58 protein-coding genes and 1 pseudogene are annotated in these 56,780 nt (G+C 42.5%); 51 read left to right on the top strand and 8 right to left on the bottom strand.

Translation table 11 applies throughout. From position 1 onward, the window contains the following. The 3 genes from ABE021_RS14295 to ABE021_RS14285 form a co-directional block, all read right to left on the bottom strand. The coding region (locus ABE021_RS14295) for a hypothetical protein (RefSeq protein WP_430289572.1) at window positions 1-199 on the bottom strand (199 nt) is incomplete at its 3' end. Between the two features lie 73 nt (window positions 200-272). Then, complete coding sequence (locus tag ABE021_RS14290; RefSeq protein WP_430289570.1) at window positions 273-881, bottom strand: PspA/IM30 family protein; 609 nt, start codon at window positions 879-881, stop codon at window positions 273-275. Between the two features lie 12 nt (window positions 882-893). Next, the gene (locus ABE021_RS14285; RefSeq protein WP_430289567.1) at window positions 894-1,241 is read right to left on the bottom strand and encodes an ABC transporter permease; all 348 of its coding nucleotides are present in this window, start codon (window positions 1,239-1,241) and stop codon (window positions 894-896) included. 198 nt (window positions 1,242-1,439) lie between these two features. Between ABE021_RS14285 and ABE021_RS14280 the strand changes: the two genes are divergently transcribed. The 17 genes from ABE021_RS14280 (at window position 1,440) to ABE021_RS14200 (ending at window position 20,547) form a co-directional block, all read left to right on the top strand. Further along, window positions 1,440-2,588 carry a thiolase family protein gene (locus tag ABE021_RS14280; protein WP_430289566.1) on the top strand — a complete coding sequence of 383 codons (1,149 nt, stop codon included), beginning with the start codon at window positions 1,440-1,442 and terminating at the stop codon, window positions 2,586-2,588. Between the two features lie 25 nt (window positions 2,589-2,613). Further along, window positions 2,614-3,762 carry an acyl-CoA dehydrogenase family protein gene (locus ABE021_RS14275; RefSeq protein ID WP_430289565.1) on the top strand — a complete coding sequence of 383 codons (1,149 nt, stop codon included), beginning with the start codon at window positions 2,614-2,616 and terminating at the stop codon, window positions 3,760-3,762. 55 nt (window positions 3,763-3,817) lie between these two features. Continuing rightward, window positions 3,818-5,431 carry a long-chain fatty acid--CoA ligase gene (locus ABE021_RS14270; protein WP_430289564.1) on the top strand — a complete coding sequence of 538 codons (1,614 nt, stop codon included), beginning with the start codon at window positions 3,818-3,820 and terminating at the stop codon, window positions 5,429-5,431. A gap of 250 nt (window positions 5,432-5,681) precedes the next feature. Beyond that, window positions 5,682-6,296, top strand: coding sequence for a DedA family protein (locus ABE021_RS14265; RefSeq protein ID WP_430289563.1), 615 nt, complete (start codon window positions 5,682-5,684; stop codon window positions 6,294-6,296). 3 nt (window positions 6,297-6,299) lie between these two features. Next, window positions 6,300-7,127, top strand: a complete 828-nt coding sequence (locus ABE021_RS14260; RefSeq protein WP_430289561.1) for an undecaprenyl-diphosphate phosphatase — start codon at window positions 6,300-6,302, stop codon at window positions 7,125-7,127. 166 nt (window positions 7,128-7,293) lie between these two features. Then, the gene (locus ABE021_RS14255; RefSeq protein ID WP_430289560.1) at window positions 7,294-7,470 is read left to right on the top strand and encodes a hypothetical protein; all 177 of its coding nucleotides are present in this window, start codon (window positions 7,294-7,296) and stop codon (window positions 7,468-7,470) included. Between the two features lie 744 nt (window positions 7,471-8,214). Beyond that, entirely contained in the window at window positions 8,215-9,117 is a 903-nt protein-coding gene (locus tag ABE021_RS14250) for a chemotaxis protein (protein WP_430289559.1), read from the top strand. Window positions 9,118-9,275: 158 nt separating this feature from the next. Further along, window positions 9,276-10,682 (top strand): alanine/glycine:cation symporter family protein, encoded by a 1,407-nt coding sequence (locus ABE021_RS14245; protein WP_430289558.1) that lies wholly within the window; start codon window positions 9,276-9,278, stop codon window positions 10,680-10,682. Window positions 10,683-10,830: 148 nt separating this feature from the next. Next, a complete protein-coding gene (locus tag ABE021_RS14240; RefSeq protein ID WP_430289557.1) occupies window positions 10,831-12,951 on the top strand; it encodes a methyl-accepting chemotaxis protein in 2,121 nt (706 codons plus the stop codon). Between the two features lie 425 nt (window positions 12,952-13,376). Continuing rightward, window positions 13,377-15,599 (top strand): ribonucleoside-diphosphate reductase subunit alpha, encoded by a 2,223-nt coding sequence (locus ABE021_RS14235; protein WP_430289556.1) that lies wholly within the window; start codon window positions 13,377-13,379, stop codon window positions 15,597-15,599. Next, complete coding sequence (locus ABE021_RS14230) at window positions 15,584-16,033, top strand: flavodoxin (RefSeq protein ID WP_430289554.1); 450 nt, start codon at window positions 15,584-15,586, stop codon at window positions 16,031-16,033. Before ABE021_RS14235 ends, ABE021_RS14230 begins: the two co-directional genes overlap by 16 nt. Beyond that, on the top strand, window positions 16,003-17,040 hold the full coding sequence (locus tag ABE021_RS14225) for a ribonucleotide-diphosphate reductase subunit beta (protein ID WP_430289552.1): 1,038 nt from the start codon (window positions 16,003-16,005) through the stop codon (window positions 17,038-17,040). The genes ABE021_RS14230 and ABE021_RS14225 overlap by 31 nt, the downstream gene beginning before the upstream one ends. A 425-nt stretch (window positions 17,041-17,465) precedes the next feature. Then, window positions 17,466-17,930 carry a GAF domain-containing protein gene (locus ABE021_RS14220; RefSeq protein WP_430289551.1) on the top strand — a complete coding sequence of 155 codons (465 nt, stop codon included), beginning with the start codon at window positions 17,466-17,468 and terminating at the stop codon, window positions 17,928-17,930. After that, complete coding sequence (locus tag ABE021_RS14215; protein WP_430289550.1) at window positions 17,927-19,012, top strand: PAS domain-containing sensor histidine kinase; 1,086 nt, start codon at window positions 17,927-17,929, stop codon at window positions 19,010-19,012. Before ABE021_RS14220 ends, ABE021_RS14215 begins: the two co-directional genes overlap by 4 nt. Beyond that, window positions 18,990-19,637 (top strand): response regulator, encoded by a 648-nt coding sequence (locus ABE021_RS14210; protein ID WP_430289549.1) that lies wholly within the window; start codon window positions 18,990-18,992, stop codon window positions 19,635-19,637. The genes ABE021_RS14215 and ABE021_RS14210 overlap by 23 nt, the downstream gene beginning before the upstream one ends. A gap of 48 nt (window positions 19,638-19,685) precedes the next feature. Further along, the gene (locus ABE021_RS14205) at window positions 19,686-20,027 is read left to right on the top strand and encodes a hypothetical protein (RefSeq protein ID WP_430289548.1); all 342 of its coding nucleotides are present in this window, start codon (window positions 19,686-19,688) and stop codon (window positions 20,025-20,027) included. A gap of 13 nt (window positions 20,028-20,040) precedes the next feature. Then, a complete protein-coding gene (locus ABE021_RS14200) occupies window positions 20,041-20,547 on the top strand; it encodes a MogA/MoaB family molybdenum cofactor biosynthesis protein (RefSeq protein ID WP_430289547.1) in 507 nt (168 codons plus the stop codon). A 24-nt stretch (window positions 20,548-20,571) separates the two neighbouring features. On the opposite strand, the pseudogene ABE021_RS14195 reads toward ABE021_RS14200, so the two are convergent. From ABE021_RS14195 to ABE021_RS14185, 3 genes and pseudogenes are all read right to left on the bottom strand, one after another. Beyond that, window positions 20,572-20,694: pseudogene (locus tag ABE021_RS14195) on the bottom strand (cyclic pyranopterin monophosphate synthase MoaC); the annotation flags it as partial. A 26-nt stretch (window positions 20,695-20,720) separates the two neighbouring features. After that, window positions 20,721-21,515, bottom strand: a complete 795-nt coding sequence (locus ABE021_RS14190; RefSeq protein ID WP_430289546.1) for a TIGR00266 family protein — start codon at window positions 21,513-21,515, stop codon at window positions 20,721-20,723. A 62-nt stretch (window positions 21,516-21,577) separates the two neighbouring features. Next, on the bottom strand, window positions 21,578-22,486 hold the full coding sequence (locus ABE021_RS14185; protein WP_430289545.1) for a TetR/AcrR family transcriptional regulator: 909 nt from the start codon (window positions 22,484-22,486) through the stop codon (window positions 21,578-21,580). A gap of 173 nt (window positions 22,487-22,659) precedes the next feature. Here ABE021_RS14185 and ABE021_RS14180 point away from each other — a divergent pair, with 173 nt between their 5' ends. The 9 genes from ABE021_RS14180 to ABE021_RS14140 all read left to right on the top strand — a co-directional run bounded on the left by ABE021_RS14180 (window position 22,660) and on the right by ABE021_RS14140 (window position 34,667). Beyond that, window positions 22,660-24,201 (top strand): DHA2 family efflux MFS transporter permease subunit, encoded by a 1,542-nt coding sequence (locus ABE021_RS14180; protein ID WP_430289544.1) that lies wholly within the window; start codon window positions 22,660-22,662, stop codon window positions 24,199-24,201. A 724-nt stretch (window positions 24,202-24,925) separates the two neighbouring features. Beyond that, the gene (locus tag ABE021_RS14175) at window positions 24,926-26,404 is read left to right on the top strand and encodes an aldehyde dehydrogenase family protein (RefSeq protein ID WP_430289543.1); all 1,479 of its coding nucleotides are present in this window, start codon (window positions 24,926-24,928) and stop codon (window positions 26,402-26,404) included. 15 nt (window positions 26,405-26,419) lie between these two features. After that, a complete protein-coding gene (locus ABE021_RS14170; RefSeq protein ID WP_430289542.1) occupies window positions 26,420-27,586 on the top strand; it encodes a saccharopine dehydrogenase family protein in 1,167 nt (388 codons plus the stop codon). Between the two features lie 26 nt (window positions 27,587-27,612). Next, window positions 27,613-28,803, top strand: coding sequence for an acyl-CoA dehydrogenase family protein (locus tag ABE021_RS14165; protein WP_430289540.1), 1,191 nt, complete (start codon window positions 27,613-27,615; stop codon window positions 28,801-28,803). 56 nt (window positions 28,804-28,859) lie between these two features. Next, complete coding sequence (locus ABE021_RS14160; RefSeq protein WP_430289538.1) at window positions 28,860-30,134, top strand: serpin family protein; 1,275 nt, start codon at window positions 28,860-28,862, stop codon at window positions 30,132-30,134. Window positions 30,135-30,320: 186 nt separating this feature from the next. Continuing rightward, on the top strand, window positions 30,321-31,427 hold the full coding sequence (locus ABE021_RS14155; RefSeq protein ID WP_430289536.1) for an NAD/NADP octopine/nopaline dehydrogenase family protein: 1,107 nt from the start codon (window positions 30,321-30,323) through the stop codon (window positions 31,425-31,427). Window positions 31,428-31,582: 155 nt separating this feature from the next. Beyond that, window positions 31,583-32,152, top strand: coding sequence for a TetR/AcrR family transcriptional regulator (locus ABE021_RS14150; protein ID WP_430289534.1), 570 nt, complete (start codon window positions 31,583-31,585; stop codon window positions 32,150-32,152). A 66-nt stretch (window positions 32,153-32,218) separates the two neighbouring features. After that, window positions 32,219-34,423 carry a YhgE/Pip family protein gene (locus tag ABE021_RS14145; protein ID WP_430289532.1) on the top strand — a complete coding sequence of 735 codons (2,205 nt, stop codon included), beginning with the start codon at window positions 32,219-32,221 and terminating at the stop codon, window positions 34,421-34,423. 91 nt (window positions 34,424-34,514) lie between these two features. Continuing rightward, window positions 34,515-34,667: a hypothetical protein gene (locus ABE021_RS14140; protein WP_430289531.1), complete on the top strand. Its 153-nt coding sequence runs from the start codon at window positions 34,515-34,517 to the stop codon at window positions 34,665-34,667. Window positions 34,668-34,753: 86 nt separating this feature from the next. Here the strand turns inward: ABE021_RS14140 and ABE021_RS14135 are convergent, their stop codons facing one another. After that, entirely contained in the window at window positions 34,754-35,635 is an 882-nt protein-coding gene (locus ABE021_RS14135; RefSeq protein ID WP_430289530.1) for an SDR family oxidoreductase, read from the bottom strand. 130 nt (window positions 35,636-35,765) lie between these two features. Between ABE021_RS14135 and ABE021_RS14130 the strand changes: the two genes are divergently transcribed. From ABE021_RS14130 to ABE021_RS14035, 20 genes are all read left to right on the top strand, one after another. Further along, a complete protein-coding gene (locus ABE021_RS14130) occupies window positions 35,766-36,548 on the top strand; it encodes a hypothetical protein (protein WP_430289529.1) in 783 nt (260 codons plus the stop codon). Further along, window positions 36,545-37,846, top strand: coding sequence for a glycosyltransferase family 2 protein (locus ABE021_RS14125; RefSeq protein WP_430289526.1), 1,302 nt, complete (start codon window positions 36,545-36,547; stop codon window positions 37,844-37,846). Before ABE021_RS14130 ends, ABE021_RS14125 begins: the two co-directional genes overlap by 4 nt. Window positions 37,847-38,274: 428 nt before the next feature. Next, window positions 38,275-38,436, top strand: coding sequence for a hypothetical protein (locus ABE021_RS14120; protein WP_430289525.1), 162 nt, complete (start codon window positions 38,275-38,277; stop codon window positions 38,434-38,436). Between the two features lie 115 nt (window positions 38,437-38,551). Beyond that, on the top strand, window positions 38,552-38,911 hold the full coding sequence (locus ABE021_RS14115; RefSeq protein ID WP_430289523.1) for an inner-membrane translocator: 360 nt from the start codon (window positions 38,552-38,554) through the stop codon (window positions 38,909-38,911). Window positions 38,912-39,234: 323 nt separating this feature from the next. Continuing rightward, complete coding sequence (locus ABE021_RS14110; RefSeq protein WP_430289521.1) at window positions 39,235-39,933, top strand: DUF7003 family protein; 699 nt, start codon at window positions 39,235-39,237, stop codon at window positions 39,931-39,933. Window positions 39,934-40,024: 91 nt separating this feature from the next. Continuing rightward, a complete protein-coding gene (locus ABE021_RS14105; RefSeq protein WP_430289520.1) occupies window positions 40,025-40,867 on the top strand; it encodes a hypothetical protein in 843 nt (280 codons plus the stop codon). 73 nt (window positions 40,868-40,940) lie between these two features. After that, complete coding sequence (locus ABE021_RS14100; RefSeq protein ID WP_430289519.1) at window positions 40,941-41,345, top strand: hypothetical protein; 405 nt, start codon at window positions 40,941-40,943, stop codon at window positions 41,343-41,345. A 141-nt stretch (window positions 41,346-41,486) separates the two neighbouring features. After that, complete coding sequence (locus tag ABE021_RS14095; protein WP_430289518.1) at window positions 41,487-42,368, top strand: hypothetical protein; 882 nt, start codon at window positions 41,487-41,489, stop codon at window positions 42,366-42,368. 527 nt (window positions 42,369-42,895) lie between these two features. Beyond that, window positions 42,896-43,270 (top strand): hypothetical protein, encoded by a 375-nt coding sequence (locus ABE021_RS14090; RefSeq protein ID WP_430289516.1) that lies wholly within the window; start codon window positions 42,896-42,898, stop codon window positions 43,268-43,270. A 90-nt stretch (window positions 43,271-43,360) separates the two neighbouring features. Beyond that, a complete protein-coding gene (locus ABE021_RS14085; protein WP_430289514.1) occupies window positions 43,361-43,894 on the top strand; it encodes an amino acid oxidase in 534 nt (177 codons plus the stop codon). A 98-nt stretch (window positions 43,895-43,992) separates the two neighbouring features. After that, window positions 43,993-44,283: a DUF2785 domain-containing protein gene (locus tag ABE021_RS14080; RefSeq protein ID WP_430289512.1), complete on the top strand. Its 291-nt coding sequence runs from the start codon at window positions 43,993-43,995 to the stop codon at window positions 44,281-44,283. A gap of 260 nt (window positions 44,284-44,543) precedes the next feature. Next, complete coding sequence (locus tag ABE021_RS14075; RefSeq protein WP_430289510.1) at window positions 44,544-45,359, top strand: alpha/beta fold hydrolase; 816 nt, start codon at window positions 44,544-44,546, stop codon at window positions 45,357-45,359. Window positions 45,360-45,501: 142 nt separating this feature from the next. Then, window positions 45,502-45,807, top strand: coding sequence for a hypothetical protein (locus ABE021_RS14070; RefSeq protein WP_430289509.1), 306 nt, complete (start codon window positions 45,502-45,504; stop codon window positions 45,805-45,807). A 280-nt stretch (window positions 45,808-46,087) separates the two neighbouring features. Further along, the gene (locus ABE021_RS14065; protein WP_430289508.1) at window positions 46,088-46,642 is read left to right on the top strand and encodes a DUF4240 domain-containing protein; all 555 of its coding nucleotides are present in this window, start codon (window positions 46,088-46,090) and stop codon (window positions 46,640-46,642) included. Between the two features lie 113 nt (window positions 46,643-46,755). Beyond that, window positions 46,756-47,124, top strand: a complete 369-nt coding sequence (locus ABE021_RS14060) for a DUF2750 domain-containing protein (RefSeq protein ID WP_430289507.1) — start codon at window positions 46,756-46,758, stop codon at window positions 47,122-47,124. Window positions 47,125-47,239: 115 nt separating this feature from the next. After that, on the top strand, window positions 47,240-47,629 hold the full coding sequence (locus ABE021_RS14055) for a hypothetical protein (RefSeq protein ID WP_430289506.1): 390 nt from the start codon (window positions 47,240-47,242) through the stop codon (window positions 47,627-47,629). 127 nt (window positions 47,630-47,756) lie between these two features. Then, entirely contained in the window at window positions 47,757-48,332 is a 576-nt protein-coding gene (locus ABE021_RS14050; RefSeq protein ID WP_430289505.1) for a phosphoglycerate mutase family protein, read from the top strand. Between the two features lie 157 nt (window positions 48,333-48,489). Beyond that, entirely contained in the window at window positions 48,490-48,969 is a 480-nt protein-coding gene (locus ABE021_RS14045) for a hypothetical protein (protein ID WP_430289503.1), read from the top strand. 79 nt (window positions 48,970-49,048) lie between these two features. Beyond that, the gene (locus ABE021_RS14040; protein ID WP_430289501.1) at window positions 49,049-49,453 is read left to right on the top strand and encodes a hypothetical protein; all 405 of its coding nucleotides are present in this window, start codon (window positions 49,049-49,051) and stop codon (window positions 49,451-49,453) included. Between the two features lie 431 nt (window positions 49,454-49,884). Beyond that, window positions 49,885-50,262: an LptM family lipoprotein gene (locus tag ABE021_RS14035; RefSeq protein WP_430289499.1), complete on the top strand. Its 378-nt coding sequence runs from the start codon at window positions 49,885-49,887 to the stop codon at window positions 50,260-50,262. Window positions 50,263-50,327: 65 nt separating this feature from the next. On the opposite strand, the gene ABE021_RS14030 is transcribed toward ABE021_RS14035, so the two are convergent. After that, window positions 50,328-50,765, bottom strand: a complete 438-nt coding sequence (locus tag ABE021_RS14030) for a DUF3888 domain-containing protein (RefSeq protein ID WP_430289498.1) — start codon at window positions 50,763-50,765, stop codon at window positions 50,328-50,330. A gap of 462 nt (window positions 50,766-51,227) precedes the next feature. Here ABE021_RS14030 and ABE021_RS14025 point away from each other — a divergent pair, with 462 nt between their 5' ends. The 5 genes from ABE021_RS14025 (at window position 51,228) to ABE021_RS14005 (ending at window position 56,325) form a co-directional block, all read left to right on the top strand. After that, window positions 51,228-51,659 carry a hypothetical protein gene (locus ABE021_RS14025; RefSeq protein ID WP_430289496.1) on the top strand — a complete coding sequence of 144 codons (432 nt, stop codon included), beginning with the start codon at window positions 51,228-51,230 and terminating at the stop codon, window positions 51,657-51,659. Window positions 51,660-51,796: 137 nt separating this feature from the next. Continuing rightward, the gene (locus tag ABE021_RS14020) at window positions 51,797-52,135 is read left to right on the top strand and encodes a hypothetical protein (RefSeq protein ID WP_430289495.1); all 339 of its coding nucleotides are present in this window, start codon (window positions 51,797-51,799) and stop codon (window positions 52,133-52,135) included. 671 nt (window positions 52,136-52,806) lie between these two features. Continuing rightward, complete coding sequence (locus ABE021_RS14015; protein ID WP_430289493.1) at window positions 52,807-54,240, top strand: M1 family metallopeptidase; 1,434 nt, start codon at window positions 52,807-52,809, stop codon at window positions 54,238-54,240. Window positions 54,241-54,385: 145 nt separating this feature from the next. Next, window positions 54,386-55,222: a DUF3888 domain-containing protein gene (locus tag ABE021_RS14010; protein WP_430289491.1), complete on the top strand. Its 837-nt coding sequence runs from the start codon at window positions 54,386-54,388 to the stop codon at window positions 55,220-55,222. A gap of 614 nt (window positions 55,223-55,836) precedes the next feature. Next, on the top strand, window positions 55,837-56,325 hold the full coding sequence (locus ABE021_RS14005) for a hypothetical protein (protein ID WP_430289489.1): 489 nt from the start codon (window positions 55,837-55,839) through the stop codon (window positions 56,323-56,325). Window positions 56,326-56,780 lie beyond the last annotated feature (455 nt).

Genomic DNA, 56,780 nt, shown 5'->3' with positions numbered 1-56,780 from the left:
CGGGGAGAAACCCGCTCGTTTCCGCGCTGAACCCGCTCATTCCGGGGAGAAACCCGCTCGTTTCCGCGCTGAACCCGCTCATTCCGGGGAGGAACCCGCTCGTTTCCACGCGGAACCCGACCGTTCCAAGGACGAACCCGCCCGTTTCCACACGGAACCCGCTCATTCCGAGTAGAACCCCGCCCCCCAACAATTCCATTTCAGAAAAAAGAACTGCCGGGATGTCAAGGATGTCCTTGATGACCCGGACAGCTCGTCGCTGTCTTTCCAGTTTACACGATTTTCTCGACAGTTGCTTCTTCTGCTGTCAACTCTTCTAGACGGCGACGCATGGACGCGATGTCGTCATCCTTGGCCGTGGCACGATTCTCGGGCTCATTGGAAGAAGGCTCCAGATTCGCAGAGAAGATGCGATCCATCCGGCTGTTGGCGCGTTTTGCGTTTTCCTCTCCCATCAGCTTCAAACGGCGCACTTGCATGTCTTTCACTTTGTGTTTCATGCTTTCAAAACGGCGCTCCAGCGCAATCATCGACTCCGTTGTTTCCACCTCAAGGGAACGCAATTCGTCGCGGCGCCGACGATAAGCTTCTGCTTCGTCTTTCGCGTAGTGGATAAGCGCTTCGTCTTCTGTTGCTTCCGCTAAAGAGAGTTGTTCTGTACGTTTTTCGGTGAGCTGTTCAGCTTCCCGTAGTTCCTTAGTGATTTCATCACGCAGAATGCGTTGGCGTTCCAACAATTTACCGACTGCTTTCGTTTGTTGCTCGGCTTCCTTGATGGTTTCATTTAAAACATCTGCGGCATTTTGTGTCTTGTGTCTTGCAGTCAGCTGTTCAATATCGTCTTGTACTGCAAATTTTAGTTTGTACCATAGTTCGTTCATCAAAAGCCCTCCTTATTTAGTAAATTCGTTCCATTGTTTTTCAAACTTTGCAAAGGGATCTGCATCGATCACATGGCTATTCGTACGTTGGTTCAGTTTCCATTTGCGCCATGCATAGTATGCTCCTGCTGCAGCGAGAAGTCCGATGAATGCAGGGATGTTGGAAATCCCTGTCAGGACTCCGACTAATAAGAGGATTCCCCATAGAATACGGCCGATTGTTGAGTCGCTTTTACGGAAGTAGTGCCACCCGCACATGGCGGCTGCTGCGGAAATTGCAAGCGCTAGAATTGAGCCGATGTTCACGACAGCGACAATTGCGGCAATAATTCCGAAGACAGCGAGTAGAAATTTTTTCATGGTATGTGGTGCCTCCCTTCGTTTGTATCCTAATGATAAGACGGAATGGAATTTATCCAAACAGGCTTAGAGTGGAGATTCTTCTCATACTTTAGGCTGAGATTCAATTAAGACCTGGAAACAAAGATTGAAACCGATTTCAAAGATTGGTATAGTTATTAGAAAACTAGGACTATTCTAACGTTAGGAAGTGTCATGATGAGAGAGACTGTAATTGTTGCTGGAGTGCGAACGCCAGTAGGCAGAAGAAAGGGGAGTCTTGCCAGCACCCGCCCCGATGAACTCGCCGCACTTGTATTGGATGAATTGATGGAACGTGCGGGTGTTGCGAAAGAGGAAACAGACGATGTCATTCTTGGCTGTGTCACTCAATCAGGTGAACAAGGCGGCAATATCGCACGGACAGCAGCGCTGATCGGCGGGTTCCCTATCACTGTTCCGGGAGTCACGATTGACCGTCAATGTGGATCGAGTCAACAAGCGGTACACTTCGCTTCACAAGCTATTGCCAGTGGAGATATGGACGTTGTGATTGCAGGTGGAGTTGAAAGTATGACACGGGAGCCGATGTTCTCCAATATGCACGGGTCAAAACCAAGCGGTAAATTGACTTCTCAATACGAAATCATTAACCAAGGTCTATCTGCTGAGCGAATCGCATCTGAATGGAAGCTATCGCGTGAAGATCTCGATCAGTTCGCATTTGAGAGCCATCAGAAAGCGATGCGGGCAATAGATAGCGGACGATTCGAAGAAGAAATCGTACCAGTTTCCGTGATGGATCAGGACGGAAATTCAAAATTGTTCTCCAAAGATGAAGGACCCCGTCCCGAGTCGACGCTAGAAGCGCTGTCGGGATTAAAAACGGTATTTGATGAAAATGGGGTAATAACCCCGGGAAATGCAAGTCAAATGAGCGATGGAGCATCTGCGGTGCTGCTCATGAGCAGAGAGAAGGCGGAGGCGCTTGGCGTCAAGCCGATAGCTCGGATGGTGGCGCGAACAGTAGTCGGTTCTGATCCGACGCTTATGCTTACTGGTCCGATTGAAGCGACCCATCAAGTGCTGAAGAAGGCAAGGTTGACGATTGAAGACATGGATCTCTATGAGGTGAATGAAGCATTTGCTCCAGTTCCGCTTGCGTGGCTTGCGGAAACGGGAGCCGATCGTACAAAGTTGAACGTCAATGGCGGCGCGATTGCGCTCGGTCATCCTTTGGGCGCAACGGGAACGAAGTTGCTTGTATCGCTGATGCACGAATTGAAACGTTCCGGAGGACGTTTCGGGCTGCTCGCGATTTGCGAGGGGATGGGGATGGCCAACGCGACGATTATTGAAATGATCTGATCCCACTATTGAGGGGGCGAGGCGGATGAAACGCTATCGTTTTGAAACGGAGGAACATGTTTTATTCAGAAAGACGCTTCGTAAGTTTTTGGAGAAGGAAGCTGTGCCGTATTACGACGAGTGGGAACAACAGCGTCTTGTGCCTAAAACATTTTGGAGGAAACTAGGTGAGATGGGCTTTCTTAGTCCTCAAGTTGAGGAGCGTTATGGCGGTTTGGGACTGGATTTCAGCTACGGGGTCATCATTGGGGAAGAGATGGAACGTGTCGGTGCAGGCCTGACAGGAATTGGTTTGCATAATGACATCGTCGTTCCATATATTGAATCGTACGGAACAGACGAGCAGAAGGCACGTTATCTGCCAGGCTGCTTGACGGCGGATTTCATCACGGGGATCGCAATGACCGAACCGGGTACGGGGTCTGATTTGGCGAGTGTCCAGACAACTGCGCGTAAGGAAGGCGATTTCTACATTGTCAATGGACAGAAGACGTTCATTACGAATGGGATAAATGGCAACCTGTTCTTGACAGTCGTTAAGACAGACGTCAATGCGAATCCGAAGCATCGTGGAATCAGTCTTCTGCTCATCGAAGAAGGAATGGAAGGGTTCACGAAAGGACGTAAGCTTGACAAAGTCGGGATGCATTCCCAAGATACGGCAGAACTCTTTTTCGAGGAATGTAAAGTGCCTGTTGCGAATCTGCTCGGTGAGGAGAACAAAGGGTTTCACTACTTAATGCAGAAGTTGCAGCAAGAACGGCTCATCGTTGCATTATCAGCTCAAATGGCTTCAGAAGACATGTTGGAGATGACACTTGACTATGTGAAGGAACGTCGTGCTTTTGGCAAGCCGATTGGCTCTTTTCAAAACACGCAATTCAAACTGGCAGAAGTCGCAACAAAAGTGGAGCTTGGAAAGACATTCCTGGAGTCGTTAATCGAAGACCACATGAGTGGTGCAGACGTCGTTACGAAAGTATCGATGGCGAAGTACTGGATTACGGAAAGTGCACGTGAAATCGCAACAGAATGCATGAAGTTGTATGGAGGATACGGTTATATGGAAGAGTACAAAATCGCTCGCCGCTATCGTGATATCCCAGTGACATCGATTTACGCAGGAACGAACGAAATCATGAAAGTGATCATTGCAAAGAATATGGGACTGTAATTCAGGTGAATGTCAGACGCTTGACCAATTCAAAGGACAAAGGGAGATGGCCATATTGATGCAAACCCCACTCAATTTAACATCGTTCATCCGACGTGCTGAACAGTTTTTTCCGGAGAAGCTCATCATTTCACGTACCGCAGCAGATACGATTCACCGCATCCCATACCGGGAGTTTGCAGTACGGACGCGAAAGCTTGCAGACGCATTGACAAAACTAGGCATGCAGCACGGGACGAAAGTGGCGACATTCGGCTGGAATCATCATCGACATCTAGAAGCCTACTTTGGCGTGCCTTGTACGGGGGCGGTTTTGCATATGGTCAATATCCGTTTGTCCCCTGAGCACATTGCGTATGTCATCAACCATGCGGAAGACGAAATCCTGTTAGTCGACGATAATTTGTTTCCCCATCTGGAGAAGTTGGCGCCGCTTTTGAAAACGGTGAAACACTACGTCATCATGGGAGACAGCAAAGAAGTACCTGAGACGAGCTTGCCGAATGTCCATGCATATGAAACGCTCCTCGACGATGCTTCGGACACTTTTGAATTTCCGGAGGATTTGGATGAAAACACGCCAGCAGGCATGTGCTATACGTCCGCGACGACGGGCAATCCGAAAGGCGTTGTTTACACGCATCGCGGGATTGTGCTCCACAGTTATGCGCTCGGGCTGGCAGATGCAATGGGAATGAATGAGCGGGATGTCGTCATGCCGGTCGTGCCGATGTTCCATGTCAATGCATGGGGTATGCCGTTTGCCGCTGTGTTCTTCGGTTCTACACAAGTACTTCCTGGACCTGGGATCATTCCGGATCTGCTGCTCGATTTAATCGAACAAGAGAACGTGACACTCACTGCAGGAGTGCCGACGATTTGGCTGGCAGTCTTGAAAACGCAAGACGCTAAGCCACGTGATCTGTCTTCGCTGCGTGCTATTGTCTGTGGTGGTTCGGCTTCTCCGAAAGGGTTGATACGCGCATTCGAAGAACGCTATCAGGTACCGTTCCTTATCGGTTACGGAATGACGGAAACATCACCACTCGTCAGTTTGTCGGTATTGACGTCAGGGATGGATGATCTGTCCATGGACGAGAGGATTGACATTCGGGCGCTGCAAGGGCTTGTGATGCCAGGTCTGGATGTGAAAATCGTCAACGAAAATGGTGAAGTTCCGTGGGATGGCAAGACGATGGGAGAGCTTGCGGTTCGGGGGCCCTGGATTGCGGATGAATACTATAAGGATGAGCGGACGTCCGAAGCGTTTCGTGACGGCTGGCTGTATACGGGGGATATTGCAGTGATGACAGAGTTCGGCTATTTGAAACTGACAGATCGAACGAAGGATTTGATCAAGAGCGGCGGCGAGTGGATATCGTCTGTCGACTTGGAGAATGCGCTTATGTCTCATGACGCCGTGTTTGAGGCGGCGGTAATTGCAGTACCTCATGAGAAGTGGCAAGAACGTCCTCTCGGCTGTGTCGTGTTGGCAGAAGGACAGGAAGCGAATGAGGCCGTGAAAGCGGAACTGTTGGAGTACATGGAAAGCCAGTTTGCAAAATGGTGGGTTCCCGACGACATCATCTTTATGGAAGAGATTCCGAAAACTTCTGTGGGGAAGTTCTTGAAAGCCGAGTTACGCAGACAACTGGTTGAGACGAAGTAAGCAAGCAAGAAGTAGCCCGTCTGGCAGCGAGTGCTGGGCGGGTTTTGTTGTGCTGCAGTCATAGAATGAAAGCCGGTTCCGTAAACTAATAGAGCTTGGGCGAAACTTGTAGCGGTAGATGTCGTCTTTATGACAAGTTGGTTGTGAGGTTATGATCAGATGATCAGTTTTATGAGCATTGCCACATGATGAATAAGCAATAACACCTGACATTAAACCGCTTCAAAAAACTAGTGAGGGGAGGGTGAGGATGGAAGGGTGGATCATGGAGTTGTTGGCGGAATATGGTTACTACGGCGTGCTAGCCCTTATTTTAGTGGAAAACCTGTTTCCGCCGATTCCTTCTGAATTGATTTTGACGTTCAGCGGGTTGTTAGTGGCATCACATGGTTTGTCAATGGGCTGGATGATTGTGGCGGCAACGACAGGGTCGGTGATCGGAGCGATGGTGCTATATGGTATCGGCATGTTTCTTGACGTTCCTCGGCTCGAACGACTTACAGATCGTCATGGTCGCTGGCTCAGGCTGAAGCGGAAGGATATTCGCCGAGCCGATGCATGGTTTCACAAGTATGGACCTTGGACAGTGCTCATTTGTAGAATGGTTCCGCTTGTTCGAAGCCTCATTTCGATACCAGCCGGAATGTCTGGGATGAACTTCCCTCTTTTCATCATACTCACGACTTTAGGAAGTTTGGTTTGGAACAGTGTCCTCATTTTCACGGGGGTCAAGCTTGGGGCTAACTTTGAATCGGTCATCCGATATATGGACATCTATTCAAACGTTGTGTATATTTTAATAGGAATTGGCGGAGTGATTGCATGCTATGGGTATGTAAGGCTTCGCAGAAAGCGGGTATACTAATTTATGGATTTATTTGAATTTTTAAAAGCGCTGATATTAGGGTTCGTTGAAGGAATGACTGAATTTGCGCCTGTTTCATCTACAGGGCACTTGATTATTGTTGACGACATGTGGTTGAAAAGTGAAGAGTTTCTTGGGAAATACCCTTCCATCACATTTAAAATTGTCATTCAGCTCGGTTCAATACTAGCTGTTGTTGTTGTGTTCTGGAAGCGGCTGTTCAGTTTAGTCGGTCTTTATAAAGTGGATGGCCAGAAGGCGAGCCAAAGTTTCAACTTGCTTCACGTAATCGTCGGTATGCTGCCGGCTGTAATTCTTGGGTTTGCGCTCAAAGACTTGATCGATGACTATTTGTTCGGTGTCGAAACAGTCATTGTTGCGCTTGTAGCGGGTGCGATTCTGATGATTGCAGCTGACCGTTTCGGTCCGAAGACGCCGCGCGTAACGACGCTTGACCAAATTACATACCGTCAAGCATTTACCGTCGGCCTTGTTCAATGTCTGTCACTCTGGCCAGGATTTTCACGCTCAGGTGCTACGATTTCAGGTGGTGTATTATTTGGAATGAACCACAGAACCGCAGCGGATTTCACGTTCATCATGGCGGTTCCGATCATGATGGGAGCCAGTCTGGTTTCTGTCTTGAAAAACTGGGAGTACCTTTCGATGGATCACATTTCGTTCTATGTCGTAGGATTCATCAGCGCCTTCGTATTCTCATTGCTGTCGATCCGGTTCTTCTTGAAACTGATCTCAAAGATCAAACTCGTACCATTTGCCATTTATCGCATCATCCTTGCGATTATTTTAGCGATTATCGTTTTCGTCTAAGAAGCATTCCCGCTCGAAGCGGGTTGCTTCTTTTTTCATGTTTGTATTTAATTTCTCTTGCCAGAAAGAAAACGGATAGAATTAAAGAAAACAATCTTTAAGAGAATGTCTGCTTCCTGAAGCGGACCATGTCTAGCGAATAAGCGGTGGAAAAGGTGAGCTGATAATGGCTGAGAGACTATTAATTATAGAAGATGAAGAGAGTATTGCTTTAGTCCTGTCTGCAAAAGGAGACTTTTCCCTCATCGAGATTGAAATTGACGTAGAGGGTGTCCCTGACCAAGTGACCTATCAAATCCACGCCGTTTCTGGCAAGGTCATGGCCGTTACATGGGATGATTGAGTAAGAATGGGCCAATCCAGGAAAATGCACCGATTAGCCAGCACGGATCGGTTTTTATTGATAATCAAAGTTGAGGAGTTTTCCTATGAAATTTAAGAGCGGAAATCCGAGTTTATGATCACAATCCGAGATTTAAGAGCGGAGTTTCAAGTTTATGATCACAATCCGAGATTTAAGAGCGGAAATCCGAGTTTATGATCACAATCTGAGATTTAAGAGTGGAAATCCGAGTTTATGATCACAATCCCAGATTTAAGAGCGGAAATCCGAGTTTATGATCACAATCCGAGATTTAAGAGCGGAGTTTCGAGTTTATGATCACAATCCGAGATTTAAGAGCGGAAATCCGAGTTTATGATCACAATCCAAGACTTAAGAGCGGAGTTTCGAGTTTATGATCACAATCCGAGATTTAAGAGCGAAGTTTCGAGTTTATGATCACAATCCGAGATTTATGATCGAAGTTTCGAGTTTATGATCACATTCCAAAGATTTATGATCGCAATTCCAAAATTATGATCACAACCCAAGATTTATAAGCAAAATTCTCACTGACGCTCTCATTCCAATGGCTATCGGGCACAGGACTGCAGACAGATTCATTCAATTTGAGAAAAAAAGGGGAACAGCCCTCAAGCATGTACTACATCATGCCGAAATAGAGTAGTAGAGCCGCTTCGCACTGAACGGCGGAGCATGGGACGGACTGGAAAAAATGCGACTACATGAAAAGGACTGATTGCAATGGCTTATGAGAGCGGAATATTATTGGAGAGCGGAACAAATGAACTGGAAGTTGTTGAGTTCGAAGTTGCTGGAAGCCGATACGGCATTAACGTCATTAAAGTGAAAGAAATTATCGTACCCGTGCCAATAACGCCCATCCCTCACGCGGATCCCGCGGTAGAAGGGATTATACAATTGCGCGGTGAAATCCTGCCTGTCATTAATATGGAACGAGTATTGGGGATGGGACCTTCTGCGAATCCACAAGATGACAAATATATTGTATCTTCTTTCAACAAGCAACAAGTGGTATTTCACGTGCACAATGTGACGATGATCCACCGGATTTCTTGGGATGCCATTGAGAAGCCCAGCGGTGCATACTCAGCAGAAACATCCCCTGTCATCGGGGTCATCAAACTTGGCGGTGACATGATGCTCTTACTCGACTTTGAAAAAATTGTGATGGAGATCAGTCCTGAAACAGGAATCCGCCTAGAGCAAATCAAGAAGCTCGGGAAGCGGGAGCGTTCTGATAAACGTTTGCTCGTAGCAGAGGATTCACCGCTTTTACGGAAATTATTGCAGACGACATTATCAGAAGCGGGTTATGAGCGAGTCGAGTTTTTTGAAAACGGGAAAGATGCACTCGCCTATTTGGAAAAGGTCGCCGGGACAGGTGATGTCGCAGATACGATTCAACTTGTCATTACGGATATTGAAATGCCGCAAATGGATGGTCACCATTTCACTAGAAGGATACGGGAACACAAAGGTCTTGCAAAACTGCCTGTCATCATCTTCTCTTCTTTAATCACAGATGAATTAAAGCATAAAGGAACCAGTGTAGGAGCAGATGAGCAAATCAGTAAACCGGAAATTGCAGAGCTTGTCCTGAAGATTGACCAATACGTACTATAAAAATATTCGGTGAATAATAATTTCTATTGCAATTCACATGGTGTCGGTGGTTTACTAAACCATCGGCACTTTTTTGTCTACTAGATAAAAAAAGAGGGTACAGAAGAAACGAGTTCTCTAAAGGGTTAATAGAATACAAAAAGTGAAGAGGTGACTGGATGTTTACAGATTTTTTGAATTGGATAACGGGCTCATTCAGTAATTATTTATGGACATACGTACTTATCGGTTTATTGTTAATGCTTGGACTTTACTTCACAATCGGAACAAAATTTGTTCAATTCCGTCTCTTCGGTGAAATGTTTCGATTGATTGTCGAAAAGAAAGATAGTGAAGACGGTGTTTCCGCATTCCAAGCATTTACAATCAGTGCAGCCTCTCGTGTAGGTACAGGGAATGTGACAGGTGTCGCACTCGCAATTGGGATCGGTGGTCCTGGTGCAGTATTTTGGATGTGGATTATTGCGATAATCGGTATGGCAACCGCTTTCATCGAAAGCACGTTGGCACAAGTATACAAGGTAAGAGACGGGGATACGTTCCGGGGCGGGCCAGCGTATTACATGCAAAAAGCATTGGGGCTGAGGGGCTTAGGAATCGTTTTTGCGATCCTTTTAACATTATGCTTCGGTTTTATATTTAACGCGGTTCAGTCAAATACGATCAGTCAGTCGTTTTCAGATGTCTTTAATGTTCCGGAGTGGGCTGTAGGTATTGTCCTAGTTGTATTAACGGCTATCATTATATTCGGCGGTGTCAAACGGATAGTGAAAGTGACACAAGCAATCGTACCGATTATGGCGACATTATATATTCTTGTAGCATTGTATATTGTTGTTATGAATATTACTGAAATCCCAGCAATGTTTACCTTGATTGTTGAACATGCATTCGGCCTTAAGGAAATGGCAGGCGGAGGTGTTGGGGCTGCTATCATGCAGGGAGTCCGCCGCGGATTATTCTCGAACGAAGCAGGAATGGGGAGTGTCCCGAATGCCGCTGCAACGGCAAACGTGACGCACCCTGCGAAACAAGGTCTCGTTCAAAGCCTTGGGGTGTTCTTCGATACTATTATTATTTGTTCAGCAACTGCGTTCATTATTCTGCTTGCTGGTCTTTATGATACAGGCGAAACGGATGGAATCTTGTTGACACAAGCTTCCATGGCGGAACACGTAGGTTCTTGGGCTCCCTATTTCGTAGCGATAGCGATTTTGTTCTTTGCATTCAGTTCGATAATCGGTAACTACTATTATGGGGAAACGAATATTGAATTCCTCAATGCGCATAAGGTTTGGATGACAGTCTATCGAATTGCTGTACTTGGTATGGTCATGTTCGGAGCAATGGCGAAAGTCCAGACTGTATGGGACCTTGCAGATGTCTTCATGGGACTGATGGCTGTCTTGAACCTTATTGTCATTGCCGTCTTGAGCAGGATCGCTTTCAGCGTATTGGATGACTTCACGATTCAACGTAAACAAGGATTGAATCCTAAATTCCAAGCAAAATCGATTCCTGGTTTAAAAGGTACCGAGTGTTGGGGAGAAGAACAACCCAAATAACTTTTGACTAATTATAGATCGAAAGAAAGAGTCACTGGATGAATAAATCATCCAGTGACTTTTTTGTGAAAAAAGTTCTAAAAGCTACTCTTATTATGAGTAAATAGGTATAATCACTAAGTCACACGAAACGGAAGGGATGTACAGAATGAAAAAGTCGAAAAGTGTTGTATTTAAGCTGTCTTCGCTCATAATTGGAGTGTTTTTACTATTATTTGTCCTCTATGCATTAGGAACTATGGTTTACACTCATAACATAACTGTAACGGATGCAGAAAAATTTGCAAAGACAGACACAGAGCGTGTCGCACTAGAGTTAAGTGAGCAATTTAAACGAACGGATGAATCGTTGAATACAACTAAACGGGTCTTGGAAACGATAAATTCCAATTCAAAATTAGGTGCAGCCGATGTCTTATCTGTTCTCCAAGAAAATTTAAAAGGAAATCCAAATGCTGTCAGTATAAATGCAGTATTTGAAAAAGGTGTCCTTTCCATGGAAGGGTTATCTGAAACTGACAAGAAGCTCATAGATGCGGAAGGAAGATTCGTTCCCTTTCTATTGAAAACGGAAGGCGATGTGAAAATACAGTCAGCAAGCGGATATGAAAATCCTGGTGAAGGGGATTGGTACTTAAAATCGAAAGCGGACAAACAATCGGTTTTCCAAGAACCTACTACATATGAAGTGGATGGGAAAAATAAAAGTTATACTTCTTTAAGTGTTCCTTTACTTTCTGAAAATGGTGATTTTATCGGGGTTATCAGTGCCAATATGTCTCTGGACTTTCTAGGCGAATTAACAAAAGAAATCGCACCAGAAGGCGGCTATGCTTCCGTGATATCCGATGACGGAGTCCTTATACAAAACAGTCAAAAAGAGCAGATGAACAATTCGAACATGAAGGATGCCATTGACTGGCAGCCAGTGAAGGATAAATTAGAGGCAGGGAAAACCGATTCATTGTATGTGGAGTCGAAAACTTATAATGAAAAAGCATTCAACGTCTTTGCCCCGATTACATTGGCTGGATTTGATCAGACATGGTCCGTTCAAACCGTTTTACCAAGAACAGTAATCGTTGCACCTTTTGCACGGATTGTAATCTTTACACTAATTGCCGCAGCAGTCATGGTGGTATTGATGGGTCTTATTACAGCTTTCTTCGTATACCGTCAGATCAACCCGCTGTCACGGGTTCAGAAATCGATGGAAATGGCAGCTTCAGGAGATTTAACGGACCAAGTCGATGTAAGCAAGCTAAAGCAAGATGAAATCGGCTCAGTTGCTACGTCGTATAACCATATGCTCAATCAGACAAATCAAGCGCTTGTGGAAGTGTTAGCGGCTTCCTCCCGACTTACGGAGTCATCCTCTCGAGTGAATCACGCTTTTGAAGAAATCGTTGCATCCAGCCAAGAGGTCTCTGTAGCGACAGAAGAGATTGCCCAAGGAGCATCCAAACAGTCAGAGGACACGGAAGAGACGAGCCATCGCATGGGGGATCTTGCAGATCAGATCACCACAATCTCTACATTGTCTGACAATATGGATGGCTTATCACGTCAAACGGTGGAGTCCACACAAAACGGGCTTGCTGAGGTCGATCGTTTACGTGAACAAAATGAGATGGCCAACCGTATGAACGAACAAGTGGAACAACAAATGACGGCCTTGACGCACAAAATTTCAGGCATCAACCAAGTGATCACATCGATCCAGGACATCACAGCCCAAACGAACTTGCTGGCGCTCAATGCGAGCATTGAAGCGGCACGTGCAGGTGAGCACGGAAAAGGGTTTGCTGTTGTTGCTGAAGAAGTGCGTAAGCTTGCAGAGCAGTCAAGCAGGGAAACTGGAACTATTCAGCAAACAGTTCAGGAAATATTGGATCAGTCGAAGACGACTGTTGACGTAATTGCTCAAAACACGAAATCGATGAAGACTCAGAGTGAATCGGTCGCGAGCACAGAGAAGTCATTTGCACTCAATGCGAAACTCACAGAAGAAATGAACAAATCGATTGCTGAACTCTCAGCAAATTTATCCGAAATGGTTTCGCACAAAGACCAGGCCGTCCTTGCAATCCAGAGCGTATCGGCAGTTTCAGAAGAAACAGCCGCATCTGCTGAACAAGTAAGCGCCTCTTCAATTGCTCAGCAGCAAGAGCTGGAGCACGTTTCAGATTCGGTCCAACAAATGACACGCATTGCGAATGAACTACAACAAGTCGTTGAACGGTTTGAACTGGCAAAGGAACAATCGTAATAAGATGAACCAACAATCGAAACAGAGGACGGAATTGAAAAATTTCTCCTCTTTTTTGAATTTGTAAACTTTGAAAATCCATTTATCTGATAGGCGGAATAGGAAGAAAAAAGCAAGGATTTTGTTTCTAATATTTTGGAGCGGTACAAGTAACTGTCCAACACGAATGTATGATAAACTAATATTTCGAGGAAAAATCCTGGGTGCAAATCACGTGTAGGCGATTAAGAAAATTTTACGTCCCTTTTTGCCTATTTACTGTTTTGACACAAGATGTTAGGGTAGATAAGTAAATAACACACTATATATAGTGCTGATGTCGAAACGCCGTCATAGAGGCTTTCGCAGGAAACGCCTCGAATTGCGTTTTCTCAGCTCTTTTTTAATTGCTAAAATATGAAAGAATTTGGAAGGAGACGGTCGATATGACACTAACCCGTGAAACGAATGATACAACACGCGTGCTACAAGCTTTACAGGAGGAATTCGGAGCGGAACGGATTGCACCACTGACGCAAGCAAGTGACAAATGGCTTTCAAAACATGCAGAGGGTGGATTTGAAGAATGGACGAATGCGATGGTCCTTGAGACGTTGAGTCTGATCGATGAAGCATCCAGCTACTGGACGTTCGTTGCTGCACGCCTTTACTTGCAAAAACTTTATGCGGATCAGCAAGAGCATCGCGGGGAAGCGGTCTATTCAAATTTTGCGGGTCATGTCGCGTCTCTTGTCGAACAAGGTCTTTATACAGCAGATTTGACGAAGAACTATACGACAGACGAATTGACAGCAATCGGAGCTCTTATTAAGCCTGAGCGGGACAAGCTGTTTACATACATCGGCTTGAAGACGTTGATGGATCGTTATGCGGCTGTCAACTACTCGAAAGTGCCTGTTGAGCTGCCGCAAGAACGCTGGCTCGTGATTGCGATGACACTTATGCAGCGTGAGACAGGTGACCGTATTGGTAAGATCGCCGAAGCGTATTGGGCAATGAGCAATTTGTACATGACCGTAGCCACACCGACACTTTCGAATGCAGGAAAACCGCACGGTCAGCTTTCCAGTTGTTTCATTGACACAGTTGACGATTCATTAACTGGGATCTATAACAGCAACACCGATATTGCGAACTTGTCGAAATACGGCGGGGGAATTGGCGTATACATGGGCAAGGTCCGCTCTCGCGGATCGTCCATCCGTGGATTCAAAGGTGCTTCCAGCGGAGTTCTTCCATGGATCAAGCAGCTGAATAATACAGCGGTCAGCGTGGATCAGCTCGGACAGCGTCAAGGTGCAGTAGCGGTCTATCTGGATGTTTGGCATAAAGACATCTTCACGTTCCTGGACCTGAAATTGAACAACGGAGATGAGCGTCTTCGTGCGCATGATATTTTCACTGGTGTTTGTTTGCCGGACTTATTCATGGAAGCTGTAGATGCCCGCGCCGACTGGCACTTGTTCGATCCACACGAAGTCCGTACAGTGATGGGGTATTCACTGGAAGATTCTTATGACGAACAAAAAGGATCGGGTACTTTCCGTGAACGCTATGAAGCGTGTGTGAATCATCCGGAAATTTCAAAAGAGACGGTTCCGGCAATTGAAATCATGAAGCGCGTCATGCGCAGCCAGCTTGAAACTGGTACGCCTTACATGTTTTATCGGGATGAAGTGAATCGTGCCAACCCGAATAAGCACGCAGGGATGGTCTATTCAAGTAACCTCTGTTCTGAAATCATGCAGAATATGAGTGCAACTGAGTTTGAATCTGTCACATTGGAAGACGATATTGTAGTTACCCGTTCAAAACCAGGGGATTTCGTAGTTTGTAACTTGTCCTCTGTAAACTTAGGGAAAGCAGTTCCTGCAGGTGTGCTGGAGCGCTTGATTCCGATTCAAGTCCGTATGCTCGATAACGTGATCGATTTGAACAAAATCCCGGTTGTCCAGGCACAACGTACAAACAGTCGCTACCGGGGAATCGGTCTTGGGACTTTCGGATGGCATCATCTTCTTGCACTGGAAGGAATTCAGTGGGAGTCAGACGAAGCAGTTGAATTCGCAGATCGACTGTATGAACAGATTGCATATTTGACGATTCGTTCTTCTATGGAAATCGCGGGCGAAAAGGGTTCGTATCCATTGTTCGAGGGTTCTGATTGGGAAACAGGTGCGTATTTCGACAAACGTGAATACGTTTCTGATGAGTGGAACGAACTGCGTAAGGACGTTGCAGAAACCGGTATTCGAAATGGGTATCTGATGGCCGTTGCACCGAACAGTTCTACTTCTGTCATTGCGGGCTCTACAGCGTCGATTGACCCTGTGTTCAAGCCGTTCTACCATGAAGAAAAGAAAGACTATAAGCTGCCGGTCATTGCACCAGACTTGAATCACAATACGTATGATGTTTATCGTCGTTCTGCGTATATTGTCGATCAGCGCTGGTCGATTAAGCAAAATGCAGCGCGTCAGCGTCACATTGACCAATCCATTTCGTTCAACTTCTATGTCCCGAACAATATCCGTGCTTCTGTATTGCTCAACCTTCATTTGCAAGCTTGGAAATCAGGCATGAAAACGACTTATTATACACGTTCCACGGCTTCGGAAATCGAGGAGTGCGAATGGTGTCATTCTTAATTGCCTATGCTTCTTGGAGCGGCAATACTGCAGAAACTGCGGAATTGATTGGTAAGACATTAACGGCAGGCGGTGCATCCGTTCAACTGCATCGCATCGGCCAAGGTCCGGTGCCGGATTATCGTGATTTTGATGCGATGATCGTCGGTTCGTTTACGTGGGAACAAGGCACAACGCCTGAAGAAGTGAAAGATTTCGTATTGGATGTCGGCGCGAAGCCTGACCATGTATACGTTTTTGGAACGGGAGATACACAATTCGGCGGTGATGAGCTGTTTTGCAATGCCGCGGTGAAATTGGCCCGTTTTTATAATTCGGCGCTTGAACCGCTGAAAATTGAACAAAGCCCGCGTGGCGCGCAAGAACTCCGCGTGACCAACTGGGCAGAGGGAGTGCTAGACCATTGGAGACACTTACACGAGTTAACGTACTGAATCCAGCAAATCCAAACAAAGCAACCGCGATCTTTGGAGGGGAAGCGAGCGGTATCCTGAATTGGAACAACTTAGCGCATCCGCATTTCTATACATTGCGCCAACGAATCCGTTCTTTATTTTGGACAGCTAACGAAGTCGATATGACACAAGATGTAAAACAGTTTGCGAACCTGTCAAAAGCGGAACAGGACGCATTTCTGAAGATTATCGGTTTGCTGGCAACATTGGACGGTCCGCAAACGGTCGTCGCAATGAAGATTGCTGACTTTGCCACGGACCCATCCGTCAAGTCCATCATGGCAACGATCGCCGACCAGGAAAGCGAACACAACCATAGCTACGCATACGTATTGTCTTCCGTGACTACGTATGACAAACAAGTGGAATCGTTTGAAATGGGACGCACAGACGATGTATTAATGAAGAGAAATGAACGGATTGTCGAGATTTACAACGAATTTGCGACGAATCCGACGATTGAAACAGTACTGAAAGCAATGGTTTATACGACCTTGCTCGAAGGATTATTCTTCTACAGCGGATTTGCGTTCTTCTATAACTTAGCGCGTCATCAAAAAATGGTAGGTACGTCTACTATGATTTCATATATTAACCGAGACGAGCTGCAGCACGGCAAAGCAATCAGTGATATTTTCCGGGCGGCACTTGCAGAGAATCCGGACTATAACACAGAAGAATTCACTGAATGGATCTATGACCAGTTCCGCTATTCCGTGGAACAGGAAACAATTTGGAGCCGCTACGTGCTCGCTGACATTGAGGGAATCGACTTGGATGAAATGGACGGCTATGTTAAATACCGTGCAAACAAGATGCTTCGCATGCTTGGTCTCAGCGAGATCTATCCGGAATTCATCGATAATCCTATGAAATGGATCCGTGCCTATACGGACAACTTTGACGGTACGAAAACGGACTTCTTCGAACAAACTTCCCGTCAATACGTGAAAACAAGTGATTTAAACGGGTTCGACGATCTATAAGCAACGGGTAAAGCCCGGTGTTCAGCGACATGCTGAACGCCGGGCTATTTTTATTGGATAAACACTTAAGGACGAAACATATGGAGAATCCTTGGAAATGCATTTATGCTGTCTGGCTGCCTTGCCCGCCATCCATTTCTCCAAGTCTATCGAAGATACCGTCAAAATCCTCGCAATGAAATTGCATTCACCTTCATATAGATCCACTAACCTGGTGTTTACAAAGATTTTCTCACTACCCCGCTTGCATATGACTCGTTCCAAGAGATTGCTCAACTAAATGGAGAAGTTAATGGACTGGAAGAAATGCGGGGAGTGTGCCATTGAATTTTGCAGGCAGAAGTTATATCCTTTACAGAAAGGATAAGAGAAACGGACAAGAGAGGCGGAATGAGCCCTTTCTTAAGATAGAGGGAGGATGTCTCATGGAAAGCCCGGAAGCATTTAACTACCAGCAGCAAGTTGAAGAAATCCGTCTAGCGATGGGATGTGATTTCGTTGCATTGGCGCTCGTACAAACGGAGGAGCGGCACTTTCAGATCCGTTGGGAGTTTGCTTCAGGAAATTTAAGTCAGCGCTTTAGACGTATCGTTTTACACTCCGGAAAAGGAGTGGCGGGGATCGTATTCAAGACAGGTAAACCGATATTCGTACCCGATGCTCATCAGTATTATAAAAAAGAAGACATGTATAACTATCCGATTCTCATTGCAGAAGAACTTGAATGTTTCGCAGCGATCCCTTTGTTTAAACACAATCGGGTGAGAGGGATTCTGCTTGCCGGTTGCCGAAAGCACAAGTGTATGTCCATTGAGAAATTTGAATTGCTGCAGTCCTTAGTGACACCTACATTCGGACCTTATTATAGTGAGGAGGTGACCGGGATTTGAAAGGACTCAGTCAAAGTGGTATTGGTAATTTGCTGGAACAGTTGTATGAAAACTCTACAGAGGCGATTTTCTTTTTCAGTCTTGAGGGCAATGTTCTTTCGATGAACAAAGCCGCTGAACAAATTCTCGATCCTCAGGTTGCTCAACTCATGAAGTCCGGAAGTGCAGAGGCAATCTGTATGGCATGCAAAGGATTCACAAGTGCAGAAGAAGAACAGACATGCATTTCTTGTTATATGTCCGATCCGCAACGGAATATCCCTTCCTTCCAAGTGTTCTTGGAAACAGTTGGTCGAGGGATAGTGCCGTATACAGGCAGTATTCAAATGATTGATGCAGAACAAGGAATTCGGGTATTCATGCTTCGGGATTTGACGGAGCAATTACAAACGTCCGAAACGTTGCACCAAAAACTGCTTGTCAAACGCGTTATTAAAGCACAAGAAGACGAGCGCAAACGGATATCCCGTGAACTTCACGACAGTGTAGCACAAGAGATGCTGAGTTCTTTAGTGGATTTACGCGTGTTGAAGTATATGAACGTGGAAGAGGACGTATTGAAGAAAGTTAGACAAACAGAAGGATCACTCATGCGTCTGCTGGATGATATCCGTCATTTGGCAGTTCAGCTGAGACCTGCAACGCTGGATGACCTAGGACTAGAAGCCGCATTCCGTACCCACTTCAAATGGACTGAAAAAAATTATGGACTCCTTGTCCACTTCACGAGCAACACACAGTCCCAGCGATTCGAAGGGGAAATTGAAACGGTCGTCTACCGAGTATGCCAAGAGGCGGTATTCAACGCGTTGAAGTATGCAGAAGTGGATGAGATCGATGTTGAACTTTTGCTGACTTCGGATGTGTTAACACTCACGATACGGGATAGCGGAGTAGGTTTTGACTTGAACGCACCGGCCTACAAAGGAACCGGGCTCGGATTATTTGGAATGAAGGAACGTGCGGAGCTGGTGAATGCTTCGATAACGGTTCAAACAGGCATTGGAAAGGGAACGACAATCATCCTCACCGTGCCTCTGGAGAAGGAGGAAACGGACAATGAAAATAATTATCGCGGATGATCATGCGGTCGTAAGAAGCGGCTTTATGCACATTTTGAATTTTCAACGGGATATGGAAGTCGTAGCGACAGCGGCAGATGGCTTAGAAGCTTACGACCTCGTTGCTAAACTTAAGCCGGACGTCCTTTTGATGGACTTGAGCATGCCTCCTGGAGAAAGTGGTTTGATCGCCACTGGAAAAATCAACGAAGATTTCCCTGACACAAAGATCGTGATCTTGACGATGTATGACGACGAAGAATATTTGTTTCATGTACTGAAAAACGGTGCATCGGGATATGTATTGAAAAACTCTCCTGATGAAGAACTGTTTGCGGCGATACGGACAGTTCACGATGGCGGAACGTACATTCAGCCATCAATGGCGACTTCACTCGTGCGGGAATTTGTGAAAAAGGATGGAGAGCAAGTGGAAACAGACCCGTTTAAAATCCTTTCTAAGCGTGAAATTGAAGTGTTGCCACTTGTCGCGAAAGGATACGGTAACAAAGAAATCGCTGAAAAGCTATACATCTCCGTTAAAACAGTGGAAGCACATAAAGCGAAGTTGATGGAAAAGTTGAACTTGAAGAGTAAACCGGAACTCGTTGAATACGCGCTGAAGAAGAAATTCTTGAATTTCTAAACCAGGTCTAGGGAAATACGGAACAAACGGAAAGGAAATTCCACATACTTGGAGTTGTTGACGCTCAATGCCGTTAAAAAGATGAAGTGTGAAACATGCAGAAGTGCTCCTGCATATCCGTCCTTACATGCCGGCTCATGTACTCAATACGCGGTATTGTGTGGAAGGGAAAGGGTTCAAATCATACCAGCATCTGAGCGTAGGTTAACGGGCGACGATGTCTATCGGGTTGCGGAACGTCTCGGGACAGTGGAAAAGCGGACTCCCTACTTTGTTGAGTTTTACACAGAAGGCTATCGGTGTGTGGGGTTTTCAAATGGAACACTGCTCGTACATGGGTTGAAGGATTTTCAAAAAGGGCGCAAAATCTATCACCAGCTGTTCGGATAAGGGGAGAATTGACGTGCAAAAAGAGGATATGGATATGAAGAGGAAATTGAATGTGTGTGTATTGACAGTAAGCGATACACGAACGGAAGAAGATGACAATAGCGGACGATTAATTTGTGAAAAGTTGGGGGAAGCGGGGCACGAAGTCATCGCCCGGATCATTTGTCCGGATGATAAGAATGCAATTTTGAAAGCAGTGGAATCGTGGATCGGCAAGAAGGATGCAAATGCCATAATTATAACTGGCGGGACCGGCATCAGTTATCGGGACGTGACGATTGAAACGATCCGTCCGTTTTTTACAAAAGAACTGACGGGATTCGGTGAGTTATTCCGCTATATCAGTTATGCAGAGGATGTGGGATCGAAAGCGCTACTAAGCCGTGCAGCTGCAGGGGCGGTAGGAGAGAAAGTACTGTTCGCCTTACCGGGTTCCGTAAAAGCGGTTGGACTTGCAATGGACCGTCTCGTCATGCCGGAGTTATTGCACATTCATTATGAATTGACGAAGCATTTGTAAGGGAGGAAAAAAGACGGATGCTCATTAGGCGTCCGTCCTTGTGTAATCCCCGCTTTTGCCACCTGTTTTGGATTGCAGCATCATGGGGCCGATCATCATTTCTTTACCCGCAGCTTTACACATGCCATACATCGTTAAAGCACTAGCGGGCAGATTCACCTTTTCTCCAACACTCATTTGCCGCCTAACAAATCGAACAATCCACCTGCGACACTGCCTTCACCTTTTGAACTGCCTCCCGGTATTTGAGGTGCAGAAGCGAACACCCGACTCGCAAGACGAGAAAATGGAAGTGATTGGATCCAAACCGTTCCTGGTCCGCGTAGTGTTGCGAAGAATAGTCCTTCACCTCCGAAAAGTGCAGTTTTGACACCTTTCACAGTCTCAATCGAATAATCTACATCGTGAGTCATCGCAACCAAGCACCCAGTATCTACCCGGAGGGATTCGCCTGCCACCAATTTCTTTTCAATGATGGTGCCGCCCGCATGTACAAAAGCAAGACCGTCGCCTTCTAATTTCTGCATGATGAACCCTTCACCACCGAAGAATCCTGTGCCAAGTTTGCGCTGGAACTCGATGCCGACAGAAACCCCTTTTGCAGCTGCGAGAAATGCATCCTTCTGGCAAATGATTTTTCCGCTATGTTCGCTTAAATCCATTGGAATGATCTTTCCTGGATATGGAGATGCGAATGAAACGTGGCGCTTTCCGGTACCAGTATTCGTGAAAGTCGTCATGAACAAACTTTCTCCCGTCAACACTCGTTTGCCAGCTCCCATGATTTTTCCGAACAATCCCCCGCCGTTGCCAGAACCATCCCCAAAGATGGTTTCCATTTCAATGTGGTCCTCCATCATCATGAGTGCGCCGGCTTCTGCCACCACAGTTTCCTGAGGATCCAGCTCAACTTCCACAAATTGCATGTCGTCACCGTGGATTTTATAGTCAATTTCGTGATTATTCATAGACAGTTCCTCCGAGTTTTAAATTTGTTAATCAGTTATACGGTAAATAGAGAAGGAAGGTTTCAATTTATAGGACTGCATGACCCTTTTTTTCGCAGATTTTTCACTTCTATAATTCTGTAACACAAATTCGCGATATCATCCGCATACTTTGTGGAAGAATAGTGTTTCTCGAACGAAGTCGTCACGGATTCCAAAATTGTAGGACCGCTATTTCCAGTAACGAGCTCTTCCAATAGAAACGTCACATATTCAATCCCTTTATCTTCCCGATCTTTTTCAAAACGAGTAAGAATGTCCCGCAGTTCTTTCATCAACACTTCTTTTGTATCTTCATTATCGGTGTACGTTAACTTGTCAAGAAGCGCTTTGCCCAGTAACTTATCGCCACTCGCCATCATGCCTGCCATGATATCATCGAGCCGGCGTATTGCGAAAGGCACGAGTTGATCGTAATTGAAAGAATTCTTTTCTCTTCCGCCAATTTTCACGAAATGATGGATATGCTGCATCATACCGACGAGCATAACAGCGCCATCCGCATTATAAGGCTCAGAGTCAGGACCGTAGACTTCTAACAACCGTCCGGAGAGCCACGAAATTTCAGATAAATATTGTTTTCTGACGAAGGTTCGCATTTCATCATCATTCGAAAAGAAGACCGCTTCATAGATAGGCAGTAAATTCCGTTCCCGATCTACATGGGCACGAGTAACAATCTGCAAAGCAAAAATCGTCTTATCGGTCCGATCTTGTCCAAGAAGTAATTTTCTGCGTCTTGTGATCGACTCTTCGTTTGCCATTTCGAGTATGGACAACAGGCATTCATTTTTTGAAGTGAAATAATTGTAAAACGTACCTTTGGAAATTCCTGCGGCAGTTAAAATGTCTTGAACAGAAGTTGCGATAACCCCTTTTTCTTGAAACACTTGCTGAGCAGCTAGAATGATTTGAAGTTTCCGCTCGTTCATCACATCACCTTTTTGTAAGTTAGTATACTGCCAGTCTACTCTTGAAACCTCCATTTATCAATGAAATATAAACTTCTAGATTTTTTTGTTGATTTATTTGGACTGTGAGTATAAAATATTCTTCATGATGTTTTTCGAAGTACGAACTAATAAGGAAACGGAGAGATTGCTGGATGGAAACTAATGAACACATTAAAAAAATGCAAGATAAGCCGCCATACGGCATAATCGCGATTTTATTTATCGGGGCTTTTGTTGCGATTTTGAACAATACCTTATTGAATATCGCACTCCCGACGATTATGGATGAATTTAAGATAACTCCTTCTCAAGTGCAATGGCTTACGACTGGCTACATGCTTGTCGGCGGTATTATGATGCCAGCCAGCGCTTTTTTCATTCTTAAATTCAAAAATAGACAGTTATTTTTAACCGCAATGGCACTGTTCTCAGCCGGAACCTTTTTGGCGATTGTTACGCCGAACTTTTCGCTATTAGTAGCGGCACGGATGATTCAAGCTTCCGGTGCAGCACTTCTGATGCCACTTCTAATGAATGTCATGCTCGTTGCGTTTCCTATTGAAAAACGCGGGCAGGCACTTGGTTATTTTGGACTTGTCATGTTTACAGCTCCAGCCATTGGACCGACGCTATCTGGGTTCGTTGTGGAGCACTACTCTTGGCGTGCGTTGTTCATCATCGTTTTACCGATTGCATTATTCACGATGGTGTATGCGTTCTTCAAATTGCACAACATTACGCCGAATAAGCCGGTCAAAGTCGATGTCTTCTCAATTGTTCTCTCAAGTATCGGATTTGGTGGATTGTTGTATGGATTCAGTTCGGCGGGGAGTAAAGGCTGGACTGCGATTGAAGTATACGGAACAATTATTATTGGTGCGATTGGACTTGTTCTTTTCGTCACTCGACAGCTTAGAAAAAAAGATCCGATGCTCGATTTCAAAATCTACAAGCATCCGATGTTCGCGTTGTCCTCGATCATATCGGTGGTTGTATCCGTTGCTATGTTCTCAGGAATGATTTTGACACCGCTCTACGTACAGAGTGTCCGTCACATTTCACCTCTTGACTCCGGTCTGCTCATGCTGCCGGGTGCTGTCCTGATGGGAATCATGTCACCGATAACTGGTAAGCTGTTCGATAAATACGGACCGAAAGGACTTGCGATTACAGGGTTAGCAATCACAATGCTCACGACGTATATGCTGAGCCAGCTGACGATGGATACAGGCTATTATGAACTTATGGCGATATACACTGCCCGTATGTTTGGACTGTCGATGGTGACCATGCCGATCATGACGAACGGTATGAATCAGTTACCGATGGTTTCAAACCCGCATGGTACTGCCATGAACAGTACAGTTCAACAAGTATCAGGTGCGATTGGATCCGCGATTCTCTTGACACTCATGACAAAACGTGCGGAATCTGCGGGTGCTGAGATTGCTGCAAATGCAGCAGCAACAGGCAAACTGCCGACAGATGCTTCGGGAGTGGCAGAATTCAAGATCCAAGTGGCCCGGCAAGCTCAGCTCGACGGCATTAACCATGCGTTCTTCATCTCCACCGTTATTGCAGGCGTGGCGCTGGTCTTGACGTTATTCATAAGACGCGTCCTACCGCCTAAAATCGAAAATCAACCTAATCCCGGAATGCCAGCGGAAACAAAAACGCATAGCGAAAACGGTTAATTATAAGCCCTTCATTGGAATGGAATTTCCGATGAAGGGCTTTTTGTTTGGAATCCATACATGGGTTTTATCTCTTCCGGAGGGTTAAGTGGCAACGAGACAATTTTGGCAAGGTTAAACGATTGCTTGGTAGCGCTGCGCTTATTTTTAGGAACCATTTCATGTATAGGTTCGTGGTGATTTACAGGAATTTCAGCGAATTCCCCTTCATCATAGTGCCACCCGACCATGGAGCCGAATAATACTTAGAATTTGTTCTTAATCTCAGGAAACGCTCATAAATCATGGGAAATGATCATATTCTCAGGAAACCGCTCATAAATCATGGGAAATGATCATATTCTCAGGAAACCGCTCATAAATCATGGAAAGTGATCATAACCGCAGGAAAGCGCTCATAAACCGTGGAAAGTGATCATAACCGCAGGAAAGCGCTCATAAACCGTGGAAAGTGATCATAACCGCAGGAAAGCGCTCATAAACTGAGGAAAGTGATCATAACAGCTTGAAAGCGCTCATAAACTGAGGAAAGTGATCATAACCACAGGAAAGCGCTCATAAACCGTGGAAAGTGATCATAACCACAATAAAACGAGCATCCCAAATCACATACAACCAATTAAATTCTCCACGTATCCAATGAAAGGAAATCACAAACTACTGTCGAATAGAGTATGAAAGGGCTTACAAATCTATCGATCTATCTGGAGAGGGGAATGCACTAATGAAACTGAACAATTACATCAATGGGCAATGGGGAAACGAGACAGGAGCGGACTATACAGCAGTAAAAAATCCAGCGAATGGGAAAACATTAGCGGACGTTCGCCTATCAACAGCGGAGGATGTCAGCGAAGCGGTCGCTGCAGCGAAAGCGGCGCAAAAGAAATGGGCGCGGGTACCCGCACCGAAACGAGCAGAATATTTGTATGAAATCGGGCGAATCATGATTGAAAAGAAAGAGCATCTTTCCCAAGTACTTACAAAAGAAATGGGGAAAGTCATAGAAGAAGCGCGTGGTGAAGTCCAAGAAGGTATCGACATGGCCTATTACATGGCAGGTGAGGGCCGCCGTCTCTTCGGTGAAACCGTTCCCTCTGAACTCGATAACAAATTCGCGATGAGCGTTCGAGCACCAATCGGCGTCGTCGGGTTAATCACACCATGGAACTTCCCTGTCGCCATCGCAACGTGGAAATCGTTCCCGGCGATTGTTGCGGGCAATACATTCATCTGGAAACCTGCGACGGAAACGCCGATGATGGCGTATGAAATGGCACTCATCTTTGAAGAAGCCGGTTTACCTGCAGGTGTGGCAAACGTCGTATTCGGAAGTGGAGGCACCGTCGGGACGGCGATGATCGAGCATCCGGATGTCCGTGTTGTTTCATTCACCGGATCGACGGAAACAGGACGCAGTGTCGCGGAACTGGGCGGACGTCATTTGAAAAAAGTCTCGCTTGAAATGGGGGGCAAAAATGCCATTATCGTCATGGACGACGCGGACATAGACCTTGCCGTAGAAGGCATTCTTTGGAGCGCATTCGGTACAGCTGGGCAGCGGTGCACTGCATGCAGCCGGGTGATTGCGCATAGGGATATAAAGCAGGAACTTGAGCGAAAGTTGCTGGAAGCGATGAAAGACCTGACGATTGGAGATGGGGCGGACGAATCGAACAAAATCGGACCTGTCATTAACGCAAAAGCACTCGAGAAAATCAGTTATTACGTCAATGTCGGTAAAGAAGAGGGTGCGAAACTACTAGCAGGCGGAAACACATTGACCGAAGGCCATTATACAGGCGGGCATTACTTTGAACCGACACTCTTCACAGACGTTGAACCGGATAGTCGGCTTGCGCAGGAAGAAATCTTCGGACCTGTCATTTCGTTGATAGAAATCAGCAGTTTAGAAGAAGCGATTGAAGTGAACAACAGTGTGGTGTATGGCTTATCCAGCTCGATTTTCTCAAGAGATGTCAACAGAATCTTCCAAGCACAACGAGATCTTGACACAGGAATCGTTTACGTGAATGCCGGAACAACTGGTGCGGAAATCCACTTGCCATTCGGCGGAACAAAAGGAACGGGCAACGGTCACAGGGACTCAGGTGTTGCAGCACTGGATGTATTCACGGAGTGGAAGAGTATTTACGTAGACTTCAGCGGCAAGTTGCAGCGGGCACAGATCGATAACAACTAAAAGGAGGCTGATTGGATGAAAGTCGTCGTATTGGGTGCAGGGTTAATGGGGAAAGAAGCCGTTCGGGACTTGGTGAAAAGTGACGGGGTGAAGGCTGTCTACTTAGCGGATCAAGACGTTCGAAAAGCGGAAAATTTTGCAGATGAGCTCATGTCCGACAAACTCAGTATCTTAGTACTGGATGCTCGTAACGAATTGCAACTGAGTGAAGTCATTGCACTCGGTGACGTCGTCATCAATGCGCTGTTCTACACATTCAATGAGCAGGTTGCAAAACTGGCAATCGAAGCGGGCGTTCATTGTGTGGACCTCGGAGGTCATATCGGCGGAGCGACGGATGCTGTCCTGCAGATGAAAGAACAAGCAGAAGCGCGCAACGTAACGGTCATCCCGGACCTCGGTGTCGCCCCCGGGATGATCAACATCCTAACTGGCCTCGGAGCGGATAAATTGGATAAGGTCGAGTCCATCCGCTTGTATGTAGGTGGCGTGCCCGTCAATCCCGATCCTCCGCTTAACTACAACATCGTATTTTCATTAGAAGGCGTCTTTGACCATTATACCGATTCTTCGCGTGTCGTCCGAGGCGGGGAAATTCTGGAGCTGCCGTCGCTATCAGAAATCGAAACCGTTCATTTCGATGGATTCGGTGATATGGAAGCATTCCATACATCCGGTGGAACGTCCACACTGATCGAATCATTCCCGGACGTTCAAACGCTTGAGTATAAAACACTGCGGTATCCGGGTCACGCAGAAAAGTTCCAGTTGCTCGTAGACCTCGGCTTATTGTCACGTGAATCGACAATCCAAGTCGATGGCAGGCCAATACGCGTCCGCGATGTCATGCGTGAACACCTCACACCTCAACTGCTGCTCGGTGACAAAAAAGATGCAGTCTTGCTCCGTGTCCTTGTAAATGGCGAGGCTTCCGGCATGCCTGCAACTTATGAGTACAACATGACTGTGACCAAAGATACGGATATGAACGAAACCGCAATGGCGCTTGCCACTGCGAATACAATCTCCGTTGTCGCCCAAATGATCGGCAGCGGCACGATTACAAAACGCGGTGTGTATCCGCCGGAAATGATTGTCCCGGGAGAACTATATATTGAAGAGATGGGCAAACGGGGCGTTCACATTACGGAAGCCGTACACACAGGTGAAGCTGCACTCTAATCCGATCGATACAAGGAGGAAAAGAGATGGATTTCAACTTTACGGAAGAACAGTTACTGCTTCGCAAAACAGTAAGACGATACGTCGATGATCGAATCCTTCCGAATATCGCGAAATGGGATGCAGAAGGCGGTTTCGATCCCGAAGTCTGGAAAGAACTCGCAGACCTCGGATTCATGGGGACGTGTATTCCGGAAATCTATGGCGGCAGCGGCTTGGATTATAACGCTCTTGCCATTTTGTGTGAAGAACTGGAACGCGGGGATACCGCGTTCCGAACCGCGGTATCCGTCCATACAGGTCTGAATTCATTGACACTCCTGCAATGGGGAACGGAAGAACAGAAGCAGAAGTATTTGACCCCTCAAGCAACAGGTGAGAAAGTCGGCGCGTTCGGATTGACGGAGCCTGGTGCAGGATCCGACGTTGCCGCAATGGTTTCAACCGCTGTTCTTGAAGGCGATGAATATGTGTTGAATGGGCAGAAAACGTGGATTTCATTATGTGATCGTGCAGATCACTTCCTCATCTTTGCTTATACGGATAAATCGAAAAAACATCATGGGATTTCTGCGTTCATCGTCGAGCGCACAATGCCCGGATTTTCATCCAAAGCCATTAAAAACAAATACGGCATCAAGGCCGGCAACACGGGCGAATTGTTCTTCGACGACGTCCGGATCCCTGCAGCCAACTTGTTAGGGAAAGAAGGTGAAGGGTTTAAAATCGCGATGTCCGCACTCGATAACGGACGCTTCACAGTAGCGGCGGGGGCTGTCGGCCTGATTCAAGCGTGTATGGAAACGAGTGTCGCCTATTGTGAAGAACGCAGTACGTTCGGAAAGCCGATCGGTCAGCATCAGCTCGTGCAGCAAATGATTGCGAACATGGAAGCGGGCTATCAAATGAGCCGCCTGCTAGTATACCGGGCGGGTGAGATGAAAAATGCCGGATTGCGCAATACGCGAGAGACGTCATTAGCGAAGTGGCAAGCATGCGATTTCGCTAACCAAGCTGCGGACGATGCCTTTCAAATCCATGGTGCGTATGGATATTCGGACGATTATCCAGTTGCACGGTACTTACGTAACTCAAAGGCTCCGGTTATCTATGAAGGTACCCGGGAAATCCATACAATCATGCAAGCCGAGTATGTGCTTGGGTATCGGCAAGACAAGCCTCTCAACAATATGTTGCCGTCCTGGCCGTTTGAGTGAACTATGTAACTTTTCAACACCCGAACCGACTCATCTAGTAAAGGGGACGGGTGATTATGAGTGAAAAAGCTATACTTGCGATGGCTTTCAGTGTTGCGATAGTGCTATCAGCGTGTGGGGCGGTCCAGGCTCCGCCAATAAAAGAAGAACCGAAGGCAGACGAATTTTCCGTATTTTTCGGAGAAGACGATTACTTGAAGTTAAGCGAGCCGACAAACGAACTTGGAGCACAACTGATATCGAAAGCGGAGCCAGACGAAGACGGCAATGTATTCGTGTCTCCAGTCAGTCTGTTCATGGCATTGTCCATGCTGCAAAACGGAGCGGAGGGACAGACCCGGGACCAGATTACAGAAGCGATGCAGGTAATGGGAATGGACGCAGAGTCCATCAACCGCGCGAACGCATCATTGGTGGCTCATCTTCAACACTCGGATGATGGGCTGACATTCAGGACCGCGAATTCAATTTGGGTGAATGATGCATACACGCTGCAAGAAGAATTCAAACAGCTTACACAAGATTATTATTTAGCAGAGGCTCAAGAAATGGACATCACCGACCCGGAATCCGCAGAACTCATGAACGAATGGGTTCAGCATGCAACGAACGGGAAGATTGACGAAATTGTCCAAGCACCTCTAGATGAAAGCCTTGTCCTGTATCTGTTAAACGCTGTTTATTTCAAAGCGTCCTGGTCCTATCCGTTCAATGAGAATCTAACGGAAGACGATGATTTCAAGCTGACAGACGGAACGGTTAGGAAAGTTCCATTCATGCAGTTGAATGAAGAGCTTTCTTATTTGGAAACGGACCAGTTCCAGGCAGTAACTCTGCCTTACGGAAACGAGGGAAAGCTGATGATGGACATCTATGTCCCAAAAGAGGGTCGGAATCTCGAAGAACTCCTCTCTTCCTGGACTGCTGAAAACCGCAAAAAGTGGAAGAATTCATTTGAAACACTACCAGGAATCGTCCGTTTACCGAAGTTCCAGCTCGATTATGAAATTCTACTGAATGATGTGCTCCAGGAGTTAGGAATGTACCAAGCATTTGGTGAAGAAGCGGAATTAGGTAAGGTGGTAGTGGAGGATGAAAATCGATTGTTTGTGAGCAAAGTGTTTCAGAAAACTTACCTCTCTGTGGATGAAAAAGGAACAGAGGCAGCAGCTGTCACATCCATCGCTGTAGATACCGAATCGGCGTCATTAGGAGAAGTTTTCGAAATCACAGCAGCCAAACCGTTTTTCTTCACTGTCTATGACAGAGAGGCAGACCTATTGTTATTTGCAGGGAAGGTTGCAAATCCAGTAACCGGATCTTCAAACTAATTGGTGGAAGTATCGAAGTGGTGATAAAAGTCCAGAGAGCTTTTCAAGTTGCCATTCCAATTATATAAATCTGATAATTCAACCAAGATAGACTTTTGTTGGAATTCATGGTAGCATTGTGAGTGTGGAAGAAAAAAACAATTATACAAAGAAGTTGAAAGTTTTTCATGAAAGGGGAAACTAAAATTGAATATTACGATTGTTGGTTCAGGACACGGGGGTTCTACAGCGGCTGCTTGTCTAGCACGTGATGGTCACCAGGTCAGTATGTTGAAACTAAGCAATCAGCCAAACGAACATTTTGCTAAATTGGAAGAAACAAAGTGCATTACCTTAATAGAAGGAGACGGACAGCAGACTGTTCCACTTCATGCTGTGACGCGCAATCCTGCAGAAGTTATACCACAAGCAGATATTATCCTCATTTACTATGTCTCGAATTACCACAAGTCCCTCGCGAGCGCTCTAGCTCCACACTTACAAAAGCATCAAACCGTTTACATCTGTCCTGGGTATCTAGGCAGCATCTACTTTTTGAATGAATTGAAACGAATCGGAAGAACAGAAGATGCCCCTCTGTTTGTTGAAGGTGAGACGTTGCCATATAGTTGTAGAATCACAAATTCCGGTGAGGTTACGCTGTATTCAGAGAACTACGGACATCCCATAGCTTCCATTCCGGCAGATCGGGTTCAAGAAGCATGTCATACGTTGAAACCGATTCTAGGCAATTGTATTCCGCGTGAAAATATGGCGGAAGTTGCACTGCACAATCCGAATCTCATCATGCACACAGTGGGAATCGCGCTGAATGCAGCGTATATCGAAAACTCGGATGGTCAATTTTCCATGTATACGGAAGGGTTCACTCCATCTACATGGAAAGTCGCAAACGAGTTGGATCAGGAAAAAATGGATTTGCTCGAAAGAATCGGCTCAAAACGCCGCTCGTACATCGAAGAGTTCAAGGTACGTACATTTACTGACCCCGAAGCCCAGTCAGATGACGAAGCATTTGATATCTACGCAGACAGTGTCAAGGACTTGCATACAAAATCCGTTAACAACCGCTATATTACGGAAGACGTTCCGATGGGTCTCGGTCTTCTTCACTCACTCGGGAAACATCTCGGATTGCCAACACCTGTGGCTGATTCCATCATCACCCTTGCAGGTACAATGGTTGGAGACGATTACTTCCGAGAAGCACGTACAGTGGAAGAGCTAGGGTTCGCAAACGCTGAGGAACTATTGTCATTCATCAGTTCTAATAAAACCAGCAAAATCGAATAGGACTAGAAGAGCGGAGGTGCAAAAGCGACCTCCGCTTTTTCTTTTGGGAGCGGTTCGAAAATCCCTTGCAATTTTTTTAAAGGAAGCGTAGTATAAGGAATGACCAAATGACCGTAATTGAATTATAGTCATTTCACGATGAAAGAGGTGGGTACATGGATCGCAGAACGGAGATTTTGGAAGCCGCTGCAAAATCCTTCGCACTGTTTGGCTACAAAGCAACCACTATGGACCAAGTCGCCAAAATTGCGAACGTTGGGAAAGGGACAATTTACACATTCTTCGCTAACAAGGAAGAACTGTTCAACGCCATTGTTGTCGGGATGATAGAAGAGATGAGGACTGAAGCGGAAGCAGCCGCAATTGATGGCGGCACGTTTGAAGAGAATGCACATGCTCGTCTTATGTCGATATTGAAATTCAGAACAACGCACCAATTGTATGCCAAACTGATTGATGAAGGAAAAGAAATCCGGACGCCCGCTGTACAAGAAGTGTTAGCGGATATCGAAACACAGATTGTAAAATTCATTGCTGAAAAAATACAAAAAGGTATGGATCGCGGTGAGGTCAAATCATGCAACGTCGAAATGGTTGCCTATTTGCTGTTCAAGTCGTATATGGCACTCGTTGTGGACTGGGGGAAAACTCACGGTCAAGAGTTGGATGAAACGGAAATCATCGATTTGCTGAGTAATACCATATTTAAAAGTCTCTTAATTTGAGACTTATTTTTTCAAGTAATAATGACCATAAAGCTAAAGTGGTCAATCAGTCAAGGAGGAAAAATGATGAAAAAGACGATGACAGGAGCCGAATGGAAGCAATTATTACGCACGCGTAAGATGATTGTGCCAATGATTGCGATTCTTTTCATACCGGTGTTATATGCAGGGATGTTCTTATGGGCGTTTTGGGATCCATACGCCAATATGGATGCGTTGCCCGTTGCAGTTGTAAATAATGACGAAGGGGCAGAGTATGAAGGAACGGAACTCGACCTTGGGAAAGAACTCGTCGACAAACTCGTCGATAGTAAGCAGTTTGACTTCCAAAGTATTTCCGATTCAGAAGCTAAAAAAGGCCTCAGTGACCAAGACTACTACATGACGATAGAGATTCCGGATAATTTTTCCCAACACGCAACGACGTTATTGGATGAATCACCGGAAAAACTAGCGCTCATCTACAAGCCGAACGAAGGTTTCAACTTCCTTTCAGCACAAATCGGAGAAACTGCGATGGATCGCATCAAGGCTGAAGTGAATGAAAAAGTATCATCCACGTATGCGGAGCAGCTCTTTGATTCCATTAAAGAAATGGGGGATGGATTCGGGGAGGCGGCTGACGGTGCAGGAAAACTGCATGACGGGTCTGGCAAACTTGTTTCCGGGGCAGATGATTTAAAGGGTTATTTGGAACAACTTGCATCTAGCACAGTTACGCTTGCAGATGGTTCAGATAAGCTGAAAAAAGGTGTCATCGAAGCAGCAAATGGGGCAACCTCTCTGAATTCGGGACTCGGAACCTTGTCATCGGGTGCAAGCGAACTTCAAGTCGGTGCACAGAAAGCATCTGCGGGAGCAAACGAATTGAACGCGGGGTTGTCTCAATACACACAAGGTGTGAATAAGCTCGCAAGCAGTTATCAACAGATTGGTGCAAAAGAAAAAGAATTCGGGGCAGGTGTGAACAACCTTGCTGAAAAATCCGGTTCCCTGAATGCCGCAGCTGGTCAATTAACAGGGGGAGCACAGGAAGTGAATGCAGGAATCGGGCAATTGTCCGATCAGCTTGCACCCATTTTAGCTGAACTTCCTGAAGAACAAAAAGCTGCATTACAAGGAGCACTCGGCGAATTGAAAGCAGGCAGTGCAAAAGTGGCAGGCGGACTAGGTGAATTATCACAAGGTACCGCAGCGCTTCAATCGGGGGCGAAGGAGCTGAACGGTGCAGCAGGACAATTGGCAGGAGCACATGCACAAGCTCTTGCAGGAGTAAATGAATTGAACAGTAAATCCGGGCAATTGCTTGCAGGATCGTCCGCATTGGCTGAAGGGAATGGAGCATTGAGCGAAGGTGTTGGTAAACTTGCTGCAGGCGCAACTGCTGCGAAAGAGGGTTCCGGTAAGCTGGTCGATGGCCTGTCTGCGTTATCGGCAGGTACGAAAACGTTAACGGATGGAACAGGCACTCTCGCTTCTAAATCACAAGATCTGGCAGCAGGATCGTCAGCACTTGCTGACGGAGCGAAAGAATTGAACGAAGGGACTGGTACGCTTCAAGAGAAGTTAAGTGAAGCGAACGACACCGCTTCAGAAGTGAAGCCATCCGACAAAACGTACGATATGGTAGGCGCACCTGTAAATGTAGAAAAATCGGCAGTCAACGAAGTGCCGAACTACGGAACAGGATTCGCACCGTACTTCCTATCCCTAGGATTGTTCGTAGGGGCGTTGTTACTTTCCATCGTATTTCCACTTGTTCAACCAGCAATATCTCCAACTGGTCCATTCCGCTGGTTTGCAAGTAAAGTTTCCGTGCTCGCAGTAGTTGGGCTCATTCAAGCACTGATTGCCGTGGTCGTCGTCAAATACGCATTAGGCATGGAAACGATCAACACGCCATTGTTCATCCTCACGGCGATCATTACAAGTTATACATTCATCGCGCTCGTGCAGTTGTTCGTTACTGTATTCAGTGATGCAGGCCGCTTCATGGCGATTCTTGTGTTAATCATGCAACTCGTAACAAGCGCGGGTACATTCCCATTGGAATTGATCCCGGAACCGCTTCAGATTTTCAATAAATTCTTGCCGATGACATACTCTGTCCAAGCATTCAAAGCATCCATTTCCACAGACGATATGACACATCTCTGGACGTCAAATGGAATCCTGCTTGGATTCATGGCCGTAAGTCTCGCGTTGACAGCAGGCTATTTCGCATTGCTGTTCAAAAAACGTCATTCCACACCAGACGTTGCAGAAGCTTAATATATAGATTACAAAAGATCGGCAGACACGTTAATATGTCTGCCGATTTTTTTGTGGATAAAATTCAAGTGCTTAGAAAAGTTATCGACGGATGGTGACATGGTTATACCCAATTGGGGATGGAATGGCGGTTATCCACAGGACTTTTTGGTTCGTTGCGTGCCATTCGGATGATCGGATTAAGTTATCCACTTCTTATTGGATGAATCGGCCAGATGGTGAAGGTCATCGGAGAAATAACTGATGCATGTACACAATTCAACGTCAATGCGAATACTAAAAAAGCAGCGACACCTTCAATATGAGGTGTCGCTGCTTTTTAACATTCAATTAGGAACCAACAAAGTCTCCGCCATCGACATGGATGGTTTGGCCAGTCATATAGCTCGAATCGTTCGATGCAAGGAATACGTAAGCGGGTGCATTTTCTGCAGGCTCGCCGCGACGTTTCATCGGCGTATTGTCGCCATGTTTCTTGACTGTCTGCGCATCGAACGTCGCCGGAATGAGAGGTGTCCAAATTGGACCTGGTGCCACAGCATTCACACGGATCTTTTGCTCCGCCAAGTTCAAGGCGAGTGAGCGCGTGAAAGAGGTGATAGCGCCTTTTGTAGCGGAATAATCCAGTAACCCAGGAGACCCGTTATAAGCTGTGACTGATGATGTGTTGATAATCGAGCTTCCCTCTTTCAAATGAGGCAATGCGGCTCTAGTTAAATAAAAGAGTCCGAAAAAGTTCGTATCGAACGTTTCCCGTAATTGGTCACCTGAAATATCCAGCAATGATTTTTGAGGAAATTGCTTTCCTGCGTTATTCACGAGCACATCCAGACCGCCGAACTGTTCAACGACTGCTTCCACGAGTGTTTCACAGTTCTCTTCTTCACTGATATCTATACGTTTTGCAAATGCTTTGCCACCATATTTCTCAATGAGTTCCACGGTTTTATCTGCATCCACGTCTTCTTCCGCACTTAGATAAGCGATTGCGACATCTGCACCTTCTTTTGCGAAAGCGACGGCAACTGCTCGACCGATTCCGCTATCCCCTCCAGTGATCAGCGCTTTCTTCCCGGCTAACTTGCCGGAACCTTTGTACATCTCATCATCGTAAATCGGCTGAGGTGACATCTCCGCTTCCACGCCAGGTTGCTGATCCTGAGTCTGAGGTTTTACGTTTTCGTCGATTTTTTCATATTTGTCTTTCGTCATGTGTAACATCCTCCTTACCGAGTATCTAGTTCAAGTATTCCCATAAGAAACACTGGCAAACATTCTGTGTTTTTGAATATATTATTAGGGAAGAGAATCATGAGAAAGACGAAAAGAGGGGGACGTTGAAGTGAATAGCACAACTCTATGGCAACGGATCCAAATGCCGATAGCTGCAGCTGTTTGGTTAGCATCCGCTGTAGTATTGATAGGGCTGCAAAGTTACCAGAATGCACTGTACATATTGCTAGGAGTAGTGGGAGCGGCAGTTTTCTTTTTCCTAGTGACTGACCGTGTGGCATTCTTCGCTTTTATCGTGCTGACGTTAACAACGGTTTTCTATTTCTTATACAGGGCTTTTGCAGAAGGATGGTCTCCAGGCGAACAAGCGGCAGGAATCGGTACTCATTTTTTGTTTTTACTGCATCTCTTTGCCCTTTATAGCATTGCTAAGTATGTATATTCCTATCGCTCGGAAAACACGGTCTTGAAGAACCGTCTCGAAGAGTTACAAGAATACATTTCGGAACATGGTGTCTTAACGAAAAGGGAATTCGAGAAGCAGTCATCCATCGTATTGTCGACAATGGCGCGTCATAGCGAGCCGGGATATTTCGTTCAAGTGGATATATCGCGAATTCGGAAAGTTGCGCGCAAACAAGCACTGACCGCTTGCTCATCCGTCCTAATCGGTACATTGCGAAAACATTATGATCTCGTAGGGCACTTTGATGACAAAACAATTGTTGTGTTACTCCAAAACATTAGTGAAGATGGATTCAAGATTGTAGAGGAACGATTGAAAGAAGAGATGAAGCTGCAAATTGAAGAGGGAGCTTTCGAGCAGATCCACTGGATCATCCGGCAGATTGAAGGGGAACGTACCATTGAAGAATTGCTGGTGATTCCATGAATAAGCGTCTCGTCACTTTGCTCGTCTTAGCAGCTGTTTTTCTAATAGGTCTTGTGCTAGCTGCGATTTTCAACGTGAAAATCCTGTTGTTTTTCACAACTGCATTGTTCTTGATGCTGCTTGGATACTATTCACTCTTGACGCTCGCGGGTCTATATAATCGATTGAGGAAACAGGAGATTCCTGTGCTGGATTTTTATCCAGGCGTGGATATTCTGATTCCCGCGCATAATGAAGGAGTTGTCATTAAAGATACGATTGTGGCGATGACAGCGCTGAATTACCCCGGAGATTTGCAGATATATGTGTTGAACGACAATTCGTCTGATGAGACCGGAGAGATTGCGGGAGATTTTGCGGCGACGTTCAAAAACGTCCACCACATTCAGGTACCTCCTGGTGAACCGCGTGGGAAATCCCGTGTACTCAATTATGGTTTGAGTATTTCATCGAACAAATACTATTGTGTCTATGACGCGGACAATCAACCAGATTCTGAAGCGCTCATCAAGTTAGTGGCAACAGCAGAGGGGAATGAGCAGTCTGCAGGCGCTGTAGGTTATGTGAGGACCATTAACGAGCAGCAAAACTGGCTAACTCGTATGATTTCAATAGAATTCCAAGTGTTTCAACTGCTCATGCAATCCGGCCGCTGGCAGCTGTTTAAGACCGGATCGTTGACAGGGACGAACATGCTCGTAAAGCGCAGTGTCATTGAGGAACTGGGCGGATATGATCCGTATGCGATCGCGGAAGACGCGGAACTGACGCTTCGTATAACGAAAGCTGGTTACTATTTACCGATCGTTCCGGATTCGATTACGTGGGAGCAGGAACCGGAAACGCTGCGTGTTTACTTGAAACAACGGACGCGCTGGCTACAAGGGAACTTGTATATTGTCGAAAAAACGTTAACGGAACCCGGCTATTTCAAAGGGAAGCTGCTCGTTCACTCCGTTCACCAGTTACTCGTGTACGTCATCTTTTGGCTGTTCCTTATCATTTCGTATGTATGGTTCGCCCTCGGGATTTTGAATATCTTCTATATTGAGTATACGTATCCACTCTTGTTCATATGGTACTTGGCATATATCGTATACACAACGCAGCTGTTTGCTGCACAAGCGACCCAGCGAACCTTTACGCCGCTTAATGTGTTCATCAGCGTCATCATGTATTTCACGTATGCCCAGCTGTTTTCGTACTTGTTCGTTCGGAGTCTGATTCTGTATGTGAAGGCGAAAAAGAATCGACAAGTGATCGGATGGGATAAGACGCAACGATTCAAATCGAAATGACTTGCGATTCCATAAAAAAGTTCTAGATCAAATGTTGGGGTGTTGTAACTTGCGCCCGTCACCAATCAACCTAGAGAAACCCTATTTTCTTTATACAGTATGTCTACTATTATCTTCACTCTAAAGTGATCGAAACGTCTAAAGCCATAGGCATTGCGTTTCATCACTTTTTTTTATGCCCTTCTAGGAAAGTATTTGAGTACTTAAAGGAGACTCTTCAGGCGCAGAAATTGATGCGAGTAAAGAAAGGGATGGATCCAGTATTATTGAAGGATTTTGCACACCTTCGTTATTAGGCTTTTGTATTGAGTGAATATGTCTCGAAAGATATCTTGTCCGAAAAGAAAGCGAATGTTTTTTTAGCGGCAGGAGCAGTGCGAACAGATTAAGGAACTGTTTTTTACAATGACACGTTCGGGAGCAAACAAATGAACATCTACAGTTCTCAAACGTTATTTGAGCAGTTCTTTAAAGGAAAAGCAAGCGATTGGATATTGGATGAGTTGGAATATGAGAAATTCGAAAAATTCAAGGCACAACAGAAACAAATAAAGCAACGTAAGGGAATGAATCAAAAGATAGGATTATAAAATATAGCGAAATACTTTGAATATTACGGATGTTATTGGAAGGGTAAAATGTTATCATTGAGTGAAGTGAGAAATAATGGATATTAAGCAAACGGGCCAGATAAGAGAATAATTGTTGTATTCAAGTTCAGGCTTTAATACTAAATTTAAGAAGGAGGAGAAGAAAATTATTGGTTTAATCTTATTACTATTTCTCTTATTACTAATCTCTTTAAATATTGGATCCTTCTTATTGTTGAAAAGAGGAAATCTTAGTTTAGTTATTATTTTAGGAATTATTATGATGATGGTTTTCGATGTTCTTGGTATTAAAGGTGGAGAATTATTTCTTCGTTTCGGAGGAGGAGAAGGCGGTGGTTATGTTGCAGCAATGTGTGCTGTGTTTACTTTCGTTAATGGATTTCTACTTGTAACGACCGTAATTATCATGTTTATTATCAGAGTAATAAGAAATAAAAAAAGAATTTCCTCGTAAAACAATCGGGCGCGATTGCTTTATTAGTGTTCACGCTATATAGCAATAGGGCCATTTTGTTGATGGAGGTGTATTTATTGCTAGCTGCTATTATCACTTCAACAGAATGTTTATTAATAGGTGTAGTTACTTTCACAGTTGCTTTAGTAAAAAGAAGCAAAAAAGAAATGTGAATTTAAAATGAATACCTTTCCACTTTGATTTTAAATCTTTACTTAAAATGTTCTATTAAAACAATCGGGCGCGTTTATTTAATAAGAATCGTACTACAATCGGGCCAGCTACTTGCATTATATGAAATATATCTTGGAAGGAGTGACAGTGTGAAAGCTAAAGAAATTCTTCGAGAATTAGATGCATACACTGAGGATTATAATTTTCCTATACTAGATAATTATAATGTTGATTTGGCACGGTGTAGGATAACTGTTTTCAGTGATAAAGAAAAATGGTTAATTGTATTTGAAGTTGTAGGGATTGATTTAAATCAGGAGATAACTACGGATTTATATATTTATAGTAATGTCACAAGACAGAGAGGTTTATTAACAGGTATAGAGGCCAGTGTAACCTTAGAAAATAAAGAAAACTGGTATGATGACGAAGGCAATTTTATTGTAAATCCGTTTCATTTAGAACTTATTATCATGGGGAAAAAGGTTAAATTAAACCCTGAAAAGACTGAATACATAAAGTTAGGAATTAATACTGAATCATTTAATCTAACTAAGCTTCTACGCTATCTAAATTCGCAATACGAAGAAGAATTATGGTTATTGATCGAATCTCTACTAATCGAGATAGATGAAAGTATTGAATTACCACTATTTTATCAAAGTAGTGAATGGCAGCATCCCGATATTAGTGATGGACAAAAACCAAGCGAAAGTATGTTTTTTCAAAGTCTCTCACAAGCAATCGAGTCGAATAATGTGGATTTAATAAAATCGGGTGAATCAAATACTCACTGGTCTAATTGGACATGGAGCAATTTTGAAAACCAAGAAGAAGATATGGAATAAATAGGTGTTATGCAATCGGGTGCGATTGTGGTACAAACTTTATTCCATTAACGGGCCAATTTGCTGAATAAGAAAGGCGGTCATTCCAAATATGAAATGGATTCAAAAGTCATTTGTTAGTTCAATTTTTGTTTTTTTGCTCACGGGATGTATAGGAGAAAATTATGATTATAGCCCCCCTGTTGTCTCTATTTTGAGTAATCCTGATTTAATAACAGGTGAATTAAAAGCGGCGAATATAGCTTGGCATTCTGATAAAGAGTATACCAAAACATCAGAAGATATTTACTCCCTTGCAAGAGAACAGAAACCATTGCATTATTACTCAGGACAACAAATGGACGTGTTATTCGAAAATCAAGATTTTGCTCTAAAGGAGTTAAGTATTTATGTAAGTCATCATAACAAAAAGACTGACCTGCCAGTTGAAGATAGAGTTTTCGAACTGCCAAAGGAAGAGGGGGAATATGTAATTGTAGTAAAACTTCTTGCGGACAGTGGACGTGCTGAATATGTTGGGAATATCGTCATTGAAAAAAAGGATGATTACCCTTATTTTCCTGCTGTTTCATTTGTAAAAATTTTTGATAGGACAAAAGAAGAGAAATTAGAAGCAATGAAAGGAAATTGGCAGTTACCACGAGATATGGGTGAGCAAACTTTAGAGAATGAGGATATGTCTTTTTTCGTGAAAGACCAAGAAAAACTACATTATGATTCAGGGCAACGGATAGAAATTTTATTTGACCATCATAATTTCAAACTCAAGGAGTTAAAGGTTTATGTAAAACAGGACGGTGAAATCACTACTCTACCGCTCGAAGGAAATACTTTTAATTTACCAGAAAAGGAAGGAGAATATACAATTATGGTAAATTTTCTTTCTGATAAAGGACATGTCGAGTATGTTGGGAATATTGTTATCTCAGAATAGGGTGCGTTAACCGAACATGATTATTCAAGAAAATGGCCAAATAATCGATAACTAAAAATCGTGAGGGGTTTTAATGAATAAAGAAATTGAAGAAAAAATTGTTAAAACATTTTTCGTTAAAAGAATTCAGCAAAGAGTTCTGTTTGAACTCTCTTCACCACATAAACGCTATGCTGCTTTTGGTAGACGAAACGATTTCATGCGTACAGAGTTAATGTTTGAAATACCTAAACCAAATTCAGATGCTGCAGAGATTGAGAAGTTGTTAAAAAAACAAGGAGCCGGAAAGATGTGCTATGTAATGACATCGGCAGAAAGTGATATTGACGGAGAAGAATTACCACTAACAAAAGCTTTAGAGGAATTAATTTGGTCAGGACTACCGTTTATTATTTCTTGTATACCAACTAAATTGGCTTTCTATCAAGGTGAACAGGCGTATGGTCCTCCTCAAAGGTTTATTTTGAAAAGACAATAGCAGTAGTTCTTGTTGAATTACCGGGGGGACTGCTTCATAAGTAATCGTACCTATATCGCAATATGGTGCGATTCTAGAACAAAAATTTGCGTCCATTTAAGCAATCGGGCCATTATGTTGTGTAATTTGGAGGAGAGTAGTTTGAGGATTGAGCCAACAAAAAAACAAATAGACGCATGGATAGATAATTACGTACCGGATAAAGACTTGTTTTTTCTAACAAAAGAATACTTGGATGAAAAGATTGATATTTCAGATGCTTTATTAATGCCGATTGATGAATTTTTAAGTCACAGTACTTATAAGCAAATAGATTATGTGAATAGTTATTTGTACTGGAATATAAAGAACGCCCAGTATGTAATTATTGCTGAAATGAAATGGATTGGAAGCAGATCCGTCGAGGAACAAGAATACATTTTTAATTCGCAATTACAATGTGCAAGAGGGCTTGTGATACCTATTTCTTTTGTAGATAGGCTAGAAAAAATACCTCGAAATTATATAGTGAATAAGCACCTTATTATCCAACGTGAAATGTGGGAGTTTCTCGATTTTACGATTAAAGACCAGATACTGAATAAAATGGTATATGAATGGTGGGATAACGGAGATTGTGAAATACCTCCCACTTCGATGCCTGATTTTTTAAAACCGTATGCTAATACATTTGGCTATAAACAAGGTGCAAATTGTTTGGCAGCCGTATTATACGCTATTACAAAAGGGAAGCAGGATTGGTTTATTCATGAATGGGTACATCAAAAAACATTCTTGGAAAAACTGAGTCAGTACGACTATCAGGAATTCTTAAGCGATGGCATGAGCGAAGGGGATATCGCAATATGGAAAGATGAAAATGGTGCCATCCAGCATGCAGCTTATCACATTGGTGATGGTCTGTACTTCAATAAGCATGGTCAAACTATCTTTAACCCTTGGAAGATTCTTAAGGAAGAACAGCTATATAAAGAATGGAATCACCTCAAACGTGTGGTATATCGAAGTGTAAATTATTTATAGAATAATCGCGTCAATATCGCAAATGGGCCGCTATCTAGCATATGAATTGTTGATTTGCACTCCAGACGGCAAGCTTTCCGAGGGGTGTGGCTTGAGCCTCCTCGGTCGCAAAAACCGCGACTTGCGGGGGCTCAAGGCGCACACTGATCCCTCAGGAGTCGGCCGTCTTCCGCTACAAACAACGGTAAGTAGTTATTATAAAGTGTGTATTCACGAATCGGACCATTTTACAGATTAATTGTTTTATTCGAGATTGGGCTTTGATACTAAGTTAGATTTGAGAAGGAGGAGAAAACGATTACCGGTTTAATATTAGTACTATTTCTCTTATTAATAATCTCATTAAACATTGTATTCTTTGTATTGTCAAACAAGGATATTGAGAAAAGGATGCGTTTGTAGGATGAAGTGTTTGTGTGAATTCATTGAAAAAAACATTATATGTAATAATTACCTAAATCGCCGGAGAGTTAAATGATAGTTAGACAAAAAAATGCTGGAATAATGATAAAAAAGGTGATGGTAAAATGACTATATTTCCAGAAGAAAACGACTTTCTTTCATTATTTGAATGTGAACCAACGTTATTAGATAATACTTCGAAAAACTTGCCATTTTATTATAATGAAGCAACATATCGATTTTCTAATGGAGAGGAAGACTTTATTGTTACACTTTCTCCCTCATATGGTGAAGTAAAAATACAAGTAACTCAGCGTCTTACCAACAGGCTTTTATCACTTCTGGACCTAAAACGAGTTGATAAATTTGAAATTACAGTAGATAAGAAAGACCATTCAGGCGTGTTATTAACAGTCGTTAATGAGGACTCTCAACAAATGATTGAAGTTAATTTTAAGCCTTACTTCAAACAGATTTTCAAAGAACACTTTATTCGTTAAGGACAAATTTTATTCACTACTCGGGGGCAGTTGTTGAAGAAGCATTGGGCCTGAAACGGGGCAGATTGAAGAAGTAGGAAGTGGAATAATTTGAAAAAGGTTATAATGATTATAGGTTTGCTGTTGCTAGTTTCATGTTCAACTCAGCAAGAGGTGAATTATGACGGAGCATCTTTGAAGATTGCTGTAATTGGCGATATTCCTGAACTGAACAATGAGAAGATTACATTTGAAGCGATTACTTTAGACGAATTCAGCGAGAAAAACATGGAATCTACTAGCACATGGAATGCTGTTATGATTACGCCTAGCATATTTGAGAAAGCATCAGATGATTTCTACATTGAGATGTATAATAACTCCAATTTACCAATTATATTTTTTGATTCTCCAAAACGTCATCTTCCATTTGTTAATGAGGATGTGACTTATCAAACTGCACATTGGAAATCCATGGACAATGGTTCGCATACCACAATTTATCATCATAGTTATTTAGCTGATTCAGAGGAAAATAAAGAAGATGCTTGGTATTTCTATTTGAAAGACGAAAAGAATATAAATAAACTTTACCAAGAAGTCTTTAAGAAAATAGAGGATTTGCAAGATCAGATTTCAAAATAATGTTTTAAGAAAGTATGTATAGACTGATAGAATTGGGTGAGATTGCTGCATAAGTAATCACGCTATTATCGCAAACGTGCCATTTTGTTAAATACTTAATGCCAACCCGTTATGTCAGGAAAGAAAAAGATGTAAGAGGATCTGTCGATGGTAAGGGATGGGCACATGCTATGGCTCACGCTGCGGATAAATTGGGGGAGATTTCCAAGCATCGCTACATAAAGGAAGATGAGTTAATAGAGCTATTGGAAGTTCTTAACGTTAAAGTTTTATTTTCTAATTCTATTTTTACTCACAATGAAGATGAGCGCATGGTACTCTCAGCTTTTATTACAAACGATAGAGGGGTATTAAGTGAACAAAACATTTTAAGTGGGTTAACATTTTAAAAATCCGATTGGACACTCAAAAGAAACTTGTAACTGACCTTACCGGCTTGTATCTTAAGCTTAATGTACGTAACTTTCTATACAATTTATATTTTCGCTTTCACTATAACAATGTGGGGATTACTCTTCAGAAAGAGATTGGAAAAATGTTGGATTCTATTCGAGGCTTTTAATGAGCAATGTAGCAAGCAAACGGGGGCGATTTTGTAACAAAGATTTGCGTCTTCCACCAATCGGGCCAGATAAAAGGGGATGAAGTCATGGAAACGGATTACTATGAATGGGGCAATAGAAATAATCCGACTTTAGTTTTTTTGCATGGAATGGGTTCTGCAGGAATGAGCTTCGGCGAACTGGCAAAGCTTACAATGAGTAATTATCACATTGTTTCTTTTGATTTACCTGGACATGGTGGAAAAGCTCCTTTGCCTAATGAGGAAGATTATTTTCCAACAAGTATCGCAGGTAACTTAAATAAATCGATTGAGACATTGGGTTTAACTGATGTGATTCTTGTCGGACATTCATGGGGAGCCCACCTTGCACTCTATCTGGCTGGACTTCATCCGAAAATGGTCAAAGGACTAATCTTATTAGACGGAGGGTATTTCCAACAAGATCCTGTGGGTGATTCCCTAGAAAAACAACTTGAACATGTTGATGTATTCACTGAGAAAGTTCGCTATCCTTCGTGGGAGGCATTTCTTAAATCTGAAAAAGAGGATTCTCCTACATGGTCCAAAGAGATTGAAGCGGGACGCTTGGCACAAGTTATGGAAATCGACGGTGAAATCCGATTGGCTATATCTCCTTTTACAGCCAAAGCAGTAATTAAAGGAATATATCAGGAGCAAACAGCAATCATTTTCCCTAAGGTGCTTTCTCCAGTGTTGTTAATGCGTAGTACGCTTCCCGTAGAAATAGAAGATGAACGCAGAACAGCAATCGAATATTTAGTTGAGCAAATCCCACAAGCTGAGGTGCATGCAATTCCGAACACAAGCCACGATATTTATCGGGATGCACCGGAAATAATTGCCCGTAATATAAATGAATGGATTGCCCGGATATTATAACTGGAAATCTATTTTGTTACTGCAAACGGCTGCGGTTGCTGAATAGGTGATCGTTCTATATCGTAGTCAGGTCAATTAGTAGAAAAAGTAGTCGGGAATTAAACAGTTTAAAAGGAAGAGAGGTTCAGAAATTGATTGGAATTTGAATGAAACTAGTATAGAACTCCCATATACATCCTATAACTTAAGAATGTTGTTAGATACTATTAATAAGAAAGAAAAAGAATTTCCACAATATATTTTTGCTATGTGGTGCGATAATTTAACTATGGCATTTGGTGATGACGAATTGAACGAGTATGATTCACTAGCTTTTGAGATCGCAAGGGAAATCGAATGTAGATGGGATTTGTTTTGGGATGAAAAAGGATTAAGAAAAATAGATCAATTGAAATTAGAGTTACCAATTAGTTGGTTTATGGAATGGTCAAAAGAATTAAATGAATAGGATATAGGTTTTTATTCAATTATTAGGTGCAGCTAGGGAAGATCAACTGTTCCTGAAACGGGCTGTTATGTGAAATATCTCCACCAGTTGAACTAGTTGATTCAATGATTTCACTTAGACATATATCGTTACTCTTTAGAATCATGTGGTCCATATTCTTACAAATTAAATGGGAAATATTCTTCCTTGTTTAGTTAATGGGCGCGTTTGAATGGTAAGAACAGTGCATCAAACAGGCCAGATTTAATAACATTCAACATCAAAATCGGGAAAGAATGAGGTGGATATATTGGAAAAGAAGGAGTTTTGGGAATTAATTGAAGGGTCCAGAGAGTTTGATCAAGCTGAATGGTTAACGGAGCAACTTGTTCAAAGGGGATTAGAAGAAGTATTAGACTTTGAATTTTTATTTCAAGAACTAATGAACGCTAGTTATCAATCTCGTTTATGGGGAGCGGCTTTTGTTCTGATGGGAGGTTGTTCTGACGATAGTTTTGACTATTTTAGGGGATGGTTGATTGGACAAGGAGAAAAAATATATAACGAGGTAATGGAAAATCACGAATTTTTAGCAGAATATATAAATGAAAATAACCTTGGCGTTGAAGGCGTGCCTCAGAATGAAGAATTGCTTTCAGTTGGATTAAATGCCTACACGCTAATAAAGACAGGTGATATTGAATGGGATGATGATATCCATAATGAGTTATTAGAAGCTCTTGATAAGAAGGGACTACCATCAGAAACGGACATAGAATTTGATTGGGAAGAAGATGATTTGGAAAATTTATTTCCTGTTCTATGGAGGAGATTTGGAGAAGAACCATTGGGCTAAGGAAATTAGAACCTACATTTCAACAATAGGGCGCAATTCTTGAAGAAGGATTGCCCATTAAAGTAATAGGGCGATATTTTGGAGGGAACAGTAAATATTCGAGGAGTTTATTTATGGAATTCGACTTAACTATAAATTCTAAAAGGCGTTATGAATATTTTCTCAAGAAAGTTTCAAGAAACAAGTTGATATGGGGATTAGCGGGCATAGAAGGATGGTGTGTTTGTGAATCAAATGAATATGAAGATACAGGAGTTATGCTTTTTTGGTCGGATGAAGCATATGCACGCCAGTGTACGATAGATGAATGGTCACATTATAAACCAACTTCCATAACATTAGAGGAATTTATGAATAATTGGCTTTCCGGAATGATTGAGGACAATTTGTTAGTTGGTGTTAACTGGAATGCGAAACTAATTGGATTAGAAGTTGAGCCTGTTGACTTATTTAAAGAGTTGCAAGAATCGTCAGAGGGATAAATAGTGCTACTTTCACCAATCGGCCTCGATTGCTGCACAAGTAATCGCCCCAATATCGCAAACGGGCCATTTTTTTGTTGGAAAGGAAATTTAGAAGTTACGCAGGAGGTAATGTATGAAACGGGTTGGTATTATTTTGGGATTGATATTGATTGTCGTAGCTGTGTTTTTACTCGTAAATAAATCATACTATCCACCATTCCCGACGGATAATCTATCAGCAAAGGAAGCAATTGAAAAATTAAAAAACGCTGACGAGAAGATAGTGGAGGTCGCCACAGAGAATGATTCCATTTGGTATATCACAAAATCTGAAGGTAAAGGCATGTCACTAGCCGATGATCATCTTAAGCAGATGATTGGTTCAAAAGGTTGGCAATTTAAAGAACAAGCTGGTGCTGGTCTCTTCTTTGAAAAAGACGGGGAAAAATTAGTCGTGATGACTGAAATGTGGACTAATAAATATGTACTCGTTCAGGTACAGAAAAAGTTTAAAGAACTTTGAAGTCTTTAAAAATCGGGCGCGTTTGCATGATAAGGACAGTGCATCAAACTGGCCAAATTGATTAAGAAACACGAGTTACGATGTGAACAATGTATTCTAAATTGTACCTATGAGCGGTGGTGATTAAGTGGAGTTGATATTTATTCGTCATGGCCAGGGAGAACACACACTAGACATACCTAATAGCTTGTACTTAAAGAGTCCGTCACTAACTATACAAGGAATAAATCAAGCGAAATTGTTAAGTGAAAAGTTCACTTTGACAGATGAGGATATTATATTTATTAGTCCAATTAGAAGAACCATAGAGACAGCTTTAGTTTGGACTAAGAATATTGACTGCCGTAAGATTGTAAGTCCATTTGTTTCTCCACGTATATTCCCTACTCGTAAAAATGGTACGACCTTGCCGTGTGACGAAATTATTAATTTGGAAACAATAAAAAGAGATTATCCAGAACTAGAATTAGATACGAACGCGTCTTCTAATTTATGGCGTAGTGGTATTAATACTATGTCGGATAGTGAATACAATAAGATCGCACGCGAATTTATTGCGAGTTTGAAGTTGTTAAAAAGAAATAAGATTTATGTAGTTTCGCACGATGGTACGATCACTGCATATCGCCAATTTATTTCTGGCTATAGATTGTCAAGAAATGACTTTCTAGATGAAACAGGATGGTTTGAAATTAGATGCTGATATATAACTGTGTAATTGTGGGTTCTATTCTTTTATGACTTTCAGCAATAGGGGGCGTTAATGAATTTAGGGTTCCCCTTCAAACGGATACGGCTAGTTCAATCAGGAATGGAGAATATTTTAACTATGAAAAACATTGGATGCTAGGAGGGCTTGTTTGAAAAAGTTTCGTGGAAAGAGACGATATTTTCGTAATTTATCGAAAGAAATTGCATTAGAAACCTGTAATTTACATTGCGATAAAGAAGCGTGGTTTGACCTATGGCATAGCCATCTCGATTTTTCTGGATATGGAAATCATAGTTTGAGGATACGAAGAAAGCACATTCAGGCACATATAGCTTTATATAAAAACATATTAAAAAAGCTTGGAACCTTTGAAAAACCTTGCCAATCTTGGGTTCATATTGACGATGAAGACGCTAGTGCTGATGCGGTTTTTATTCATACACCAAATCCAAACGAAGATAATTTCCCTCTTAAAGTAGAAGATGTGAACTGGAATTGCACAATCCCAACTGATTTCCAAGATTTAATTAATACAGAAGATTTTATTGTCGGACAATATAAATCTCAATCTGAAGGTGGTTACATTATCCAGTCCAGAAACCAGGGGAATAGACTGAACTACCATTGAACTAACGTGTCGTTTGTAGGACATTAATATACCAGAGGCGGGCAAAATCATCGATAACTAAAAATCGTGAGGGGTTTTAATGAATAAAGAAATTGAAGAAAAAATTGTTAAAACATTTTTCGTTAAAAGAATTCAGCAAAGAGTTCTGTTTGAACTCTCTTCACCACATAAACGCTATGCTGCTTTTGGAAGACGAAACGATTTCATGCGTACAGAGTTAATGTTTGACATACCTAAATCAAATTCAGATCCTGAAGAGATTGAGAAGTTGTTAAAAAAACAAGGAGCCGGAAAGATGTGCTATGTAATGACATCGGCAGAAAGTGATATTGACGGAGAAGAATTGCCACTAACAAAAGCTTTAGAGGAATTAATTTGGTCAGGACTACCGTTTATTATTTCTTGTATACCAACTAAATTGGCTTTCTATCAAGGTGAACAGGCGTATGGTCCTCCTCAAAGGTTTATTTTGAAAAAACAATAGAAGTGGTTCTTGTTGAAGTAACGGGTGGATTGCTTTACAAGTAATCGCGCCAATACCGCAATAGGGCCAAATGATTGAACAGAAATAAGTATTAGGGGACTGAGCTGATGAAAACAATCGCTAGTATTTTAATTCTATTATTTATTCCATCACTTTTAATTGCTTGTAACAACCCAAAGGATGAAGAGTATATTATTTAAGTTCAAACTTCACTGACCAATTAATCGAATGTCTTGATAATGAAGGCGTTGAGTATAAGTTAGACGATGACAAAAATATATTGATTAAAAAGAAAGATAATGAAAAAGCCGTTACGCGATGTGCTTAAAAATTTCACTAACGGGGTCGTTTGCGAGATAAAGGATTTGTGCCGATTCAGTAATCGGGCCAAATTCTTTAATTAACACGAAATAGATGAGGGAGTGAAATCGGTGAAAAAGTTATTTTTAATAATGTTCTCTGTCCTCGCAATCTTAACCTTATCAGCATGTGCACAGAAAAAGTTAAGCTTTGACGAAGTAGATAATGTTCCGAAAAAAGTGACAGAAGCAATAAACCCTGACGATCAACTTCAAGTGATTAATAAAAAAGGCAAAGTATATTACATTGTTTTTCAATCGCAAGACGATGTTAAAGCCAGTTTGGAATCAGTGGATATGACAGCGCTTATTAAGTTAGACGAAGTGGATGCGAGCGAAACTGAACTAAAGCAATATATATATATTTTAACGATAGATCAGTCTCATGACACAATTGATATCAAAGTTAATGGTGAATCAACGCCTCATCCTATGACTATTATTGATTAAAGGGCGCAATTGCTTTATAAGCAAATGCCCCAATACCGCAATGAGGCCAATTAATAGAAGCCCGTTTATGATTCGGAAGGATATTCATGGGTCTTCAGATGCTTGTGATTTATCAATTTAACTGTAGGTCCAGCAGAAATCTCATAGGTCATTCGGTCTTTCCCTATTGGGATCCAGTGACCACCATCGGTAGGCTCAATTTCAAAAGTAATTTGCAATTGAAAGCCACGAAAACCATTAACTCTTTTTGTTTCTATTACTTCAATATCCCAAAGAGCTACATGAGGTGAAAAAGCTTTTACAATCTCCGGATAATAATAGTTATTTAAGTCGTTTTCAATATAAGGAGTAAGCATAACCATGAGCATATCCTGTAACCTAAGTTCGTCAGAGTCTTGAGTTGGTTCTGCTGATGAAACGATTCTTGTTTGATTAGAAGTAATTAGAGCTAGGGATAGAATAAGAACTAGAGATAAGATAAAAATGATAGCCATTTTTTTCATTTTCTTCAATACACCTCGTTACGACTTAATCTTATTTACTATATTGTTGCATTTTTTCGAATATAGTATGCGCTTTTGGAAACTAACGGGTGCTATTCTTGCAAAACCCTTACTAAGTTGATTAGAATGCAAGACGGCGACACCGGGAGGATCAGCGTGAGTCTTGAGGCCCTCGATGGAGCGAGAACCGTTACGATGTATTGCTTTTGCGAGTAAAAGCGAAGCGTTAGGAGCACACGCATTTAGCGAAAAAGGCGGCTCAAGCCAAGCCCTCCGAAAAGCGTCCGTTTGGAACGGAAATCAACGGCGTTACAACGTTCCATAATTGGGGTTGTTTGTTTTATAGGCAAATACACCAATACCGCAATAGGGCCAGTAAAAAGAAAAAGGGTGATGTAAGTTATGTATATAGGATCTATTACAACTCGACAGCCCGTGTCATTTTATTCACGAAAGGCTGATGTGAATATTAAAAGTAAACCTGAATCTTTCACGAATAAAGCATTAGTAGAAAGTCAAAAATCTAGTTCAACACAAAAGGATTCCCCTACCATTTATAATCAGATTTCTGACAAATATGATGTGAGAAATGCAACTTTCGGTGAAATCATTGAAATCTCTATTGCTTTATATGAAGCAGGAGAAATATCTTTAAAAGAACATGCTGTTTTAACATTCGATTTTGAAAAGGCAACGAATAATTTAAAACGAATTGCACCAGGTCACATTTCTCCTGATTTCAACATGCATGCAACATCTGCTAACAGTAGTGGTCAAAGGGATTGGATATCAGAATTCGGAGCAAGGGCAGCAAAAGACTTTAAGTTCAGTAATTTAATTGGTTACCAAAGTAACACAAAGGTTTTTGATATTTTGGAGCGACTATCACGTTAAGAAGGAGCGGTTATCTTTTTCGATTAGTTTTTATAAAGCAACGTAGGTATTTATTAAACGTGGGAAGTAAAGAAACAAGGACTGTACTTTAATTGTGCCATTGCTTTAAAAACTAGGAAGATTAGAGGTAAATACACATGGGAGCCAAACAAAAGGAAAGGCTGTTCAAAAAATGGGGTTTGATAGGTCTAGTTAGTTTAGTTGCTTTGTTTTATTTATTGCACTCAACACCTGATCGGGCAGTTAGAACGTGCGTATTTTTTATAGGACATCCAGTGGCTGCGATGACTTCAGATATTGAAGATGATACTAATCATAGTAAAAGTGATAAAACGGAACACGAAAAGGCTAATCTTAAAACATTCACACTTACAAATCCACCGTATGTAAAAGCCACAGATAGCGACTTGGGAAATTATCAAGTTAGAAAGTATGGCTTTATTTACTTCGCAAAATTTTCAGGTGGAATGCAATAATTATGAAAGTTTTTATATGAATTTTTACAGATGACTAATTATTTAACACACTTGGGGGCGTTTGTGGTATAAGCCATTTCGTCTATATCGTAAACGGCCGATTTAGAGAAAAGGAGAATGATTAGTTATGAAAGAGAAATATCCTAGCTATAGTTGCTGTAATGTCTTGTTCATTATTTTATTTTGGAAACGATTAGATTTCCTTTGCTTCGCCAAATGAAAATGAGAAAATCGATAATCTTTTTGAAACGGATTTATATGATAATGCTGAAATGAAATTTGGCATAACTGGTATGGGTGTTAGTAAGAGTGAAAAGGTCTTATCAGTATAAATGGGTGAAGATAATTTGAATAATAAAGAAAAATCAAAACTGTATTTTGAAAAGAACTTGCCAGTAATGGAATTACTAATTACGAAGTTGAAATTTTAAATTTAGAAAAATGAGTTGAACTATCTAACAAAGAAGAGTTACTCTGTTGTGTTTTCTCCAAACGGGGGCAATTAATGAATTAGGGTCACCATTCAAATTCTCCATAATGTTTAAAATAAATATCGACTTTAGGGTTTTGTTGGATAAGCAGTTTTGAAGTAATTTACTAATCCCATCAAGAATAGATATGTATTAAGGAGAAAGTACAGAAATGGGGCGTATCGAGTTAAGAAGAGACTAATGCTTATTATACTTACAATAATTCTATTACTAGTGATTTTTATTTTTCTGAAGCCTAACCCAAGAAACACAGAAAAAGAAACTGCTTTAGTTGAAAACAAAATACAAAAAGAAGATTTTTCACCTCAAACGCTGCCTTCCGGTAATGAAAGTCGTTATAATATTCACTTGAAAATGGATACAGATGGAGAGTTTCAAATAGAAACTACTGTGGAAATTAAAAATACCTCAGTAGATACTTGGCCAGAATTGGTCTTCTATTTTATTCCTAACATCTTTACGAAAGATAGTTCAGAGCAGTTGGGAAATACCTTGGATGCTCCAGCGACTTTACAGGTAGATGATGTTTTAGTAGAAGATAAAACATCCGGATTCACTTTGACACATGACACATTAACTATCCCATTAGATACCCCGGTCCAGCCAGGGGAGAGTGTAGCAGTCGATTTTTCTTACCAATTCACTTTACCGGTAGGTGGGCTACGATTTACGAAGACCAAGGACAACTATCATCTTGCCCAATTTTATCCCATGCTTGCCACATTTCGAGATCATAAGTGGAATAAGGAGGGGTATGGATTCAGAGGGGAAACATATCACACCGGATTCAGTGATTTCAATGTATCGTATGACATTCCGGAAAGGTATACCTTTGTTTCTACAAGTGAAGATGAAAGTTATCCCAGCAAAAGAACTGGTACATTTCTTGTAAATGATGTTAAGGAAGTTTTTATAGCTATATTGAAAGATCCACGTGTTGTCGAGGAACAAGTGGGGGATGTAAACATAAGGGTATTCGGATTTGAAGAGAAAGACGATTTGTATAAGGAGATTAGTGAAATTGCTTCTGATTCATTACAATACTTTCAAGAGGTACTGGGGCCATATCCATTTACTGAATTAGATATTGTATTGGACGGTCTTGGGATGGAATATCCCGGTATTGTTACAGCGGGTTCAATCTATGGCAAACCAGTACGCGATGATGCTGTGAAGAATATGGTTGTTCACGAAATAGCACATCAGTGGTTTTACGGAGTTATTAATAATGATCCGTATAATGAAGCTTGGTTAGATGAAGGCTTTACCACATTCGCTGAAGAGCTATTTCATTTCTCTCAATCTGATGATGAGATTCCTTATGAGAAAATGCTAGAAAGAATCGAACTAATCAAGGATTCCTCATTACCTGTAAACCTACCACTGGATCAATATGAGAACAATTCCCACTTCTACGGAAAAGCCAGCACAATGTTATGGCTATTATTTAAGGATAGAGGCGGATTAGAAGAGGCAGAAAAGTTTTTAAAAACCTATTATGATTTATATAAGTATAAAGAAGTAAATACTGAGGAATTCATAAGATTCGCTCGTTCTTATTTTAGTCTAGAAGACGATTCAGAACTCTCAACTTGGTTGGAAATAAATAATTAAATCGCTATAACATTCATCAGTCGGGGGCATTTCTTCCATATGGATTTGCACTCTTTTCAGTAATAGGACCACTTTATTTAAAGAATAATTATATGATTTCAGGGGACAATACTCATTAATTAAATCTATATTAAAGGAGTATTCGATGAAAAAAGTCCTTGGAATATTATCTTTTGTTCTTTTTAGTATCTTTATTATTAACCATGAAATGGATAAAGAAAAACTTCCGAATAGGGAATTATACAAAGATACTTTGTTAACAACTTCAGGAAATATTAATTCCCAAAGTAAGCAACCCGGTTATAAAATTATTTATGATACATTGCTTACAATGCTTGATCCATCCATACAAAAGGAAATTATTAATTATTATGGTTATCTCAAACAATATGGTTTATATGATGCTGAAATTCTGAGTATCATCAGGCGTGAGGGTCAGTTTGGCTTTATTGTAAAAGTCCGAGTCACAACATTTGAACATGCGGATGACCCGCCTAATGGTAAGGAAACAATGACTTTTTATGTAGACCCACTTGGTGTTAAAACAATTAGCTTTCAACATAAGGGAGATAAATTAGAAAAGGAGATAGATGAATTTTATAAAGCAACACTTGTAGATATAAAACAGTCTTTTAATTTGAATCTTAAGTCTTACACTGTTTACAAATACAATCAATTGCAATATGAAGCAGAAATAAACAATGAATTTAAATCTCTTTTTACTATTGCAGATGAAATAGTAACCAACGTATTGGTTCCCGAGAGAAAGATACCCAACAAAAATGTTATTGACCCTGTTACCTTTCTAAAAGATGATACAGGATATATACTCTTCAAAAAGTCCGATGGTACAAATGTAAATTATAAAGTACGAAAGAAAGATGGCAATTGGATAGTGACAGATAAAAATATTAAACAAGGTAAGAAAATGGATTATAAATTACCATGGTATATATGGAGAGAAAATAAGCCTACTGATTAATTCAGTAGGTTTTTTTAATAATATGAAATGTGTTGTAACTCTTCAGTGTATTGTTGTATATGATGCTGAAATTCAAGCTGAACTTTTGATGAATACGAAAGATGCCGTGTCTTAATCCGTATTCATCATAAGAATGCTTTTGTTTATTATAGTAGGACACTTAAGTGATTGGAGTGCAAGCCTTCGACTCCGGAAGGATTAGCGTGTGCCTTGAGATATTGGACAGAGTGAAGCGAAGGAAGTGGCTCAAGCCACGCCTTCCGATAAGTGTAAGGCTGGAACGTAAATAGACGTTTTAGTGATATTCCAAATTTTAGTTTCATTTGTGGGGCATTTAAAGAGGTAAACTTCTCAATTATTTATTGATAATTTGATCTTTTTGTTATTTTATCTATCCTGGTTTTCATAGTGAAAATATTATAAATTACCATTTCAACTTTATTGCAAACACAACAGAAACATGTTCTTCATTAAATTTAGGTAATATTTCGACGACAATCACTTTGTTTAGAGAAATACCATTGGATACTATGTAAAAGTAGGTGATACATCTAATAATAGAGCGATGGTTAAGCAGTAATCGACCTATACAGATTGAGCATGATGGGTGTTTTGTGCGCGGTGGAGAGATCGATGGACAACCGATTCCGGCTGATCGGCAAGAACGTATCCAGGAAGAAGTAGAGACGCAGTTGGAGGTGAAACCATTAATATTGTGTCAGTACTTTCTGCAGCAAGGAAATTTTCAAGATGCTGAAAAGGTTGAGCAAGTAGATGGTACCATCTTTCAAGGCAAGCGCGGTCGTATGCTTGCGGAAGTGAGTTTTGCCGGTACGAGTTTTTCAGAGGGATTTCTGAGCGTGTACGGCATGGAATCGGATCAAGCTGTGAAGCGTTACGAGGAGAAGTTGCAGTTGTTTGAAGTGGAGAAGCGAGAGAAGGAACAGAAAGCCATCTTTATCGGACGTGTCAAGAAAGGGAATCTCGAACAGCTTTCAGAAGGATTTCCAACCGTTCCAGAGGCGAAAAGAAAGTTATCGAATATGCAACAACAAAAGGAAAACGTCCCCCAACAATTTGTAGAGATGAAGCGAGAGGAATAGCAGATAGATAAATGAATAGTGAAAGTAGGTTTGTGTATGACGAAACAACACGTAAACATGCGCTTCGCATTTGGCACAGCTTTGGCTCTGGTGATATGTTTAGCAGTTACACCCGAGATCGTTTTTGCCTCAGCTGGACAAGTCCAAGCTAAGCTCACAAATGCAGCCAATGTCGTGAAAAGGCATTTTGACAGCGCTTGTGGCGTTAGTCGGGATTTGTGCAGATTTATTTATGATCATTAAGCGTAATCCTCGGAAGGGGTTCCACATCGCCTAACCGAAAAAGCGCTAGGGGGAACGACCTATCGGTTTCCATAGTGCATCTGATTTTTAAACCGAGGATATTCTTGGTATTATTCATATGTATGCACTACATTTCGGATCCTTGTTTCTTTACAATTCAAATACAGCAAAACCGATATGTGGTTCATTTCTGTATTTGGCAAGTAGAAAAT

This window comes from Sporosarcina gallistercoris, from assembly GCF_050459885.1.
Taxonomy (GTDB): domain Bacteria; phylum Bacillota; class Bacilli; order Bacillales_A; family Planococcaceae; genus Sporosarcina; species Sporosarcina gallistercoris_A.
Note: the sequence above shows the minus strand (reverse complement) of the source record. Positions and strands in the feature narration are given on the sequence as shown.

Coding starts and splice junctions, on each gene's coding strand:
- ABE021_RS14160 (WP_430289538.1), top strand. CDS start 28,860: ATGAGTGAAAAAGCTATACTTGCGATGGCTTTCAGTGTTGCGATAGTG.
- ABE021_RS14165 (WP_430289540.1), top strand. CDS start 27,613: ATGGATTTCAACTTTACGGAAGAACAGTTACTGCTTCGCAAAACAGTA.
- ABE021_RS14245 (WP_430289558.1), top strand. CDS start 9,276: ATGTTTACAGATTTTTTGAATTGGATAACGGGCTCATTCAGTAATTAT.
- ABE021_RS14255 (WP_430289560.1), top strand. CDS start 7,294: ATGGCTGAGAGACTATTAATTATAGAAGATGAAGAGAGTATTGCTTTA.
- ABE021_RS14125 (WP_430289526.1), top strand. CDS start 36,545: ATGAATAAGCGTCTCGTCACTTTGCTCGTCTTAGCAGCTGTTTTTCTA.
- ABE021_RS14265 (WP_430289563.1), top strand. CDS start 5,682: ATGGAAGGGTGGATCATGGAGTTGTTGGCGGAATATGGTTACTACGGC.
- ABE021_RS14280 (WP_430289566.1), top strand. CDS start 1,440: ATGAGAGAGACTGTAATTGTTGCTGGAGTGCGAACGCCAGTAGGCAGA.
- ABE021_RS14170 (WP_430289542.1), top strand. CDS start 26,420: ATGAAAGTCGTCGTATTGGGTGCAGGGTTAATGGGGAAAGAAGCCGTT.
- ABE021_RS14080 (WP_430289512.1), top strand. CDS start 43,993: ATGCCAACCCGTTATGTCAGGAAAGAAAAAGATGTAAGAGGATCTGTC.
- ABE021_RS14015 (WP_430289493.1), top strand. CDS start 52,807: ATGCTTATTATACTTACAATAATTCTATTACTAGTGATTTTTATTTTT.
- ABE021_RS14275 (WP_430289565.1), top strand. CDS start 2,614: ATGAAACGCTATCGTTTTGAAACGGAGGAACATGTTTTATTCAGAAAG.
- ABE021_RS14260 (WP_430289561.1), top strand. CDS start 6,300: ATGGATTTATTTGAATTTTTAAAAGCGCTGATATTAGGGTTCGTTGAA.
- ABE021_RS14105 (WP_430289520.1), top strand. CDS start 40,025: ATGAAATGGATTCAAAAGTCATTTGTTAGTTCAATTTTTGTTTTTTTG.
- ABE021_RS14250 (WP_430289559.1), top strand. CDS start 8,215: ATGGCTTATGAGAGCGGAATATTATTGGAGAGCGGAACAAATGAACTG.
- ABE021_RS14135 (WP_430289530.1), bottom strand. CDS start 35,635: ATGACGAAAGACAAATATGAAAAAATCGACGAAAACGTAAAACCTCAG.
- ABE021_RS14210 (WP_430289549.1), top strand. CDS start 18,990: ATGAAAATAATTATCGCGGATGATCATGCGGTCGTAAGAAGCGGCTTT.
- ABE021_RS14120 (WP_430289525.1), top strand. CDS start 38,275: ATGAACATCTACAGTTCTCAAACGTTATTTGAGCAGTTCTTTAAAGGA.
- ABE021_RS14145 (WP_430289532.1), top strand. CDS start 32,219: ATGAAAAAGACGATGACAGGAGCCGAATGGAAGCAATTATTACGCACG.
- ABE021_RS14285 (WP_430289567.1), bottom strand. CDS start 1,241: ATGAAAAAATTTCTACTCGCTGTCTTCGGAATTATTGCCGCAATTGTC.
- ABE021_RS14010 (WP_430289491.1), top strand. CDS start 54,386: ATGAAAAAAGTCCTTGGAATATTATCTTTTGTTCTTTTTAGTATCTTT.
- ABE021_RS14090 (WP_430289516.1), top strand. CDS start 42,896: ATGACTATATTTCCAGAAGAAAACGACTTTCTTTCATTATTTGAATGT.
- ABE021_RS14240 (WP_430289557.1), top strand. CDS start 10,831: ATGAAAAAGTCGAAAAGTGTTGTATTTAAGCTGTCTTCGCTCATAATT.
- ABE021_RS14185 (WP_430289545.1), bottom strand. CDS start 22,486: ATGAACGAGCGGAAACTTCAAATCATTCTAGCTGCTCAGCAAGTGTTT.
- ABE021_RS14075 (WP_430289510.1), top strand. CDS start 44,544: ATGGAAACGGATTACTATGAATGGGGCAATAGAAATAATCCGACTTTA.
- ABE021_RS14150 (WP_430289534.1), top strand. CDS start 31,583: ATGGATCGCAGAACGGAGATTTTGGAAGCCGCTGCAAAATCCTTCGCA.
- ABE021_RS14100 (WP_430289519.1), top strand. CDS start 40,941: ATGAATAAAGAAATTGAAGAAAAAATTGTTAAAACATTTTTCGTTAAA.
- ABE021_RS14040 (WP_430289501.1), top strand. CDS start 49,049: ATGAATAAAGAAATTGAAGAAAAAATTGTTAAAACATTTTTCGTTAAA.
- ABE021_RS14140 (WP_430289531.1), top strand. CDS start 34,515: ATGGTGACATGGTTATACCCAATTGGGGATGGAATGGCGGTTATCCAC.
- ABE021_RS14175 (WP_430289543.1), top strand. CDS start 24,926: ATGAAACTGAACAATTACATCAATGGGCAATGGGGAAACGAGACAGGA.
- ABE021_RS14235 (WP_430289556.1), top strand. CDS start 13,377: ATGACACTAACCCGTGAAACGAATGATACAACACGCGTGCTACAAGCT.
- ABE021_RS14020 (WP_430289495.1), top strand. CDS start 51,797: ATGGGAGCCAAACAAAAGGAAAGGCTGTTCAAAAAATGGGGTTTGATA.
- ABE021_RS14220 (WP_430289551.1), top strand. CDS start 17,466: ATGGAAAGCCCGGAAGCATTTAACTACCAGCAGCAAGTTGAAGAAATC.
- ABE021_RS14230 (WP_430289554.1), top strand. CDS start 15,584: ATGGTGTCATTCTTAATTGCCTATGCTTCTTGGAGCGGCAATACTGCA.
- ABE021_RS14290 (WP_430289570.1), bottom strand. CDS start 881: ATGAACGAACTATGGTACAAACTAAAATTTGCAGTACAAGACGATATT.
- ABE021_RS14060 (WP_430289507.1), top strand. CDS start 46,756: ATGGAATTCGACTTAACTATAAATTCTAAAAGGCGTTATGAATATTTT.
- ABE021_RS14055 (WP_430289506.1), top strand. CDS start 47,240: ATGAAACGGGTTGGTATTATTTTGGGATTGATATTGATTGTCGTAGCT.
- ABE021_RS14180 (WP_430289544.1), top strand. CDS start 22,660: ATGGAAACTAATGAACACATTAAAAAAATGCAAGATAAGCCGCCATAC.
- ABE021_RS14030 (WP_430289498.1), bottom strand. CDS start 50,765: ATGAAAAAAATGGCTATCATTTTTATCTTATCTCTAGTTCTTATTCTA.
- ABE021_RS14190 (WP_430289546.1), bottom strand. CDS start 21,515: ATGAATAATCACGAAATTGACTATAAAATCCACGGTGACGACATGCAA.